Source organism: Enterobacter sp. WPR_3_1, from assembly GCF_003635055.1.
Lineage (GTDB): Bacteria > Pseudomonadota > Gammaproteobacteria > Enterobacterales > Enterobacteriaceae > Enterobacter > Enterobacter ludwigii.
In genome coordinates, this window is record NZ_RBXU01000010.1 from 57,672 (window position 1) to 115,342 (window position 57,671).

A 57,671-nucleotide genomic window follows, 5' to 3' on the forward strand; every position below is an offset into this window, starting at 1 on the left:
TCGTGACGTGTCATGGCGTCATCGCTGTCCAGCATCGCACCCATGCCATTGGCCAGTTGATATCGCCCGTCCAGACCGCGACGACGCGCGATCCTGTCGGGAAACGCCTGCGCTAACAGAGGCGCGATAGCCGCGCTGTCTGGCGACCCGGCGCGGCCGTTGAGTCGCCGGCAAAGCTGCTGCGCCCGCTGCTGCCAGTTCCCCAGATTGCGGGAAAAGGCCTGCGCCAGATCGCTGCTGCCACCGCGTGGTGGCTCCTCAAGAATAGCCGCCAGTTTCGCCGCCGTAGCAATTTCATCTTCCCCCTGCGCGGCCACCAGCATCGCCGCCAGGCGAGGGTCATTGCCCAGCGCGGCCATTTTTTGCCCGCGGGATGACAATCGCTCACCATCAAGCGCCCCCAGGCGGTTCAGTAAGGTCCGGGCAGCAGCAAGGTTCGCGGCGGGTGGAGGATTAAGCCAGGTCAGCTGTGCCGGATCCGGGCATCCCCACTGCAAAAGATCCATCACCAGCCCCGCCAGATCGCTGTGTAAAATTTCCGGCGTGCTTTGCTGTGCAGCGCGTTCAGCCTGCTCCGCGCTGGTCAAATGCAGGCAGATACCGGGCTCAAGACGTCCCGCACGGCCTGCACGCTGGACCATCGACGCCTGGCTTATGCGCTGCGTCAGCAGTTTAGTCAGCCCGGTGCGCGCGTCAAAGCTCGCCACCCTCTCCTGCGCACTGTCCACCACCAGGCGAATGTCTTCTATGGTTAAACTGGTTTCGGCAATATTGGTTGCCAGCACCACCTTACGCTGCCCCGCGGGCGCGGGCAGGATTGCTTTACGTTGATCCGCCAGCGACAGCGCGCCGTAGAGCGGGCAAAGCAGCACGTCACTTCCCACCCGGGAAGCCAGTTGGTCCTGCACGCGCTGGATCTCGCCTACGCCGGGCAAAAACAGCAGTAGCGATCCCGATTCCTGGCGGAGCAATTCGGCGGTTGCGATGGCTACCGCGTCGTCAAAACGCTGATGGGCAGGCAACGGCTGATAGCGACGCTCAACGGGAAATGCTCTGCCTTCGGAGGCGATAACCGGCGCGTCGGGCAACGTCTGCTGCAGTCGCTCGTTATCCAGCGTAGCGGACATGATAAGCAACCGGAGGTCGTCGCGTAGCCCTTGCTGAACATCAAGTAACAGCGCCAGTGCCAGATCTGCCTGCAGGCTACGCTCGTGGAATTCATCCAGAATCACCAATCCGACGCCGTTTAACTCCGGATCGTTTTGCAGCATGCGGGTCAGGATCCCTTCGGTCACCACCTCAAGGCGCGTGGACGGGCCAACGCAGGTTTCGGCGCGCATACGGTAACCCACCGTCTCGCCCGGCTTTTCACCAAGCAGTTCCGCCAGGCGCTGCGCCACGTTCCGTGCGGCCAGCCTGCGCGGCTCCAGCAGGATAATTTTCCCGCGGACAGTGCCCTCTTTGAGGATCTGCAGCGGCAGCCAGGTAGATTTACCTGCGCCCGTCGGGGCGTTAAGTAAAACCTGTGGGGCATGGTGTAAGGCAGCAAGAAGCTCAGGAAGGACGACGGCGACCGGCAATGAGGACACTAACAACTCCAGAGGGTTAACATTAGTCGGCGTACATTGTAGCATCGGCGCATACCATTACCGAGTCCCCTGTATGTCTGAGTCGAAACGGCTGTTTTTTGCCATAGAATTGCCCTCCACGCTGCAGCGAAAAATCGTTCGCTGGCGAGCCAGCCATTTTCCCCAGGACGCAGGGCGTCCGATCGCGGCGGCAAACCTGCACCTGACGCTGGCCTTTCTGGGCGATGTCAGCGCCGAAAAACAGCGCGCGCTGGCAGCAATGGCTGGCCGCATTTCTCAGCCGGCGTTTACGCTGCACCTCGACGACGCGGGCCAGTGGCTGCGCTCACGCGTGGTCTGGCTGGGTACGCGCCAGCCGCCCCGCGGGCTTTTACAGCTTGCGAGTATGTTGCGCGCCCAGGCGGCTCGCAGCGGGTGTTACCAGAGTCCGCAGCCGTTTCATCCGCATATCACCCTGCTGCGCGATGCCGGTCAGGCCGTTGCCATTCCGCCCCCCGGCTTTCACTGGGACGTTGAGGTCAATACCTTCGCGCTTTACGAATCGGTCTTTACCCAAGGACGCACCCGTTATACGCCGCTACAGCGCTGGTCGCTGGGCGATACCCTAAGGAATTCTGATGAAGTTTAGTCCTGCCCTGCAGCACGCCACGCTGGTTCAACGCTACAAACGCTTTCTCGCTGACGTGATCACCCCCGAAGGTGAACAGCTCACGTTGCACTGCCCGAACACCGGTGCCATGACCGGCTGTGCGACGCCGGGTGACACGGTCTGGTATTCCACTTCAGAAAATACTAAACGCAAATATGCCCATACCTGGGAAATGACCGAGACGCAAAACGGGGCATTTATTTGCGTGAATACCCTGCGCGCCAATCAATTAGTTAAGGAAGCATTGACCCTTGGCACCCTGCCCGAACTGGTGGGATATGGTACGCATAAAAGTGAAGTTAAATATGGCGATGAAAGCAGCAGAATTGACTTCATGTTACAGGCGGAAGACCGGCCCGAGTGCTATATTGAAGTAAAATCAGTGACGTTAGCGGAACAGGAAAACGGCTACTTCCCGGATGCGGTCACGCTACGGGGGCAGAAGCATCTGCGGGAGCTGATGAGTGTTGCGGCGGCGGGCAAACGCGCCGTATTGCTGTTTGCGGTTTTACATTCAGCCATTGAACGATTTTCTCCAGCCCGCCATATTGATCTCAAATACGCGCAATTGTTGAATGAGGCACAAAAGCAGGGGGTGGAGGTTTTGGCTTATAAAGCGGAACTTTCTGCCGATAATATGACTCTGAGATCCTCTCTTCCCATTGTCTTATAAGGGATTAGACGATTGACTATTAAGTGTTCTGGCCGCGTGCGCAAATACGCTTTTCCTCACAGGCTTGTCAAGTGTTACGTTTAGATAATTGCCATACGGAAAAGCATCTGCTATTTATAGCGACCTGATTTTTCCCCCAACACGGGGATCGATAGTGCGTGTTAAGGAGAAGCAACATGCAAGAAGGGCAAAACCGTAAAACATCGTCCCTGAGTATTCTCGCCATCGCTGGGGTGGAGCCGTATCAAGAGAAGCCGGGCGAAGAGTATATGAACGAAGCCCAGCTGTCGCACTTCAAGCGTATTCTTGAAGCATGGCGTAATCAACTCAGGGATGAAGTCGATCGCACCGTTACTCATATGCAGGATGAAGCTGCTAACTTCCCGGACCCGGTAGACCGTGCCGCTCAGGAAGAAGAGTTCAGCCTCGAACTGCGTAACCGTGACCGCGAACGCAAACTGATCAAAAAGATCGAAAAAACGCTGAAAAAAGTCGAAGACGAAGATTTTGGCTACTGCGAATCCTGCGGTGTTGAAATCGGAATTCGTCGCCTGGAAGCGCGTCCAACCGCCGATCTGTGCATCGACTGTAAAACGCTGGCAGAAATCCGCGAAAAACAGATGGCCGGTTAATACCAGCGCTGTTTACACACTCTAAAGGCGGGAGTTTCTCCCGCCTTGTTACTGTTGATATGTCTGAATCACACTATATTGGGCGCTTCGCGCCATCCCCTTCTGGTGAATTACACTTCGGCTCATTAATTGCCGCCCTCGGCAGCTACCTGCAGGCTCGCGCCCGTCACGGTAAATGGCTGGTCCGCATTGAAGATATTGATCCTCCGCGTGAAGTTCCCGGTGCAGCAGATACCATTCTGCGTCAGCTGGAACATTACGGTCTTCACTGGGACGGCGACGTCCTCTGGCAGTCAAGGCGACATGATGCCTACCGGGAACGCCTGGCGTGGCTCCACGCACAAGGGCTCTCCTACTACTGCACCTGCACCCGCGCACGTATTCAGAGCGTGGGTGGCGTCTATGACGGCCACTGCCGCACGCGCAATAACGGTCCAGAACTGGCCGCCGTGCGCATAAAGCAGCATGCCCCGGTGACGCACTTTACTGATTTACTCTCCGGCGAGATCCATGCGGATGAACGTCTTGCACGCGAAGATTTTATTATCCACCGCCGTGACGGCCTGTTCGCCTATAACCTGGCGGTAGTGGTTGATGACCATTTCCAGGGCGTGACGGAAATTGTGCGCGGGGCTGACCTGGTGGAACCTACCGTGCGACAAATATCGCTCTATCACCAGTTTGGCTGGAACGCGCCGGATTACATTCATCTGCCGCTGGCGGTCAATGAACAGGGCTTTAAACTGTCAAAACAAAATCATGCGCCCGCCCTGCCAGACGGCGATCCACGCCCTGTTTTGATCGACGCGCTGCGATTTCTCAACCAGAATGTAACCAACGAATGGCAGGATTTGCAAATTGATGAACTGCTGAAAATGGCGATCGCCAACTGGACGCTGACGACCGTGCCAAAAATCCAGCATTCTCAAATGCGTTGCGCTGAGCTATGATTAGCCGCTTTTTTCATAACAAAACACACTACGAGGTGTACTATTTTTACCCGAGTCGCTAATTTTTGCCGTAAAGTGCTAAGCCGCGAAGAGAGCATGGCGAACGACGCTATTGCGCAAAACCGCATGTCGGTTATTCCACGTGAGCAGCACAATATTTCCCGCAAAGATATCAGTGAAAATGCCCTCAAGGTGCTCTATCGTCTGAATAAAGCAGGCTACGAGGCCTATCTCGTTGGCGGTGGGGTGCGTGATTTACTGCTGGGAAAAAAACCAAAAGATTTCGACGTGACGACCAGCGCCACGCCAGAGCAGGTGCGCAAATTATTCCGTAACTGTCGCCTTGTTGGCCGTCGTTTTCGTCTTGCTCACGTCATGTTTGGGCCGGAAATTATTGAAGTGGCGACCTTCCGCGGTCACCACGAGGCGGGCGAATCCGATCGCACCACCTCCCAGCGCGGCCAGAACGGCATGCTGCTGCGGGACAATATCTTCGGCTCTATCGAAGAAGATGCCCAGCGTCGCGATTTCACGATCAACAGCCTTTACTACAGCGTGGCAGATTTCACCGTCCGTGATTACGTCGGTGGCATGCAGGACCTGAAAGACGGTCTGATTCGCCTGATCGGCACGCCGGAAACGCGTTATCGTGAAGACCCGGTGCGTATGCTGCGCGCCGTACGTTTCGCCGCCAAACTCTCAATGCGCATCAGCCCGGAAACCGCAGAGCCGATACCGCGTCTGGCGACGCTGATTAACGACGTGCCGCCAGCCCGTCTGTTTGAAGAGGCGCTGAAGCTGCTGCAGGCCGGTTACGGCTACGAAACCTACAAGCTGCTACGCGAATACAGCCTTTTCCAGCCCCTGTTCCCGACCATTACGCGCTGCTTTACCGAAAACGGTGACAGCCCAATGGAACGCATGATTGCGCAGGTGCTGAAGAATACCGATACCCGCATTCACAACGATATGCGTGTGAACCCGGCGTTCCTGTTTGCCGCGATGTTCTGGTATCCGCTACTGGAAGCGGCGCAGAGAATTGCGCAGGAAAGCGGTCTGGCCTACTACGATGCGTTTGCGCTGGCCGCAAATGACGTGCTGGATGAAGCCTGCCGCACGCTCGCCATTCCAAAACGTATTACGACGCTGGTGCGTGATATCTGGCAGCTTCAGCTGCGCATGTCTCGTCGTCAGGGTAAGCGCGCCTGGAAGCTGATGGAACATCCTAAATTCCGCGCCGCGTTCGATTTACTGTCGCTACGTGCTGAAATTGAACGGAACCAGGAACTGCAGCGTCTGGCGCAGTGGTGGGGAGAATTCCAGGTTTCAGCACCGCCAGAGCAGAAAGATATGCTCGTCGACCTTGATGACGAACCGACGCCGCGTCGTCGCCACCGTCGTCCGCGCAAACGTGCGCCGCGCCGTGAAGGTACGGCATGACCCTGGCGTACATTGCCATCGGCAGCAATCTGGCCTCTCCGCTGGAGCAGGTTAATGCTGCCGTTCAGGCGCTGGGTGAAATCCCACAAAGCCGTATTGTGGCGGTCTCTTCTTTCTACCGGACACCGCCGCTGGGGCCACAGGATCAGCCTGATTACCTGAATGCCGCCGTGGTGCTGGACACTGCGCTGGATGCCGACACGCTGCTGGATAATACTCAGCGAATCGAACTGCAGCAGGGCCGCGTACGCAAAGCCGAACGCTGGGGGCCGCGCACCCTCGATCTCGACATTATGCTGTTTGGCCATGAGGTGATTAACACCCCCCGTCTCACCGTTCCGCACTACGACATGAAAAATCGCGGCTTTATGCTCTGGCCGCTCTTCGACGTTGCCCCTGACCTCACCTTCCCTGACGGCCTCTCGCTGAAGGCAGTGCTGGATAGCCTCGACGCAGAAAAACCAGCCCGCTGGTGATCCGCGTTTTTACCGGTTAACCCTCACGGAATTGTGGTTAATCGGTTGCCTAAAATCATTGTTCCCTCAAATGTTACTGTTAGAATGCGCAAAGATTCGCTTTTGGGCTATCAGGAAACAGTATGAAACCAACCACCATCTCCTTACTGCAGAAATGCAAACAGGAAAAGAGACGCTTCGCCACCATTACTGCGTATGACTACAGCTTCGCTAAGCTTTTTGCCGAAGAGGGTATCACTGTCATGCTGGTCGGAGATTCGTTAGGGATGACGGTACAAGGCCATGACTCCACCCTGCCGGTGACGGTCGAAGATATTGCCTACCATACCCGTGCCGTGCGCCGCGGAGCACCTGCCTGTCTGCTGCTTTCCGATCTGCCTTTTATGGCCTACGCGACGCCAGAGCAAGCGTTCGAGAATGCGGCAACCGTCATGCGTGCCGGGGCCAATATGGTCAAAATCGAAGGCGGAGCCTGGCTTGCAGAGACCGCGAAAATGCTCACCGAACGTGCCGTGCCGGTCTGCGGTCATCTGGGTCTGACGCCGCAATCCGTCAATATTTTTGGCGGCTATAAGGTGCAGGGCCGCGGTGATGCAGCACAAACACTGTTTGAGGATGCCCTGGCGCTGGAAGCCGCTGGCGCACAGCTGCTGGTGCTGGAGTGTGTGCCGGTTGAACTGGCAAAACGCATCACCGAAGCGCTGTCGATTCCGGTGATTGGTATTGGCGCAGGCAACGTTACCGACGGTCAGATTTTAGTGATGCACGACGCCTTTGGTATTACCGGCGGTCATATCCCTAAATTCGCCAAAAATTTCCTGGCAGAAGCAGGCGACATGCGTGCTGCTGTGCGGCAGTATATTGCCGACGTTGAATCCGGTGTTTACCCGGGTGAAGAACACAGTTTCCATTAAGGAGTCTTGTTGTGCTAATCATTGAAACCCTGCCGCTGCTTCGCCAGCATATCCGTCGTGCACGTCAGGAAGGTAAACGTATCGCACTGGTTCCCACGATGGGTAACCTGCATGACGGCCATATGAAGCTTGTTGATGAAGCCAGAGCGCATGCAGATATCGTGGTGGTCAGTATCTTCGTGAACCCCATGCAGTTTGACCGTGCCGACGACCTGGCGCGCTATCCGCGTACTCTGCAGGAAGATTGCGAAAAACTCAAAAAACGCCACGCCGACATTGTCTTCTCTCCGGCACCTGCAGACGTCTACCCGCAGGGGACCGAGGACGCGACCTACGTGGACGTGCCGGGCATTTCAACCATGCTGGAAGGCGCCAGCCGTCCGGGCCATTTCCGCGGCGTTTCAACCATCGTCAGCAAGCTGTTTAACCTGGTGCAGCCCGACGTTGCCTGCTTCGGTGAGAAGGACTTCCAGCAGCTGGCGTTGATCCGTAAGATGGTCGCCGACATGGGTTATGATATCGAGATCGTGGGCGTGCCGATTGTGCGCGCCAAAGACGGTCTGGCGCTCAGTTCCCGTAACGGGTACCTTACCGCGGATGAGCGTAAAATCGCGCCGGGATTGAGCAAGGTCATGAATACCATGGCGGAACAGCTTGTGGCTAAAGAGCTGAGCGCAGAAGAGATCGTTGCCCTCGCCGAACAGGCGCTGAACGACAAAGGCTTCCGCGCTGACGATATCCAAATCCGTGATGCCGATACGCTGCTTGAGCTGACCGATACCAGCAAGCGCGCGGTGCTTCTGATGGCTGCATGGCTCGGTCAGGCACGCCTTATCGACAATAAAGTGGTTGAGCTGGCATAACTCTCTACCTCCCCTCGTTCGCGGGGGGTTAACGCATGATGATTAAAGGTAAACGTAATGATTCGCAAAATGCTGCAAGGTAAGCTTCACCGTGTGAAAGTCACTCAGGCCGACCTGCACTATGAAGGCTCCTGCGCCATTGATCAGGATTTTCTTGATGCAGCGGGCATCCTTGAAAACGAAGCCATTGATATCTGGAACGTGAATAACGGTAAGCGCTTCTCTACCTATGCGATCGCGGCGGAACGCGGCTCCAGAATTATCTCCGTGAATGGCGCTGCCGCACACTGTGCTGACGTCGGTGATATCGTTATCATCGCCAGCTTCGTGATGATGTCTGACGAAGAAGCCCGTCGCTGGCAGCCAAAAGTGGCGTACTTCGAAGGCGACAACGAAATGAAACGCACTGCGAAAGCCATTCCGGTCCAGGTTGCCTGATATCCTGAAGGCTGTGAACCGTTCACAGCCTTCTCTCACCTCACCCCTGCGGCTGATTACTGATAAGCCGCGACATCGTCTCCAGCGAATCCGTCCTTAAAATATACAGTCGCTTAAGCAGGAACGGATTGTCCCCGGGCTTCACTTTACCTTTTACCGTTGTCACCGCCAGGTGGAACCCTGCGTCATTCGCTGCTTTTACCGCTTTGTCGTCATAGGCGCCAAACGGATAAGAGAGATAGAGCACGTGCGGGTTAAATTGCGCCAGCGCCCGGCGTGAACGCGCGAAATCGAACAAAATCACGTGATGGCTACGGCTCAGTAAGATCGGGTGTTTATTGCCGTCCACCCGATGCAAGAAGTGGGTATGGGACTGGATATCAAACACATCCTGGATCTGCTCAAGCTCAGAGACACTCATAAACTGCAGGTATTTCGGCGCCCACTTCTGCGGATGACGTTTTATACGCGACGAGATGATAAACGCCGTCGCCTTGAATCCATACGCTTTGAGGACGGGATACGCATAGCGGCTCACCGACTTCAGCCCGTCATCAAAGGTGATCACCACAGACTTCGCCGGCAGGTTCATTTTGTTACGCACATACCCTTCAAGCTGAGCCATCGTCAGCGTGGTATAGCCCTGATCGCGAAGCCAGGTCATCTGGTTGCTGAACGCACGCACGCTGGTGGTCGTGGAGGTATGTCGGAAACGGGTGTTCTCCTCATCACGCAGGATATGGTGATAGGTCAGGACCGGGATGCCGTTATCTTCCTGCGCATCCAGGCTGCTGATCCACGCCAGACGATTGCCGATGCGGATCTGATACCAGGTCTGGTTCAGACGGTCTTTAAGTTTATTCAGAATGGGGTAGCGAAGGTTAGCGCTCATCGTGCCGAAAGGAGCGCTTCCGCTGCTGGGGGCGTTAAAGACAGGCGTGTCTTTCCAGGTTATCAGGTTCTGGTTACTCAGCGGTTTATTCAAATCACCAAGGCTGTCTTCCACGCGCTGTTTGCCCTGCACGTCTTCCAGGTGCTCTTTATCAATAAAGCCCGTGCCGAAGCCAAAACGAAACTCGTAGTAATCAGCGGATGTGGGGACGACGGCCAGGATTTGCCCGGCACGGATATTGCCGACATTGACCACATTGTTACCTACTTGCGCCCAGATAGCCGCATCTTCGGTGGTTTGCATATATCGGGCGGGAAGCCCTTGCTGAGCGATCAGGCTGGCAGATGCGCCGCCGGAAACCAGCAGCAACAGAAGGAATACAACGCGCATGAACATGGAATATTAATCGACACGAAAAATCAGCCACCATTGTAACAAAAGCAGCATCAATACCAATGTTTAATTCTTATACAAATCATGGAGCAAGACAAAGGGAGGATTTTTTTGCTGCTGATGCCACAGGCTGCTGACGCCGGCCACTTTTTTGTCGACGATCGCATGACGGAATTCAGCGCTGCTTAAGGTTTCCCGGAAGGGATACATGGATTCCAGCAGCAAAAAGTTAATGCCTGATATCACTTCACAGTTGTCGTGCTTGTGGCTCAACAATGCCGCAGAGCGATAAGGTGCCGCGCCGGATTTATCGGTCAGGAAGATGACGCCGTCACCGGTGTCGGTTTCATGCAGGGCATCGCACATCATGCGGCTGAGCATGTTGGTGCTCAATCCACGCCAGTAGTTAACCGCACGGCATTGCGCCAGCGGACCAAATCTGGCCTCCAGTTTATCCAGCATATCCTGCGCCTGTTCATCATGGCAGGCGATCACCCATCCCAGCATCACTCTCTCCTTAGCAGGCAAGTAGTTTAGTGGAGTGAAGGTTAGCGTACGGTGATAACAATCAAAGAAAAGCGCCCGGCAAACAGAATGTCACCGGGCGGGAGATTAGCTGCGCAGACCGCGTCCACGCTGAATCAGAGACCAGCACAGCAGGTAGAAGGCGATAATAAACACCACCAGCACCGCAACCGTGGTAATCAGTGGCACATCCGTAATGCCGAGGAAACCAAAGCGGAAGCCGCTGATCATATAAACAATCGGGTTCAGGTGTGACAGCGCCTGCCAGAACGGCGGCAGCAGCGTCAGGGAGTAGAACACCCCGCCAAGATAGGTCAGTGGCGTCAGCACAAAGGTCGGGATCAGGCTGATATCATCGAACGTTTTAGCAAACACCGCGTTCAGCAGACCGGCCAGCGAGAACAAGATTGCCGTCAACAGTAACGTGAGCGCCACGAACAGCCATGAATGCACCTGGAACGGCACAAAGAACAGGGAGATCGCCGTCACCAGAATCCCCACACAGAGACCGCGCGCCACGCCGCCGCCCACATAACCCGCAATGATCACATGCGTTGGTACCGGCGCGACCAGCAGCTCTTCAATGTTACGCTGGAACTTGGCGCTAAAGAATGATGATGCCACGTTAGCATAGGCGTTGGTGATCACCGCCATCATGATCAGGCCCGGCACAATAAACTGCATATAGGTAAAGCCGTGCATTTCACCAATGCGGGAACCGATGAGGTTACCGAAGATGATGAAGTAGAGCGTCATGGTGATCACCGGCGGTACCAGGGTTTGCACCCAGATACGCATAAAGCGGTTAATCTCTTTCGCCCAGATGCTTTTCAGCGCGACCCAGTAAAGATGCGTCATGCCTTGTCTCCTTGTTTATCCTGCACCAGAGAGACAAACAGCTCTTCCAGTCGGTTCGCTTTGTTACGCATACTTAATACCTGAACACCCTGCGCGCTCAGCTGTGAGAACACGCTGTTGATGCCCTGCTCGCGCAGCACTTCCACTTCCAGCGTTGAGGTATCCACCAGACGATAGTTATAGCCTTCCAGCGTCGGCAGCGGGCTTTTCGCCGCCAGGTCGAGAATGAAGGTTTCGGATTTTAGCTTGGCGAGCAGGCTCTTCATTGAGGTGTTTTCCACCAGCTCACCGTTCTGAATGATGCCGATATTGCGACACAGCATCTCCGCCTCTTCGAGGTAGTGCGTGGTCAAAATAATGGTCGTGCCTTTGTCGTTGAGGTCCTTCAGGAAGCCCCACATTGAACGACGCAGTTCGATATCCACGCCCGCGGTGGGCTCATCAAGGATCAGCAGCTTTGGCTCATGCATCAGCGCACGGGCAATCATCAGACGGCGCTTCATCCCGCCAGACAACATGCGCGCACGTTCATTGCGTTTTTCCCACAGATCGAGCTGTTTGAGGTACTTTTCGCTGCGCTCCACCGCTTCTTTGCGCTCAACACCGTAGTAACCCGCCTGATTAACCACGATTTGCTGCACTGTCTCGAACGGGTTGAAGTTGAACTCCTGCGGTACCAGTCCGAGCTGGCGCTTGGCATTCACCACATCTTTTTGCAGGTCGTAACCAAACACGCTCACCCGGCCGGACGTTTTGTTGACCAGCGAACTGATAATGCCAATGGTGGTGGATTTCCCCGCCCCATTCGGCCCCAGAAGCGCGTAGAAATCCCCCGCTTCCACTTTGAGATCTATCCCACGCAGCGCCTGAACGCCGCCTGGATAGGTTTTTTTGAGCTGCTCAAGCTCCAGTGCAATCGCCATGAATTAAACTTACCTTAGGTTCTGACACACGTTGTGTGGTTTCATTAAAAGTCGAGTTACCCTATATTAGCGCAACGCAATCACTCGGTTACAGGTCGCTAACCTCCATGAACGACATAGATACACTCATCAGCAACAATGCACTATGGTCAAAAATGCTGGTGGAGGAAGACCCCGGATTTTTTGGAAAGCTCGCGCAGGCGCAAAACCCACGCTTTCTCTGGATTGGATGTTCCGACAGCCGCGTTCCGGCAGAGCGCCTGACAGGTCTCGAGCCTGGCGAACTGTTTGTGCACCGTAATGTTGCCAACCTGGTGATCCATACCGACCTCAACTGCCTTTCGGTTGTTCAGTACGCCGTTGACGTTCTGGAGGTCGAGCACATCATTATTTGTGGCCACTATGGCTGCGGCGGTGTGCAGGCCGCGATTGAAAATACCGAACTCGGGTTAATCGATAACTGGTTGCTGCATATCCGCGATATCTGGTTCAAACATAGCTCACTGTTGGGTGAAATGCCGCAGGAGCGTCGTCTCGATACCCTTTGCGAGCTGAACGTGATGGAGCAGGTTTATAACCTTGGCCATTCCACCATCATGCAATCGGCGTGGAAACGCGGGCAAAAAGTCTCGATCCACGGCTGGGCCTACGGTATTCACGATGGTCTGCTTCGTAACCTGGAAGTGACCGCCACCAACCGTGAAACGCTGGAGCAGCGCTATCGTTCCGGGATAGCTAACCTGAAGCTTAAGCACGTCAACCATAAATAGCTGCCTGTAAGCGGTTCAGATAAAAACAAAACGGCAACCCGGGTTGCCGTTTTTACTGTGTGTCCCCTCGTCAGAGGGCAACAGACCGCACATCACAAACCTTACTCGTCGAGCAGGATCACTTTACCCACATACGGCAGATGGCGGTAACGCTGCGCGTAGTCAATGCCATAGCCCACGACGAACTCGTCAGGGATAGAGAAGCCGACAAACTCTACCGGCACCTGCACTTCACGGCGGCTGGGTTTATCCAGCAGGGTGCAGATCGCCAGGGATTTTGGCTCACGCAGGCTCAGGATCTCGCGCACTTTAGAGAGCGTGTTGCCGGAGTCGATGATGTCCTCAACGATCAACACATCTTTGCCACGAATATCTTCATCCAGATCTTTCAGGATTTTCACATCACGGGTTGTGGACATGCCGCTGCCGTAGCTGGAGGCGGTCATAAAATCGACCTCATGGGACACCTGCACTTCACGGCACAGGTCTGCCATGAACATGAAAGAGCCACGTAAAAGACCGACCAGCACCATTTCGCTGCCGCTGTCCTTGTAATGTTCGGTGATTTGACGACCCAGTTCGGCGATACGCGCTTTGATCTCGGCTTCCGGGATCATCACTTCAACAGTATGTTTCATATTACTAACCATATGATTTTAATGAAAATCTCTCAATGCGGATGAATGTTACTCCGGCATCGATACGCAAGCCAGCCATTATATCAGTAAATGGATACACCTGGCGCATGAGTTATAAAAAGCAAATATTGTGATTCCGATCACACTTGTTAATACCTATAATTAGTTGCTAGCAAATAATTAACAAAACTGACGAGTACACTTTCTATGGCTGAAATAAAAACTCAACAGCCACGTCTACTGGTGACATTAACAGCGCTATTCGCCGCCTTCTGCGGCCTGTATCTGTTAATCGGTGGCGTCTGGCTGGCCGCAATTGGCGGCTCCTGGTACTACCCTATTGCGGGTCTGGTTATGCTTGGCGTAACCGTCCTGTTGTGGCGTAGAAAACAATCCGCGCTATGGCTTTATGCTGCATTACTCCTCGCAACCATGATCTGGGGCGTCTGGGAAGTCGGTTTCGACTTCTGGGCACTGACGCCGCGCAGTGACATCCTGGTCTTCTTTGGTATCTGGCTGATCCTGCCGTTCGTATGGCGTCGCCTGATTGTTCCTTCAAGCGGTGCCGTTGCGGCGCTGGTGGTTGCCCTGCTGATCAGCGGCGGCATTCTCACCTGGGCCGGTTTTAACGATCCGCAGGAGATTAACGGTACGCTGAATGCCGAATCCACCCCAGCTGCGGCTATCTCGCAGGTCGCGGATGGCGACTGGCCAGCTTATGGCCGTAATCAGGAAGGTCAGCGCTACTCCCCGCTCAAGCAGATCAACGCGGACAACGTTAAGAACCTGAAGGAAGCCTGGGTATTCCGTACCGGCGACCTGAAGATGCCAAACGATCCAGGTGAACTGACCAACGAAGTGACGCCGATTAAAGTCGGTAACATGCTTTATCTGTGCACCGCGCACCAGCGTCTGTTCGCGCTTGACGCGGCCACCGGTAAAGAGAAATGGCACTTCGATCCACAGCTGAACTCCAACCCGTCGTTCCAGCACATCACCTGCCGTGGCGTCTCTTACCACGAAGCGCGTGCTGATAATGCGAGCCCTGAAGTCATTGCCGACTGTCCTCGCCGCATCATGCTGCCGGTAAACGATGGCCGCCTGTTCGCGATCAATGCCGAAACCGGTAAGCTGTGTGAGACCTTTGCCAACAAAGGTATCCTGAATCTGCAGACCAACATGCCGGACACCACGCCGGGTCTGTATGAGCCAACCTCACCGCCGATCATCACCGATAAAACTATCGTGATTGCCGGCTCGGTAACCGATAACTTCTCCACCCGCGAAACCTCTGGCGTTATCCGTGGTTTTGACGTGAACACCGGTAAACTGCTGTGGGCCTTCGACCCGGGCGCGAAAGATCCAAACGCGATCCCATCGGACGAACACACCTTTACCTTTAACTCACCTAACTCCTGGGCACCGGCGGCGTATGACGCGAAGCTGGACCTGGTCTACCTGCCGATGGGCGTCACCACGCCAGATATCTGGGGGGGTAACCGTACGCCTGAGCAAGAGCGTTATGCCAGCTCTATCGTGGCGCTGAACGCGACCACCGGTAAACTGGCCTGGAGCTACCAGACTGTTCACCACGACCTGTGGGATATGGACATGCCGTCCCAGCCGACGCTGGCAGACATTACCGTTAACGGCAAAACCGTTCCGGTGATTTATGCACCCGCGAAAACGGGCAACATCTTTGTGCTGGATCGCAGCAACGGTAAGCTGGTTGTCCCGGCACCAGAGAAACCCGTTCCGCAGGGCGCTGCCAAAGGCGACTATGTCACCAAAACACAGCCGTTCTCTGACCTGAGCTTCCGTCCGAAGAAAGATCTCAGCGGTGCAGACATGTGGGGTGCCACAATGTTTGACCAGCTGGTGTGCCGCGTGATGTTCCATCAGCTGCGCTATGAAGGTATCTTCACGCCACCTTCTGAGCAGGGCACGCTGGTCTTCCCGGGTAACCTGGGCATGTTCGAATGGGGTGGGATCTCCGTTGACCCTAACCGTCAGGTGGCGATTGCCAACCCGATGGCCCTGCCGTTTGTTTCTAAGCTTATTCCACGCGGTCCAGGCAACCCAATGGAGCAGCCTAAAGATGCTAAAGGCAGCGGTACTGAAGCGGGTATTCAGCCGCAGTATGGCGTGCCATACGGCGTCACGCTGAACCCGTTCCTGTCGCCGTTTGGTCTGCCGTGTAAACAGCCTGCCTGGGGTTATATCTCCGGCCTGGATCTGAAAACTAACCAGATCGTCTGGAAAAAACGTATTGGTACGCCTCAGGACAGCATGCCGTTCCCGATGCCAGTTCCTGTCCCGTTCAATATGGGTATGCCAATGCTGGGTGGTCCAATTTCTACCGCCGGTAACGTGCTGTTCATCGCGGCAACCGCCGATAACTACCTGCGCGCGTACAACATGACCAACGGTGAAAAACTGTGGCAAGGCCGTCTGCCAGCAGGTGGACAGGCAACGCCGATGACCTATGAAGTGAATGGCAAGCAGTACGTTGTCATCTCTGCGGGTGGTCATGGTTCGTTTGGTACGAAGATGGGCGACTACATTGTGGCTTATGCTTTACCCGACGACGCTAAATAACTAACACCGCCAACGGTAAAAAAAACGGCAACTTCGGTTGCCGTTTTTATTGCTTATCCCCTCTGGACCGGGGTCTGGGCATCAGGCCACACGATATTAAACCGTGAACCCCAGCATCATGCCCGTATCTTCATGCTCCAGCAGATGGCAGTGCGCCATATAGGCAAACGCCTTCGGTGCCTCGTGGTCAAATTTCACCAGCACCTCACTGACGCCACCTTCAACCCTGACGGTGTCTTTCCATCCCGCGCGATGCGCCTGTGGCGCGTTACCGTTTTCAGAAAGGATGCGGAACTGGGTGCCGTGAATATGGAACGGATGCAGCATCATGTCGCCTTCGCCTGAAATCACCCAGCGTTCAAACTGCCCTTTTGTGGCAGCAAACATTGGCGTGTTCATGTCGAACGCTTTGCCGTTGATCATGTTGGCATTATGGAAATCGAAATCATGGCCACCGTGCCCCATGCCGCCCATTTTACCGTGGTCCATATTCATATGGCCCATCATCTCTCCGTGGTGCATACCCGCCATCGCCTGATTGCCATATTTCGCCATCAGTGCCTGCATGCCCATCATGTCGAGCATCGGGTTCATGGACAGTTGCAGCTTGCGTTGGGTCAGACCCTCGAGAGAAGGTAGCGCCGGGAGCGTGGTCAGGGTATCCGGCAACATGCCCGAGGCCGTGACCTGCAGCGGCTGGATCTGCAGTACCGGGTGCGGCTTGTCAAAGGGTGCAACCGCCATTCCCATCTGACTGACCGGTAGCGTGACCAGGTCAAACGGTTTGCCATCGCTGATATCCACCAGCACCTCAAAACGTTCCCCCATCAGCATCGGTAGCGTATCCACCTTCACCGGTTCAGGCAGCAGCCCCCCGTCGCTTGCGACCACGTACAGAGGGCGTTTATCGCTGGTGGCGAAATTCAGTGAGCGGGCGTTGCAGCCGTTGAGCAGGCGTAAGCGCAGCCAGCCTTTCGGTGCTGCATGCTGCGGGTAAATGGCACCGTTGGTCAGCAGGGTGTCGCCGAACCAGCCTACCGCCGCGCTCATGACATCCAGTTGGTAATCAATTTGCCCGTCAGCGGTGAATTTTTTGTCCTGCACAATGACCGGCACATCGTCGATGCCCCACTGTTTGGGCAGGCGCAGCAAACGGCTTTCGTCATCTTCGATCAGCACCAGCCCCGCCAGCCCCATCGCCACCTGATGTCCCGTTTTGCCATGCTGATGGGGGTGGAACCAGCAGGTCGCGGCGCGCTGGTCCGGGGTAAAGGTCACGCTTCGCTTACCGCCCGGTTTTATGATGCCCTGCGGCCCCCCATCCACCTCGCCCGGCACTTCCAGTCCGTGCCAGTGCAACGTGGTCTCCTCTGCCAGCGTGTTATGGATATCCACCGTTACCGCTTTCCCTTTACGTAACTGAAGTGCCGGGCCGAGAAGATTGCCGTTATAACCCCACGTTGTCGCACTGTGTGCGCCAAAGGTCGTTTTACCGGACTGGACAACAAGCTGGATGCGGCTTCGGGCATCTGCGGTGAGTAAATCAGGGATCGGTAAGGCAGGTCTGTCGGCCGCAAAAGCCGCGCGGCTCCACAGCGGTAAAGCGCTGGCTACGCCAAGCGCAACGGAATATTTTAAAAAATCACGGCGTTGCATGTTCATTTCCTTATTTCCAGCAGGCGATCTTTTGAGCATAAACCCTCCCCTTACCGGAAGGTCAAGTAAAGCGGCAATAATAAAGATCGTCGGCCTGGCATCAAGTATGCTAACGTTAATTTTCCGTGATGCAGTGGTAGAAGCAATGAAGACGTTTTTCAGAACAATTTTGTTCGGTAGCCTGATGGCGATGTGTGCGAACAGTTACGCGCTGAGTGAAAATGAAGCGGAAGATATGGCCGATCTGACGGCAGTTTTTGTCTTTCTGAAAAACGATTGTGGTTACCAGAATTTGCCCAACGGGCAGATTCGTCGCGCACTGGTCTTTTTTGCCCAGCAAAACCAATGGGATCTCAGCAACTACGATAGCTTCGACATGAAGGCGCTCGGCGAAGACAGCTACCGCGATTTAAGCGGTATTGGTATCCCTACCGCCAAAAAATGCAAAGCGCTGGCTCGCGATTCACTCAGCCTGCTCGCCTACGTGAAATAACCTTCCCGACGCCCCCTTGTTGTGCCTATAGCCGTGCAACCACGGTTATAGTTAGCTATCATGTTTCGCTCATTTTTTGTGAGCGTAACGGATGTTAACAAAGGAGGAGTCCGCGTATGGCCGACCACACGTTGTGGCATGAAACACTGCATGACCAGTTTGGTCAGTACTTTGCCGTTGATAACGTGCTCTATCATGAGAAAACCGATCATCAGGATCTGATCATCTTCGAGAATGCCGCCTTTGGCCGCGTGATGGCGCTGGATGGTGTCGTGCAAACGACCGAGCGCGACGAGTTTATCTACCACGAGATGATGACCCACGTTCCGCTGCTGGCACACGGGCATGCGAAGCATGTTCTGATTATCGGTGGTGGTGATGGCGCAATGCTGCGTGAAGTCTCCCGCCATCAATCCATCGAAACCATTACGATGGTGGAAATTGATGCCGGCGTGGTCTCTTTCTGTCGTCAGTACCTGCCGAACCATAACGCCGGTAGCTATGACGATCCGCGCTTCAGTCTGGTCATTGATGATGGGGTTAACTTCGTTAATCAGACGACCCAGACCTTCGACGTTATTATCTCCGACTGTACCGACCCGATCGGTCCCGGCGCGTCGCTGTTTACCTCCGATTTCTACGAAGGCTGCAAGCGCTGCCTGAAGCCGGGCGGGATTTTCGTGGCACAAAACGGCGTCTGCTTCCTGCAGCAGGATGAAGCCCTCGACAGCCATCGCAAGCTGAGCACCTATTTTGGCGATGTCAGCTTCTATCAGGCCGCTATTCCGACGTACTACGGCGGGATCATGACCTTTGCCTGGGCGACAGATAACGACGTACTGCGCCATCTTTCCACCGAAATTATTCAGGCCCGCTTCCACCAGGCCGGTCTTACGTGCCGTTACTACAATCCGGCAGTTCATACCGCAGCGTTTGCCTTACCGCAGTACCTGCAAGACGCATTATCCACTAAGGGGGTGAGCTAATTGAAAAAGCTTAAACTGCATGGCTTTAACAACCTGACCAAAAGCCTGAGTTTTTGTATTTACGATATCTGCTATGCCAAAACAGCGGAAGAACGCGATGGTTACATCGCCTATATCGATGAACTCTACAATGCCAACCGTCTGACCGAGATCCTGTCAGAAACCTGTTCGATTATCGGCGCGAATATCCTGAATATCGCCCGTCAGGATTATGAACCTCAGGGTGCCAGCGTCACGATTCTGGTCAGCGAAGAGCCGGTCGACCCTCAACTTATCGATAAAACAGAACATCCGGGCCCGCTGCCGGAAGTGGTCGTCGCCCATCTCGATAAAAGCCACATTTGCGTGCACACCTACCCGGAAAGCCATCCTGAAGGCGGTCTGTGTACCTTCCGTGCCGATATCGAAGTGTCGACCTGCGGCGTGATCTCCCCGCTGAACGCGCTGAACTATTTAATCCACCAGCTGGAATCCGATATCGTGACGATTGATTATCGCGTGCGAGGCTTTACCCGTGACATTAACGGCATGAAGCACTTTATCGATCACGAGATCAATTCCATTCAGAACTTTATGTCCGACGACATGAAGTCGCTGTATGACATGATGGATGTGAACGTGTATCAGGAAAATATCTTCCATACCAAGATGTTACTTAAGGAGTTCGACCTTAAGCACTACATGTTCCATACCCGACCAGAAGATTTAAGCGAAGAAGAGCGCAAGGCCATTACTGACCTGCTCTGGAAAGAGATGCGCGAAATCTACTACGGCCGCAATATTCCGACCGTGTAAACCGCGCTGGGAGCAAGGACGCTCCGGTGTGCTATTTCTGTTTCATGAACGCCCGGTACGCCGTTACGACTTGTAAAAAGTCTTCTACGCCGCACAGCGACAGACTCTCTTCATCGTAGTAGCTCATCCCCTCTTCCATCTCATCACCGGAGAATTCAAGCTGGTTGGCACGCACCATCACCTCTTCGCCATCCATCCACAGCGTGTATTCGTGCCCGGCACGTTGCCAGGAGCGTTCACTGCCTTTCACAGTATTTGCCGCCTGTTCAACTTCGTCCAGAAGGGCGAGATTCTCTTTCACCTCTTCGTTGAACCAGTGTCCAACAGCTTCGTGGCCCATCGACATACGCACTTTCACCACTCCGGTGATGTCGCGCAGAAATTCGTAATCCATAGTATTTTCCTCTGCAAAGCCATTACGCTAATTATCGCAGCAGAGAGGAAGAAAAAAAGCGTGGGAGGCAGGAGGAATGAAAATAAAAAGGTGAGAGCAAGACCTTGCGGTCTGATGCCCTCACCCTGACCCTCTCCAGGGGAGAGGGTGCAAACACAAAACCGCCTCCGTGAAGACGGTTTAGCTGTTTATACTGCCGTCTGGAAGATAACCCCGTCAGCCTTCTCGGTGTACTGAGAGAGCTGGTCGAAGTTCAGATAGCGATAGGTATCTACCGCCGTCTTATCCACCTGAGCCACAAAGGTCTGGTACTCTTCCGGCGTTGGCAGTTTACCAATCAGTGCCGCAACCGCCGCCAGCTCCGCAGAGGCCAGGTAGACGTTAGCACCGGTACCTAAACGGTTCGGGAAGTTACGGGTAGAGGTGGAAACCACCGTCGCACCGTCAGCCACGCGCGCCTGGTTACCCATACACAGGGAACAGCCAGGAATTTCGATACGCGCACCGCTCTTACCGAACACGCTGTAGTAGCCCTCTTCGGTCAGCTGAGCCGCATCCATACGGGTTGGCGGAGCCACCCACAAACGCGTTGGCAGCTGGCCTTTATGGGTATCCAGCAGCTTACCGGCGGCACGGAAGTGGCCGATGTTGGTCATACAGGATCCGATGAACACTTCGTCGATCTTGTCGCCCTGAACGTCGGAAAGCAGACGCGCATCGTCCGGATCGTTTGGTGCACACAGGATTGGCTCTTTGATATCCGCCAGATCGATGTCGATCACTGCCGCGTATTCTGCGTCAGCATCGGCTTCCAGCAGCTGTGGATCCGCCAGCCATTTTTCCATGCCCTGGATACGGCGCTCCAGCGTACGACGGTCGCCGTAGCCTTCTGCAATCATCCACTTCAGCAGCACGATGTTAGAGGTCAGATACTCAATAATCGGTTCTTTGTTCAGCTTGATGGTACAGCCAGCAGCAGAACGCTCCGCGGACGCATCGGTCAGTTCGAATGCCTGCTCGACTTTCAGATCCGGCAGACCTTCAATTTCCAGAATACGGCCAGAGAAGATGTTTTTCTTCCCTTTCTTCTCAACGGTCAGCAGACCCTGTTTGATGGCATACAGAGGGATAGCATGCACGAGGTCACGCAGGGTGATACCCGGCTGCATTTTGCCCTTGAAGCGCACCAGAACCGATTCTGGCATATCCAGCGGCATCACGCCGGTCGCAGCAGCAAACGCCACCAGCCCCGAGCCCGCCGGGAAGGAGATACCGATTGGGAAACGGGTATGGGAATCACCACCGGTACCGACGGTATCAGGCAGCAGCATACGGTTCAGCCAGGAGTGAATAACACCGTCACCCGGACGCAGCGACACACCGCCGCGGTTCATGATGAAGTCAGGCAGCGTGTGGTGCGTCGTCACGTCAACCGGCTTCGGATACGCGGCAGTGTGACAGAAGCTCTGCATCACCAGGTCAGAAGAGAAGCCCAGGCACGCCAGGTCTTTCAGTTCATCACGGGTCATTGGGCCAGTGGTGTCCTGAGACCCCACGGAGGTCATCTTCGGTTCGCAGTACGCGCCAGGACGGACACCGGCGACGCCGCAGGCGCGACCCACCATTTTCTGCGCCAGGGAGTAACCACGATTGCTTTCCGCCACATCTTTCGCATGACGGAACACGTCGCTGTGCGGCAGACCCAGCGCTTCACGCGCTTTGGTCGTCAGGCCACGACCGATGATCAGCGGAATGCGGCCACCGGCACGCACTTCGTCAATCAGCACGTCGGTTTTCAGCTCAAAACTCGCCAGCAGTTCGTTGGTTTCGTGGTTGCGCACTTCACCTTTGAACGGGTAAACGTCAATCACGTCGCCCATATTCAGGTTAGAGACATCCACTTCGATCGGCAGTGCGCCCGCATCTTCCATGGTGTTAAAGAAGATTGGCGCAATTTTGCCGCCCAGCACCAGGCCGCCGCCACGTTTGTTAGGCACATGAGGGATGTCATCGCCCATGAACCACAGTACAGAGTTGGTCGCGGACTTACGGGACGAACCGGTACCCACTACGTCACCGACGTATGCCAGCGGGAAACCTTTTTCCTGCAGAGCTTCGATCTGTTTGATCGGGCCAACGCTGCCCGGCTGATCCGGCTCAATACCTTCACGGGCGTTTTTCAGCATCGCCAGTGCGTGCAGAGGAATATCAGGACGAGACCACGCATCCGGTGCCGGAGAGAGGTCATCGGTGTTAGTTTCACCGGTCACTTTGAAGACGGTAACGGTGATTTTTTCAGCCAGTGCAGGACGGTTCAGGAACCATTCGGCATCGGCCCAGGATTGCATAACCTGTTTCGCGTAGGCGTTGCCGGCTTTGGCTTTTTCTTCCACATCGTAGAAGTTATCGAACATCAGCAGCGTTGAGGAGAGCGCTTTGGCGGCAATCGGTGCCAGCGTGTCGTTATCCAGTGCGTCAATCAGCGGATGAATGTTGTAGCCACCCTGCATGGTACCGAGCAGTTCAATAGCTTTTTCAGGAGTAACCAGTGGGGAGGTTGCTTCGCCTTTGGCGACGGCGGCAAGGAATCCGGCTTTTACGTAGGCAGCTTCATCTACGCCAGGCGGTACACGGTTGATCAACAGATCTAACAGGAATTCTTCTTCGCCCTTAGGCGGGTTCTTCAGCAGCTCGACGAGCGCGGCCATTTGGGTTGCATCTAAAGGTTTGGGTACAATTCCCTCGGCGGCACGTTCTGCTACGTGCTTACGGTATTCTTCTAGCACGACGGTTCTCCTCGCTCTCATTGTCATATGCGGCGGGCGTTCTCTTCACGCTCCTGTGAGACAGCAGTTTGTAGGGTAAATGCCCGATACCGCGTCGGGCAGCATAGCAGGATTTCTGCACAGTGTTAATCCGTTTACAAAAAAGCAACATTAAAAAATTTGCTGAATCGTTAAGCATGGTGTAGCGGGCAGGTGCAACGAATTCTGACTGCAAAAACCGTGACTGCGACCTTCTGAATATTCCGGCGGCATTTCAGCCATCCGATATAATTGTGTAATAAATACTCACACTCTTTATCCGGACGTACCGGATGATTCCCCACAAAAGTCAAAACAGTAAAAGACGGGTGATTGATACTCACGCCAACCGTAACGCCTCACGGCACAGCGCTTGTCTCGTTGGAGTCATTTTATGAAGTTGCCCTTTAAGCCACAACTGCTTGTCCTTCTGTGCAGTGCCGGGCTGTTTGCCGCCTCAGGCGTCATGTTCGTTAAAAGCCGCGCAACGGAGCCTGTGGCTCCTGCCCCCGTCGCACAACAACCGGCTGCGCCGCCTGCCGCTCAGCCAGCACCGGTCGTCGCGCCAGCCTACACGACCGCGCAAATTGATCAGTGGGTTGCCCCCATCGCGCTCTACCCGGATGCCCTGCTATCGCAAATTTTGATGGCTTCGACTTACCCGGCCAACGTCATCCAGGCGGCACAGTGGTCAAAAGACAACCCTAAACTGCAGGGCGATGCCGCCATTCAGGCCGTGGCGAATCAACCCTGGGATCCGAGCGTGAAATCACTGGTGGCGTTTCCTCAGTTGATGTCCCTGATGGGCGAAAATCCACCCTGGGTGCAGAGCCTGGGCGACGCGTTTCTCGCGCAGCCGAAAGATGTGATGGATTCCGTGCAACGTCTGCGTTTGCTGGCGCAGCAAACCGGTGCATTGCAATCAACACCGCAGCAAACGGTCACCACCGAGACAAAACCGGCCCCGGCGAAAACGGCCACCGGCCAGACAACAAGCACCGCCACGACGTCAGCCCCGACGGTCATTAAAATTGAGTCCGCCGACCCGCAGGTGGTTTACGTTCCCACCTACAACCCGAATACCGTGTATGGCACCTGGCCGAACACCGCTTATCCGCCCGTCTATTTACCGCCCTCCCCGGGAGAGCAGTTTACGGACAGCCTGGTCAAAGGCTTAGGGTTCAGCCTGGGCGTGGCGACCACCTACGCTATTTTCAGCAACATCGACTGGGATGATGACGATGACTGGGATCACCACCATGATGACGACTGGGATCACCACGGCGGTTATAACCGCAACGGTGATAACAACATCAATATCAACGTTGAGAACTTTAATAAAATCAGCGGCCAGCGCCTGACGGACGCCAACCGCACCTGGCAGCATAACCCGGCCTATCGTGAAGGAGTGCCCTATCCCACTAACACGCTCAACAATCGCTTCCACTCAACGAACACGGCAACGGGGCTAAGCGCGACGCAGCAAAAACCGGTCAACCGGGACAGCCAACGACAGGCTGCACTGAGCCAGATGGAGAAATCAACGGGAAAAACCTTCCCGCAGACCGCGCGTCCGGGCACCAAAGATGCACAGCGTCAGGCGTCAACCGCCCAGCTGAAGCAAATTTCTCAGCGCAACAACTACCGGGGCTACGACACCAAACCGCAAACGGCACAGCGGACAGCCGCTAAGACGCGAGACAGCCGCCCGACCACCTCGCAAAGGCAAGAGAAACGGGTTTCGCAGCCTGCGCGGAGTAGCCAGCCGCGCGCCAATGCGCTCAGCGGTAACGACAGTCGTTCCGCCAACTGGCAAGCCCAGCAGCAGCGAGGCGCCCAGAGCCGGCAACAGGCTGCCCGCCATCAGCAACCACGCCAGACGTCTACCGGGCGTGCTGAACACCGTGAATTCCGTCACCGTTAAGGAAGCCGACATGAAAAGCAAATTACTCAGTGGGATCGCGTTATTCATGCTGTCGGCCGCCGCAATGGCGCAGCAATCTTTCAGCACGCCAGACCAGGCAACCGATGCGCTGGCCAGCGCCATCAGTGAGCAAAATGAAAGCGCGATGAACACCCTGCTCGGTGAGAACTGGCGTGATTTCCTGCCGCCGGAAGGGGTGGATCCTGATGCCGTGGATCGCTTCCTGCGCGACTGGAAAGTGCGGCACTATACGGTCGTTGACGGGAATAAGGCACATCTTGTGGTCGGTGACAGCGACTGGCAGCTACCGATTCCGGTGATCAAAACCGCCTCTGGCTGGCAATTTGATATCAAAGAAGGGGCGGAAGAGATCCTGACCCGCGAGATTGGCCGCAACGAACTCGCCGCCATCGAGGCGCTGCACGCGTATGTGGATGCACAGCAAAGCTATTTTGCGCTGAACCAGAAATATGCGCAGAAGATTGTCAGCTCAGACGGCAAAAAAGACGGCTTATACTGGCCGGCTTCGCCCGGTGAAGCCCCCAGCCCACTCGGTCCGGCCTTCAGCCCGAAAGAACCCGGCACTGGCTATCACGGCTACCGCTTTCGCATCCTGCCGGATAAAAACGGTTTTGCCATGGTGGCCTGGCCAGTCAGCTACGGCCAGACGGGCGTGATGAGCTTTGTAATAAACCAGACCGACAAGGTGTACCAGTCGGACCTCGGCAGCGAGTCAGAGAAGAAAGCGCAGGCGTTACCTGCTTATCACCTGGATCACACCTGGCAACCGGTCGCCCCATAACGCAGGCAAAAAAAACGCCTCCGGAGGAGGCGTTTCGCAATCATGAAGAAACTTATTTCTTCTTCGCTTTCGCGTTAGGCAGGTCGGTGATGCTACCTTCGAACACTTCTGCCGCCAGGCCAACAGACTCGTGCAGAGTCGGGTGAGCGTGGATGGTCAGCGCGATGTCTTCAGCGTCACAACCCATTTCGATAGCCAGACCGATTTCACCCAGCAGCTCGCCGCCGTTGGTACCGACAATCGCACCACCGATCACACGGTGAGTCTCTTTGTCGAAGATCAGTTTGGTCATACCGTCTGCGCAGTCGGAAGCGATAGCACGGCCAGAAGCAGCCCACGGGAAGGTGGCGGTTTCGTAGCTGATGCCTTTCTCTTTCGCTTCTTTCTCAGTCAGACCCACCCATGCCACTTCTGGCTCGGTGTAAGCGATAGATGGGATCACTTTCGGATCGAAGTAGTGTTTCATGCCGGCGATAACTTCAGCGGCAACGTGACCTTCGTGAACACCTTTGTGCGCCAGCATTGGCTGACCGACGATATCGCCGATAGCAAAGATGTGCGGCACGTTGGTGCGCAGCTGTTTGTCAACGCGGATGAAGCCACGGTCGTCCACTTCCACGCCTGCTTTGCCCGCGTCGAGGTTTTTACCGTTCGGCACACGGCCGATAGCCACCAGCACGGCGTCGTAACGCTGTGGTTCGGCAGGGGCTTTTTTGCCTTCCATGGAAACGTAAATACCGTCTTCTTTTGCTTCAACGGCAGTCACTTTAGTTTCCAGCATCAGGTTGAATTTCTTGCTGATACGTTTGGTGAAGACTTTAACGATGTCTTTATCGGCAGCCGGGATAACCTGGTCGAACATTTCAACCACGTCGATCTCTGAACCCAGCGCATGGTACACGGTACCCATTTCCAGACCGATGATACCGCCACCCATAACCAGCATACGCTTAGGTACGGATTTCAGCTCCAGCGCATCGGTGGAATCCCACACGCGTGGATCTTCATGTGGAATGAATGGCAGCTGAATTGGACGGGAGCCCGCAGCGATGATCGCGTTGTCGAAGTTAATAACGGTTTTGCCGTTTTCGCCTTCCACTTCCAGGGTGTTCGCGCCGGTGAATTTACCCAGACCGTTGACCACTTTCACTTTACGGCCTTTGGCCATACCTGCCAGACCACCGGTCAGCTGAGTGATAACTTTCTCTTTCCAGGTACGAATTTTGTCGATATCGGTTTTCGGCTCGCCGAAGACGATACCGTGTTCAGCCAGTGCTTTGGCTTCTTCGATAACTTTCGCAACGTGCAGCAGAGCTTTAGAAGGGATACAGCCTACGTTCAGGCAAACACCACCGAGGGTGTTGTAGCGTTCTACGATTACGGTTTCCAGACCTAAATCAGCGCAACGGAAGGCAGCAGAGTAACCCGCCGGGCCTGCCCCAAGTACCACGACCTGAGTTTTGATTTCAGTACTCATCATGACCTCTTATTGATTTCCGGCGGTCCAGGTACTTGTCGCCCTTCATCCACCGGGACGTTCTATCCGCCCGCAGTTTACAAAATTGTTAACAATTTTGAAACAACAAACGGCTCACGAATTGTCGCTTTTCGCCAATAACCTCACAGACCACATGAGATTAACAGAAAAAAGCCGGCCGACTGGCCGGCTTTTCGATTACATCACCAGGCGGCGAATGTCGCTCAGGGTGTTGTTGATGATGGTGATGAAACGCGCACCATCAGCACCGTCGATCACGCGGTGGTCGAAGGACAGAGAGATTGGCATCATCAGACGCGGCACGAACTCTTTGCCATTCCATACCGGTTCCATCGCGGACTTGGACACACCGAGGATAGCCACTTCCGGCGCGTTAACAATCGGTGCGAAGTGGGTAGTACCCAGGCCGCCGATGCTGGAGATAGTGAAGCAGCCGCCCTGCATTTCGCCGGCAGTCAGCTTACCATCACGCGCTTTTTTGGAGATGGTGGTCAGTTCACGGGACAGCTCAGTGATGCTCTTCTTGTTCACGTCTTTGAAGACCGGAACAACCAGACCATTTGGCGTATCAACCGCAACACCGATGTTGATGTATTTCTTCAGCGTCAGCTTCTGGCCATCTTCGGACAGGGAGCTGTTGAAGCGTGGCATCTGCTCAAGCGCCGCAGCAACGGCTTTCATGATGAAGACGACTGGGGTGAATTTCACGTCCAGTTTACGCTTCTCAGCTTCGGCATTCTGCTGTTTACGGAACGCTTCCAGATCGGTGATATCCGTTTTGTCGAAGTGCGTAACATGCGGGATCATCACCCAGTTACGGCTCAGGTTGGCACCAGAGATTTTCTGGATACGACCCAGTTCCACTTCTTCGATTTCACCGAACTTGCTGAAGTCCACTTTCGGCCATGGCAGCATGCCCGGGATACCGCCGCCAGCAGCAGCAGGGGCAGCTTCAGCGCGTTTCACCGCGTCTTTCACATAGGCCTGAACGTCTTCGCGCAGGATACGACCTTTACGGCCAGTCCCTTTCACTTTCGCCAGGTTTACACCGAATTCGCGCGCCAGGCGACGAATCAGTGGCGTAGCGTGAACGTAAGCGTCGTTCTCAGCGAACTCAGATTTACCTTCTGCTTTTGCAGCAGGGGCAGCAGCAGGTTTAGCCGCCTGAGCCGGTGCAGCGGCAGGTGCTGGTGCAGCAGCGGCTGCCGGAGCAGCAGCTGGCGCAGCGCCTTCCACTTCGAAGACCATGATCAGAGAGCCCGTAGACACTTTGTCGCCGGTGCTGATTTTGATCTCTTTAACGGTACCCGCGAATGGCGCGGGTACTTCCATAGACGCTTTGTCGCCTTCAACGGTGATCAGTGACTGTTCAGCAGCAACTTTGTCGCCCACTTTTACCATCACTTCGGTGACTTCAACTTCGTCACCACCGATGTCAGGTACGTTGACATCTTTCGCACCGCCAGCAGCAGGTGCAGCGGCCGGTGCTGGCGCAGCAGCCTGAGCAGGCGCAGCACCTGCCACTTCGAAGATCATGATCAGAGAGCCGGTAGAAACTTTGTCACCGGTGTTGATCTTGATCTCTTTAACCGTACCTGCGAATGGCGCCGGCACTTCCATAGAGGCTTTGTCGCCTTCTACGGTGATCAGGGACTGCTCAGCCGTAACGCTATCGCCCACTTTCACCAAGATTTCAGTGACTTCAACTTCGTCACCGCCGATGTCAGGCACGTTGACTTCTTTTGCCGCAGCAGCTGCTGGTGCAGCAGCCGCAGGAGCAGCTTCTTTCTTCTCTTCCTGCGCAGGTGCAGCAGCTGCTGCACCGTCGGCGGAATCGAAAATCATGATCAGTTTGCCAGTCTCGGTTTTATCGCCAACAGAGACTTTGATCTCTTTAACGATGCCAGCCTGAGGAGACGGAACTTCCATAGAGGCTTTATCGCCTTCTACAGTGATCAGCGACTGTTCAGCTTCAACTTTGTCGCCCACTTTGACCAGGATCTCGGTGATTTCAACTTCATCAGCCCCGATGTCCGGTACTTTGATTTCGATAGCCATTCTTCTTTTACCTCTTACGCCAGACGCGGGTTAACTTTATCTGCATCGATGTTGAATTTGGTGATTGCGTCCGCAACCACTTTCTTATCGATTTCGCCACGTTTAGCCAGTTCGCCCAGTGCTGCTACAACCACGTAAGATGCATCCACTTCGAAGTGGTGACGCAGGTTTTCGCGGCTGTCAGAACGACCGAAGCCGTCAGTACCCAGTACGCGGTAATCATCAGCCGGTACGTAAGTACGAACCTGCTCAGCGAACAGTTTCATATAGTCAGTAGACGCAACCGCAGGCGCGTCGTTCATCACCTGAGCGATGTATGGAACGCGTGGCGTTTCCATTGGGTGCAGCATGTTCCAGCGCTCACAATCCTGGCCATCACGCGCCAGTTCAGTGAAGGACGTTACGCTGTACACGTCAGAGCCAACGCCGTAGTCGTTCGCCAGGATCTGTGCCGCTTCACGTACGTGTCGCAGGATAGAACCGGAGCCCAGCAGCTGAACTTTACCTTTGCTACCTGCAACGGTTTCGAGTTTGTAGATACCTTTACGGATACCTTCCTCGGCACCTGCTGGCATGGCCGGCATGTGGTAGTTTTCGTTCAGCGTGGTGATGTAGTAGTAAATGTTCTCTTGCGCTTCACCGTACATGCGCTGCAGACCGTCATGCATGATGACTGCCACTTCGTACGCGTAAGACGGGTCGTAAGAGATACAGTTAGGGATAGTCAGAGACTGAATATGGCTGTGACCATCTTCGTGCTGCAGACCTTCACCGTTCAGGGTCGTACGACCAGAAGTACCACCGATCAGGAAGCCGCGAGCCTGCTGGTCGCCTGCCTGCCAGCACAGGTCACCGATACGCTGGAACCCGAACATGGAGTAGTAAATGTAGAACGGGATCATCGGCAGGTTGTTGGTGCTGTAAGAGGTCGCAGCGGCCAGCCAGGATGCGCCTGCGCCCAGCTCGTTGATACCTTCCTGCAGGATCTGACCTTTCTCGTCTTCTTTGTAGTAAGCAACCTGTTCACGGTCCTGCGGGGTGTACTGCTGGCCGTTCGGGCTGTAAATACCGATCTGACGGAACAGACCTTCCATACCGAAAGTACGCGCTTCGTCGGCAATGATTGGAACCAGACGATCTTTGATCGACTTGTTCTTCAGCATCACGTTCAGGGCACGAACGAAAGCGATAGTGGTAGAGATCTCTTTGTTCTGCTCTTCCAGCAGCTGAGAGAAATCTTCCAGCGCTGGCAGTTCCAGCTTCTCGGTGAAGTTAGGCTGACGAGCTGGCAGGTAGCCTTTCAGCGCCTGACGACGTTCGTGCAGGTACTTATGCTCTTCAGAACCTTCAGGGAAGGTGATGTAAGACAGGTTTTCTACCTGCTCATCGGTCACTGGAACGTTGAAACGGTCGCGGATATAACGCACGCCGTCCATGTTCATTTTCTTAACCTGGTGAGCGATGTTTTTACCTTCTGCGGTATCACCCATGCCGTAACCTTTGATGGTATGGGCCAGGATTACAGTCGCTTTACCTTTGGTTTCACGCGCTTTTTTCAGTGCAGCGTAAATTTTCTTCGGATCGTGGCCGCCACGGTTCAGAGCCCAGATCTGTTCGTCAGTCCAGTCTGCAACCAGTGCTGCGGTTTCAGGATATTTACCGAAGAAGTGCTCACGAACGTAGGCACCGTCTTTGGATTTGAAGGTCTGGTAGTCACCGTCAACGGTTTCGTTCATCAGCTGGATCAGTTTACCGCTGGTGTCTTTACGCAGCAGTTCGTCCCAACGGGAACCCCACATCACTTTGATCACGTTCCAGCCAGCACCGGCGAAGATGCCTTCCAGTTCGTTGATGATCTTGCCGTTACCGGTTACCGGACCATCCAGACGCTGCAGGTTACAGTTGATGATGAAGCACAGGTTGTCCAGTTTCTCACGGGTCGCAATGGTGATTGCGCCTTTCGATTCTGGCTCATCCATCTCGCCATCGCCCAGGAAGGCGTAGACGGTCTGTTCAGAGGTGTCTTTCAGACCACGGTGTTCCAGATATTTCAGGAATTTAGCCTGATAGATAGCACCGATTGGGCCCAGACCCATGGATACTGTCGGGAACTGCCAGAATTCTGGCATCAGTTTAGGGTGTGGGTAAGAAGACAGACCTTTACCGTGAACTTCCTGACGGAAGTTGTTCATCTGCTCTTCAGTCAGACGACCTTCCAGGAATGCACGTGCATAGATGCCCGGAGAGATGTGGCCCTGGAAGTACACCAGATCGCCGCCGTCTTTCTCGTTAGCTGCACGGAAGAAGTGGTTGAAACACACTTCGTAAACGGTCGCAGAAGACTGGAAGGACGCCATGTGGCCACCCAGCTCCAGGTCTTTCTTGGACGCGCGCAGAACGGTCATGATGGCGTTCCAGCGGATTGCAGAACGGATACGGCGTTCCAGATCCAGATTGCCCGGGTATTCCGGTTCGTCTTCAACGGCAATCGTGTTTACGTAGTTGCTAGCCCCTGCACCTGAAGCAACCTTCACACCGCCTTTGCGGGCTTCAGAAAGCAGCTGATCAATCAGATACTGAGCACGCTCAACACCTTCTTCACGGATGACCGATTCGATCGCCTGTAGCCAGTCGCGAGTTTCGATCGGATCCACGTCATTTTGGAGACGTTCTGACATGGGGGTATTCCTTATCTATCTAATACGTTGATTTGTCTGGAACCTGTCCCATTGTGCTCTTGGGCAAGAACACAATAAGACAGGTTCTGCGTTTAGTTGCCGCGCTCTAAAAAACCCTGGCGCTTAATCCTTTCGTTGCTGTATGCGGCGTAATGAACGTTCGCGACGCGATTGTTCACGGCTGCGGTCCAGCAAGATTTCCTCAATGAAAGCCAGATGTCGGTGCGACGCTTCGCGCGCCTGCTCCGGTTCCCCGGCCATTATCGCCTCGAATACTCGGGTGCGATGGTTGCTTACCAATGGGAGCATGTCCCGACGGGCATACAACAATTCAAAATTCTGACGAACGTTCTGGGCCAGCATCGGCTCCATGCAGCGTAGCAGATGGAGGAGCACAACATTGTGTGCAGCTTCGGTGACGGCGATTTGATACTGGACAACGGCATTGGACTCGGCGTCTAAATCGCCGGATTGCTGTGCCCGTTCAATGGCCTGATGAAGTTCGCGGATACGCACGCGATCTTCATCAGTGCTACGAAGTGCGGCGTAATAGGCCGCGATACCTTCTAGCGCGTGACGGGTCTCAAGCAGATCAAACTGGGATTCTGGGTGGTCAGAGAGAAGTTCTACCAGCGGATCGCTGAAGCTCTGCCACAGGCTGTTTTGCACAAAGGTTCCGCCGCCCTGGCGACGAAGCAGCAAGCCCTTTGCTTCGAGACGTTGAATCGCCTCACGCAGAGAGGGACGTGAAACGTCGAACTGTTTTGCCAGCTCGCGTTCTGGCGGAAGTTTCTCACCCGGGCGCAGTGTCCCTTCGAGGATTAAAAACTCCAGCTGCTGCTCAATCACATCAGATAGTTTTGGTTGGCGAATTTTGCTGTAGGCCATATTCCCTGTCTTACGCCTTTTTGCCCGGAGTCAATTGGTCTTACCAATTTCAAGTTCGTATCGCTAAAGTAACAAAGTATTCACCTTCTGTCCATATTGGTTTTGATTGAAATCAGTAAACCCTGCACATTTTAACAACCTTACAGAAATAACGTTTCAGAAATGTAACTTCGCACAAATGAGTTAGTTACTCCCTTAGTGGGAGTTTTAACCTTAATGAAACGAGGGTTTTTGCAATCTGAAGCGATTCAACAACGCAAAATATGAAATTTTGCCCACTTACGGAGCATTTCTATTCTATAGGTTGGGGTATGAAGGGTTAGCGGGGTGATTTACAAATGCTTTCTTTTTATTCAACTCGTCATCGCCCCGTCATAAAGCAGGTGCATTCGCTGGCGCTTACCACTATTCTGGCGCTTACGGAAGACATCTCCGCTTTTTTCGGTCTCATTGACTGTAAAGAAATAAATACAGAAAACGGATATTCATAATTACACACGCGTCGCGTGAACATAACAACCACACACGAGGTTTCAAATGGAAGCTCAACAGCACGGCGATCAGCTAAAGCGCGGTCTGAAGAACCGCCATATACAGCTAATCGCACTGGGCGGTGCTATTGGCACTGGACTGTTTCTGGGAAGTGCATCCGTTATCCAGTCTGCCGGTCCCGGCATTATTTTGGGTTACGCCATTGCCGGTTTTATCGCTTTTCTGATTATGCGCCAGTTAGGTGAAATGGTCGTTGAAGAGCCGGTTGCGGGCTCTTTCAGCCACTTTGCCTATAAGTACTGGGGCAGTTTCGCCGGTTTCGCGTCAGGCTGGAACTACTGGGTGTTGTACGTTCTGGTTGCCATGGCTGAACTGACCGCCGTCGGGAAATACATTCAGTTCTGGTACCCGGAGATCCCCACCTGGGCTTCTGCTGCAGCCTTCTTCGTCATTATTAACGCCATCAACCTCACCAACGTTAAAGTCTTCGGTGAGATGGAATTCTGGTTTGCCATCATCAAAGTGGTTGCCGTCGTGGCGATGATCATCTTTGGCGGCTGGCTGCTGTTTAGCGGCAACGGTGGCCCGCAGGCCACGGTACGCAACCTCTGGGAACAGGGCGGCTTCCTGCCTCACGGCATGACGGGCCTCGTGATGATGATGGCAATCATTATGTTCTCCTTCGGCGGTCTGGAGCTGGTCGGCATCACCGCAGCTGAAGCCGACAACCCGGAACAGAGCATCCCGAAAGCGACCAACCAGGTTATCTACCGTATTCTGATTTTCTATGTGGGCTCACTGGCCGTTCTGCTCTCTCTGCTGCCGTGGACGCGCGTTACTGCCGACACCAGCCCGTTTGTCCTGATTTTCCACGAGCTGGGCGATACCGTCGTGGCGAATGCGCTCAACATCGTGGTGCTGACGGCGGCGCTGTCGGTCTATAACAGCTGCGTATACTGCAACAGCCGTATGCTGTTCGGCCTGGCCCAGCAGGGTAACGCGCCGAAGATGCTGCTCAACGTCGATAAGCGTGGCGTTCCGGTGAACACCATCATCGTTTCGGCGATCGTAACGGCGCTGTGTGTCCTGATTAACTATCTGGCCCCGGAATCGGCGTTTGGCCTGCTGATGGCGCTGGTGGTCTCTGCCCTGGTTATCAACTGGGCGATGATCAGCCTGGCACACATCAAGTTCCGCCGTGCCAAGCATCAGCAGGGCGTGAAGACTCGCTTCCCTGCCCTGCTCTATCCGCTGGGCAACTGGATCTGCCTGTTGTTTATGGCGGGAGTGCTGGTCATCATGCTGCTGACCCCGGGTATGGCAATCTCGGTATACCTGATCCCAGTCTGGGTTGCCGTTCTTGGCATCGGCTATCTGTTCAGCCAGAAAAGCCGCAACGCCCTGAAAGCTCAGTAAGTCTCCCCCGCGGTATCTGCGTTTTGCAGGTACCGCGTGTTGTTACCTCCCTCACAGTTTCACGCCAACAGCGCATTTATCCATATCACCGCCCTGATACTGCAACGCATATATTCGTTTGCCAGCAAATAATTCTCTCCATACCGTAACCCGGAGAGCAGTCTATGGATAACGCTAAACTGTCAGTAAAAGAAAAGATCGGCTATGGGATGGGCGATGCAGGTTGCAACATCATCTTTGGCGCCATCATGTTGTTTGTTAATTATTTTTATACCGATATTTTTGGCCTGGCACCTGCACTGGTCGGCGTACTGCTGCTGTCTGTCCGCGTAATTGATGCCGTAACGGATCCGATTATGGGGGCCATCGCCGACCGTACCCGCAGTAAATATGGCCGGTTTCGTCCATGGCTGCTGTGGATTGCCTTTCCCTATGCGCTGTTCAGCATCCTGATGTTCACCACACCAGAGTGGAGCTACAACAGCAAAGTTATCTATGCCTTCGTCACTTATTTCCTGCTCTCTTTAACCTATACGGCAATCAACATTCCTTACTGCTCGTTAGGCGGCGTGATTACCAACGATCCGCAGGAACGTGTTGCCTGCCAGTCCTATCGCTTTGTGCTGGTAGGTATCGCCACGCTGCTGCTGTCGCTGACGCTGTTACCGATGGCCGACTGGTTTGGTGGCGACAACAAAGCCAAAGGCTACCAGATGGCAATGACCGTGCTGGCGCTGATTGGTACCGGTATGTTCCTGTTCTGCTTCTATACCGTTCGCGAGCGTGTACGCCCGGCGGTACAGACTCATGACGAACTGAAAAACGACCTGAAGGACGTGTGGAAGAACGACCAGTGGGTGCGCATTCTGCTGCTGACCCTGTGCAACGTGTGTCCGGGCTTTATCCGCATGGCGGCCACGATGTACTACGTGACCTGGGTTATGGGCCAGAGTACCCATTTCGCCACGCTGTTTATCAGCCTGGGCGTGGTTGGCATGATGCTCGGCAGTATGCTGGCGAAAGTCCTCACCGACCGCTGGTGTAAGCTGAAAGTGTTCTTCTGGACCAACATCGTGCTGGCGATTTTCTCCTGCGCCTTCTATTTCTTCGATCCGAAAGCCACTGTCACCATTGTGGTGCTCTACTTCCTGCTGAACATCCTGCACCAGATCCCGTCTCCGCTGCACTGGTCGCTGATGGCCGACGTCGATGACTACGGTGAGTGGAAAACCGGTAAGCGCATCACCGGGATCAGCTTCTCCGGTAACATCTTCTTCCTCAAACTGGGGCTGGCGATTGCCGGTGCGATGGTTGGTTTCCTGCTCTCCTGGTACGGTTATGACGCGGGGGCGAAAGCGCAAAGTCCGGATGCCATCAACGGCATTGTATTGCTGTTTACCGTGATTCCGGGCGTCGGGTATCTCATTACCGCAGGCGTGGTACGTCTGCTGAAGGTTGACCGCGAAACGATGAAGCAGATCCAGGAAGACCTCGAGAAGCGTCGCAACAATTATCGCGAGCTGAATAATTATCAGGAACTCAAAGCCGCTGAGACGAAATAAGGAAAGCCGAATGCACACCTGGCCAAACCCGTTTATTGAACAACGTGCCGACCCCTATATTCTGCACCACGAGGGGCTGTACTACTTTATCGCCTCCGTGCCGCAGTACGACAGGCTCGAGATCTGTCGCGCCGACTCGCTGGAAGGACTACGCGATGCCGAAGAGGTCGTGGTCTGGCGTAAACCGGAGACCGGGCCGATGAGCCAGCTGATCTGGGCACCGGAACTGCACCACATTGACGGTAAGTGGTATATCTATTTTGCCGCCACCCATACCCAGGCGCTGGACAGCCTCGGGATGTTCCAGCACCGTATGTTTGCGCTGGAGTGTGCGGACCACGATCCCCTCACCGGGACGTGGATCGAGAAAGGCCAGATTACCACCCCGTTCGACACCTTCGCACTGGACGCCACCACGTTCGTCCATCAGGGAAAACGCTGGTATTTGTGGGCACAAAAAGCCCCGGATATCGCCGGAAACTCCAACCTCTATCTGTGCGAAATGGCGAATCCGTGGACGCTCAAAGGCGAGCCGGTGATGCTCAGTAAACCGGAGTATGACTGGGAATGCCGCGGATTTTGGGTCAACGAAGGTCCGGCAGTGCTGTTTCACGAAGATAAGCTGTTTATCAGCTACTCCGCCAGCGCCACGGATGAGAACTATTGCATGGGGTTACTGTGGATAGACATGAATGCCGATCCGCAAAATCCGGCGAACTGGCATAAAGCGTCGCGTCCGGTTTTCCGAACCAGCGTCGAGAATCGTCAGTTTGGGCCCGGGCATAACAGCTTCACACAAACGCCGGAGGGAGAGGACGTGCTGGTCTACCACGCGCGAAACTACACCGAGATTGAAGGCGACCCGCTCTATGACCCGAATCGTCACACGCGTCTGAAACACGTGCGCTGGGACGAAAACGGGATGCCTGACTTTGGCATCCCACCTGCTGATACGATCTGACCGGTACGGCGCGCTGGCTTAGACCAGCGTGCCGTAAATGGTCAGCAACGCCACGACCACGACCACCACAAATGACGTTTTCTTCGCCATGGAGACGGCCGCTTTCGGCGTTTCAATCTTGTCGGTATGCGGCTCACGCGCCAGCGAGAACTGCGCCAGACGTGTTAACACCTGATACTGAGACGTGTGACGGTCGGCAAGCGAAGCAAACCATGCCGGCAGCGCTTTTTCACCGTGGCCAATTAACGCATAAACGACGCCCACCAGACGTACCGGGAGCCAGTCCAGCACATGCAGAATGGCATCGATACCCGACAATAAACGTTCATGCGGGGTAAGGTAACGGGCAAGCCAGGTCTGCCAGGCGCGCAGAAACGCATAGCCCATCAGCAGTACCGGCCCCCACGGACCGCCCACCACAAACCAGAACAGCGGTGCCAGGTAGTAACGGAAGTTGATCCACAGCAGCGCATTTTGCAGTTCGCGCAAAAATTCACGCTCATCGCAATCCGGCGGCACGCCGTGGATCATCGTCAGCTCACTCGCCATGGCGCCCCGCGCATGGGCATCGTCACGGGATGCGGCTTTCAGATAGGCGTGGTAGTGCATACGCACCTTGCCCGCGCCAATACAGAGCACGCCGAGCAGGATCCACACCACCAGCAGCGGTACGTTGAAAAAGAGGCCGTAAAGCGAACGCAGCAGTAAAAACGTTATAACCATCACGCCAGCGGTCATCAGCAGCGTGCGCAGCATGGAAAAATGTTTAATCCGGCGGAAAAGCACCTCCAGCCGGTGATCCAGATGCCAGTGCTCGCCGAGTTTGAACAGGCGTTCAGCGATGATAACCAGCAGCATGGTAAACAACGTCATGTTATCTCCTTATTCTGACGACGCGGTAAGCAAGGCGCGAAACCGGGGCCAGTCAAAAGCCGGGCCGGGATCGGTTTTTCTCGCCGGAGCAATATCGCTGTGTCCAGTAATATTCCCGGCTATTGCGGGATAGAGCCCGATCAGCGTTTGGGTTACAGCCACCAACTGTTGATACTGTGAATCGGTGTAGGGGGTGGTGTCAGTGCCTTCCAGCTCAATCCCGATGGAAAAATCATTGCAGCGTTCGCGTCCCTGGTACATCGACACGCCGGCATGCCAGGCGCGCTTATCAAAAGGGACGTACTGAACCACTTCGCCGTCGCGACGGATCAGACAGTGAGCCGACACGCGCAGATGCGCAATCTCAGCAAAGAAAGGATGGGCATCAGGATCCAGGGTCCCCGTGAATAACGCGTCGATCCACGGGCCGCCAAACTCACCCGGCGGGAGACTGATATTATGAACAACCAGCAGTGTGGGCTTTTCATCCTCCGGGCGGCAGTCGTGGTGCGGCGAGGGCACATGCCGCGCATCCACCAGCCATCCGTTTTCTAACAACATGCTGGAACTCCTTATGTATGGTGCTGTTACTCGGTTCAGAGTAGCATGTTTCAATATTATGATTCGTTACCAATTTGGAGTTTTATCATGCCGCCTCGCCGTTACAACCCCGACAACCGACGTGAAGCGCTTCTGGAACGTATTAATATGGATATTCCGGCAAGCGTTGCCCATGCCCTGAAAGAAGATCTGGGCGGTGACGTCAGCGCCGACAGGGATATTACCGCACAATTATTGCCAAAAGAGACTCGCTCACATGCGGTCATTATTACGCGCGAAGAGGGTATTTTTTGCGGTAAGCGTTGGGTTGAAGAGGTCTTTACCCAACTGGCAGGCGATGAGGTGCAGATCACCTGGCATGTCGACGACGGTGATGCGATTACGGCAAATCAGCCGCTGTTCGAACTTGATGGACCTTCCCGTGTACTGCTGACCGGCGAACGAACCGCGCTGAACTTCGTGCAGACGTTGTCCGGTGTGGCAAGCGAAGTGCGTCGCTACGTTGACCTGCTGGCGGGTACCCGCACGCAGTTGCTGGATACCCGCAAAACGCTACCGGGTCTGCGCACTGCGTTGAAATACGCGGTGCTCTGTGGCGGCGGTGCAAACCATCGTCTGGGGTTGTCTGACGCGTTCCTGATTAAAGAGAACCATATCATTGCCTCAGGATCCGTGCGTCAGGCGGTCGAAAAAGCCTTCTGGCTGCATCCGGATGTGCCCGTCGAAGTGGAAGTCGAAAACCTGGAGGAGCTGGAGCAGGCTATCAAGGCCGGCGCCGATATCATCATGCTTGATAACTTCGAAACCGGGCAGATGCGCGAGGCAGTAAAACTGACCAACGGCAAAGCCCAGCTTGAAGTATCCGGCAACGTGACGTTTGATACGATCCGTGAATTCGCCGAGACCGGCGTTGATTTTATCTCCGTTGGGGCGCTGACCAAGCACGTTCGCGCCCTCGACCTCTCGATGCGCTTCAAATAATGACCCTCCCCTCTCGTTGCGGAGAGGGGAAATTCACTCCCGCTCGCAAAACCATTGCCCTACCCTGCAACACGTCACGAATTCCCTGAAAGCCCCTTCACGTTCCTTTTTTTGCCCCTCGTTTCTGCGCTGTCTCACTGCCAGAGTAGCCCTACTTAACGTAAGGAGCAGACATGGACAGACAACAAGGATTCACACTCATTGAGCTGATGGTGGTGATCGGCATTATTGCCATTCTGAGCGCCATCGGCGTTCCCGCGTACCAGAACTACCTGCGAAAAGCAGCGTTGACCGATATGCTGCAAACCTTCATTCCCTACCGCACCGCCATTGAGCTTTGCGCCCTGGATCACGGCGGCGTGGAGAGCTGTGACGGAGGCAGTAATGGCATCCCGTCCCCCACCACTACCCGCTACGTTTCAGGCATGAACGTGGCGAAAGGTGTCGTGACCTTAACCGGCCAGGAGAGCCTTAACGGGCTGGAGGTGGTCATGACGCCACAATGGAGTGATGGCAACGGCATGACGGGGTGGACGCGTGACTGCAACATCGGTACCGACAGCGCGCTCAAGCAGGCCTGTGAAGACGTTTTCCGCTTCGACACCCACTGAGGAGCGGATGATGAATACCGATCAGCTTGTCGCACTTTGTCTGCGTCATCATGCCCTTCTGCTGAGCAGCGATAGCGACATGATTAGCATTGCCGTCGTGGGAAACCCCGGCCCTGAACTGATGGAAGCCCTGCGTTTCGCTACCCAGAAACGGATTGATATCGAGTGCTGGAGCGCCGAGCGCATGGAAAAGCACCGGCAGTTAACCACACAAACGCATCTGCCCGTCGTTACGCCGACACACTCAGCGGTGGATATTCTTAACCACACGCTTCAGCAGGCGATAAACCAACGCGCTTCTGATATTCATATTGAACCGATGGAACAGACTTGCCAGATTCGCCTGCGCATCGACGGCGTGCTTTGCCCGCAGCCCCCACTTTCAGCCGCGCTGGCCACCATGCTCAGCGCCCGGTTAAAAGTGCTGGGTAACCTCGATATTGCGGAGCGCCGCTTACCGCAGGACGGTCAGTTTACGATTGAGCTGGCAAACGAGCCGGTCTCATTTCGCATCGCCACACTTCCCTGCAGTGGGGGTGAAAAAATTGTACTGCGCCTGCTGCATCAGGTTCAGCAATCTCTTGAGCCGGAAACGTTGGGGATGAATGCTAAACAGCTGGCCGGCTTTAGCGAAGTGCTCCACCAGCCGCAGGGGCTGATTCTGGTTACCGGCCCCACCGGCAGCGGTAAAACCGTGACGCTGTACAGCGCGCTGCAGGCTCGAAACACGCCGGATGTGAACATCTGCAGCGTGGAAGACCCGATAGAGATCCCGCTTGCAGGATTAAACCAGACGCAGATAAACCCGCGTGCGGGCCTCATCTTCCAGACGGTGCTGAGAGCGCTGCTACGTCAGGATCCTGACATCATTATGGTCGGCGAAATTCGTGATGGCGAAACGGCAGAGATTGCCATTAATGCCGCACAAACCGGGCATCTGGTGTTGTCGACGCTACACACCAACTCGACGGCGGAAACCCTGATCCGCCTGCAGCAGATGGGGGTGGCGCGATGGATGATCTCTTCCGCCCTCTCGCTGGTCATCGCCCAGCGACTGGTGCGCCGTTTATGCCCCCATTGCCGCCAGGAAACCGACAAGCGGGCAGAACTGCCTCGCTCCGTTTGGCCCCGGCCGCTACCGCGCTGGCAACCCACCGGCTGTGAGCGCTGTTATCACGGTTTTTATGGTCGCGTCGCCATTTTTGAAGTGCTCGTCATTGACCAGACACTCCGGCAGGCCATTGCCAGCGGAGCGGGGTCAGAGGTGATTGAGGCCAGCGCCCGTCAGGCAGGAATGACATCCCTTTTCGAACATGGCTGTATGGCTGTTGAACAGGGACTGACCACGCTCGAAGAGTTGCTGCGTATCCTGGGAATGCCCGATGGCTGCTAATCACCTCTGGCGCTGGCGTGCGCTATCCGTTGAAGGAGAGCCCCGAAGCGGGGCTCTGTGGGCAACTGACCGGAATGCGGCTTTCGACAGGCTGATGCGCAAAGCGCTACATCCTCTGACAATCACCCGCTGCACGCAGAGGTATCGCTGGCGACCATATCACCGCTACGAGGTATTTCACCAGCTCGCCACGCTTTTGCAGGCGGGCCTGACACTGTCTGACAGCCTGCAGATGCTGGCGGACCAGCATCCGATAACGCCCTGGCAGGCACTCCTGCAAAGCCTTGCCGATGAGCTGAGTGAAGGATGCCCTTTTTCTGAGGCGCTGAAGCGCTGGCCCGCGGTATTTAGCCCACTGTATGTGTCGATGGTGAAGACCGGCGAGCTAACCGGGAAGCTGGAGACGTGCTGCCGTGAGCTTGCCCAGCAACAAAAATCACAGCAGCAACTCAGTGCGAAAGTGAAAAAGGCACTGCGTTACCCGATGGTAATCCTGGCTCTGGCGGTACTCGTGGTGCTGGCCATGGTCACTCTGGTCTTGCCCGAGTTCGCTGCCATCTACAAAACGTTTAATACCCCACTCCCGATGCTGACACAGATAGTCATGGGAATGGCAACGTTTATACAGTCCTATGCCCTCGCGCTGTTCGCGGGGCTACTCCTTCCCATGATCATCGCCTGGGGTTTGCGGCAGGATCCGCGCTGGCAACACGTACTGCTGCATATCCCCGTCATGGGCGCGCTGGCTAAAGGACAAAAGCTGGGGCAAATTTTTACCGTACTGTCGCTCACGCAGCAGGCGGGCATCGCTTTTTTAAAGGGTCTGGAGAGTGCAGAAGAGACGGTTGAGAGCAGGTACTGGCAGGGGATACTCCGCGCCATCCGGGAAGACATTGAAAAGGGTTATCCCCTTTGGGCATCCTTTCAAAAGGCGGCGGTTTTTACTCCGCTGTGTATTCAGCTATTGCGAACCGGCGAAACGTCAGGTGCGCTCGATATCATGCTGGTAAACCTGGCGCGTTACCACACGGAGCAAACCTTTCAGTCAGCAGATAACCTGGCTGCAGTGCTGGAGCCTGTGCTGCTGATCGTGACGGGTGTGATTATCGGCACGCTGGTGGTGGCAATGTATCTGCCTATCTTCCATCTCGGGGATGCGATGAGTGCGGGATAACGCTGGCACACGGATGTGCGCCAGCTTACGCGATTACAGGCTATTGAAAACGCGGTTTTCCTGTTCCTGAACGCGGATAAAGGTCGTGCGTTTCGTCAACTCTTTCAGGCGGGATGCCCCCACATAGGTGCAGGCCGAACGCAGGCCACCAAGAATATCACGCGCGGTATTCTCAACCGGGCCGCGCAGCGGCAGCTTCACGGTTTTGCCTTCTGCCGCACGGTATTTTGCAACGCCACCCACGTGACGGGTCATCGCCGATTCAGAGCTCATACCGTAGAACAGCATAAATTTCTCACCGTTCTCTTCCACCACGGTACCGCCGCTCTCTTCGTGACCTGCCAGCATACCGCCAAGCATCACGAAGTCTGCGCCGCCGCCGAAAGCTTTCGCGACATCACCCGGGGTAGTACAACCGCCGTCACTGATGATCTGGCCGCCCAGGCCGTGCGCAGCATCGGCACATTCAATAACCGCAGAAAGCTGCGGATAACCGACACCGGTTTTGACACGCGTGGTGCACACGGAACCCGGGCCAATGCCCACTTTGACGATATCTGCGCCAGAGAGGATCAGCTCCTCACACATCTCGCCGGTCACTACGTTACCCGCAATGATGGTTTTGTTCGGCCAGGCTTCACGCGCCTTGCTCACGAACTGCACGAAGTGTTCGGAATAACCATTCGCTACATCAATACAGACGAAGTTCAGCGCGGGGTTACTCTTGAGGATTTGTTTGGTCTTTTCGAAATCGGCATCTGAGGTTCCGGTAGAGACCATCACATGCTTCACGACCTCAGCAGAAGCGGATGCCACAAAGGCGTTCCACTCTTCAGGGCTGTAGTGTTTGTGAACTGCCGTGAGGATGTCGAACTGTGCCAGCGCGGTTGCCATCTCGAAGGTTCCCACGGTATCCATATTGGCAGCGATGATCGGCACGCCAGACCAGGTCTGACCGGAATGTTTAAAGGTGAATTGACGTTCGAGTTCAACGTCTGAGCGACTTTTCAGTGTAGAGCGTTTAGGGCGGATAAGAACGTCTTTGAAACCTAACTTCAGATCTTCTTCGATACGCATGTGCGGATTCCTGGGGTTAGAGGCAAATATGTTAAAAGCACAACTCCAGTGACGTTATCATACGCACTAATACCTGCTCCGCAAGACTGCGAAATTCTCTTTTTTTACGCTACAATCCTATAAATTTACCTGGTAAAAAGCCGGTAAAGAGAGCTAAACATTGGCTGGCACACGTTTGAATTTCAACCAACTGATTTTAATAATGAATAATTCCCAGGATTTGATTTAATGGGGTATACCGTCGCATTAACCGGCGGCATCGGTAGTGGCAAAAGTACCGTTGCGGACGCTTTCGCTCGCCTGGGTATCGCGATTATCGATGCCGATATCATTGCCCGTCAGGTGGTAGAACCGAATACACCCGCGTTAAAGGCTATTGAAGAACATTTTGGTCCGGCCATCATCAATGCAGACGGCACGCTAAATCGCCGGCAGCTTCGCGAATGCATTTTTTCCGATTCTGCGGAAAAGGTCTGGCTTAATGCCCTGCTCCACCCCATTATCCACCAGGAAACCCAGCGTCAGATTGCCGCCGCCCGCTCACCGTATGTGCTGTGGGTAGTTCCGTTGCTGGTAGAAAATCAGCTGCAGAAGAAAGCCGATCGGGTTCTGGTCATTGATGTCCTTCCCGAAACGCAAATCCAGCGAACCATGACGCGCGATCGCGTCTCGCGCGAACATGCCGAACAAATTCTTGCCGCTCAGGCCACGCGCGATCAGCGCCTGGCCGTTGCGGATGATGTTATTGATAATAACGGCGCACCAGATGCCATTGCATCGGATGTTGCCCGTCTGCACGCGCAGTATTTGACCTTCGCCGCGCAGGCCGTTGCACAGGAAAAACCATAATGTCGACTCACATCCTTTTTGAGCATCCGCTTAACGAAAAAATGCGTACCTGGCTGCGTATCGAATTTCTTATTCAACAACTCTCGCAACACCTGCCTGTCAACGATCACGCCACTGCGTTGCACTTCTTCCGCAATGTGGGCGACCTGCTGGATGTGATTGAGCGTGGAGATGTTCGCACCGAATTACTGAAAGAACTTGAGCGTCAGCAGCGTAAACTGCAGGCATGGGCGGAAGTCCCGGGTGTTGATCAAAGCCGTATCGATTCCCTGCGTCAGCAGTTAAAAAGCAGTAGCAGCACGTTAATGGCTGCCCCTCGCGTTGGCCAGTTTTTGCGTGAAGATCGCTTGATTGCCCTGGTACGCCAGCGCCTGAGTATACCCGGTGGATGCTGCAGCTTTGACCTGCCGACGCTTCATATGTGGCTGCACATGCCGCAAACGCAGCGTGATGCGCAGGTGAATATCTGGCTGGAAAGCCTGGAGCCGATGCACCGGACGTTATCGCTGATCCTCGATCTTATCCGTAACTCTGCGCCGTTCCGCAAGCAGACCAGCCTGAACGGTTTTTACCAGGATAACGGGGACGATGCCGATCTGCTGCGACTGAACCTTTCGCTCGACGTGCAGCTTTACCCGCAAATCTCCGGGCATAAGAGCCGTTTTGCGATTCGCTTTATGCCGCTGGACAGTGAAAATGGCACCGTGCCGGAACGCCTCGATTTTGAACTGGCCTGTTGTTAAGGAGTGCCAATGTCTGACGTAACCATCGTAAACTGCCCAACCTGTGGCAAAAGTGTTGTCTGGGGCGAAGTGAGCCCATACCGCCCATTCTGCTGTAAACGCTGTCAGTTAATTGACCTGGGCGAATGGGCGGCGGAAGAGAAACGCATTCCGAGTGAAGGCACTCTTTCGGACAGCGATGACTGGAGTGAAGAACAGCAGTAAATTAAACGCCCTGCACTAACCGGGTAATCACAGGCTCATTTGCCGGCGGGAATTTGTCGGCATCGCTTGCCTGCAGTTCAACCCAGTTACCCGGTTGCCCCTCTTTGCCCCAGGGATCCCCCTCCCAGTTTTCCACCAGCCAGAACCAAAGCGTAATGTGACGATCGGGAAACTGGTATTCGAGCTTGTCAAACAGCGTTGCGCCAAGCGGGGTGATCCCCACTTCTTCCTGAAGCTCACGGATCAGCGCCTGTTCCGGCGTTTCGCCTGACTCGATTTTCCCGCCCGGAAACTCCCATTTGTTCGCCATATGGGCGTCGGCGGCGCGCTGGGTGATAAAGAACTGGTTTTGCGGGTTGCGAATAATCCCGACGGCAATTTGCAGTATTTTCATATTGTCACTTCCATAAAAAAGGCGCAGATTTCTGCGCCTTTTTGTTTTGTTATGAATTTAGCTCAGACGACCGTGGCACGCCTTGTATTTTTTACCGGAACCACACGGGCACGGATCGTTGCGGCCAACTTTACGATCGCCAGTCTGGGCCGCGATCGCTGCCGCAGCTTCGCTCTCGTCAGTCTGGTGGCTCAGCTGTTGCATCTGTGCCAGACGCTCAGCTTCTTCACGGCGCTGTTGCTCCATTGCTTCCACTTCTTCCGGCATGCGTACCTGAACTTTGCTCAGGGTGCTGATCACTTCATACTTCAGTGACTCCAGCATGGACGCAAACATGGCGAAGGATTCACGCTTGTACTCCTGCTTCGGATCTTTCTGCGCGTAACCACGCAGGTGGATACCCTGACGCAGGTAGTCCATCGCCGCCAGGTGCTCTTTCCACAGGGAGTCCAGCGTTTGCAACATCACGCCTTTTTCAAAGTGACGCATCATCTCAGCGCCAACGACTTCTTCCTTACGCTTGTATACGTCCAGCGCGGTTTCGAAAATACGTTCACGCAGGGTCTCTTCGTGCAGCTCAGGCTCTTTGTCCAGCCACTCTTTGATTGGCAGTTCGAGGTCGAAGTCGTTTTTCAGGCGTTCCTGCAGACCTTCGATATCCCACATTTCTTCCAGAGACTGCGGTGGAATATGCGCGTCGATAGTCGCTTTGAATACGTCTTCGCGAATGCTGTTGATGGTGTCGCTCACGTCGGACACGTCCAGCAGCTCGTTACGCTGGGTATAGATGGCACGACGCTGGTCGTTGGCCACATCATCATATTCCAGCAGCTGCTTACGAATATCGAAGTTGCGGCTTTCCACTTTACGCTGAGCGTTAGCAATCGCTTTAGTGACCCACGGGTGTTCAATGGCTTCGCCAGGTTTCATACCCAGTTTACGCATCATGCCGGAAACACGGTCGGAGGCGAAAATACGCATCAGCGCATCTTCCATAGACAGGTAGAAGCGGGAAGAACCGGCATCACCCTGACGACCCGCACGGCCGCGCAGCTGGTTATCGATACGACGAGATTCGTGACGTTCGGTACCAATGATATGCAAACCACCGGATGCCAGCACCGCGTCATGGCGTACCTGCCAGTCCGCTTTAATCTGAGCAATCTGCTCCGGCGTTGGGTTTTCCAGCTCGGCAATCTCTGCCTGCCAGCTACCACCCAGCATAATGTCGGTACCACGACCCGCCATGTTGGTGGCGATTGTTACCGCTGCCGGGTAACCCGCCTGCGCAACGATATCCGCCTCTTTGGCGTGGAATTTGGCGTTCAGAACGTTGTGTTTGATGCCCGCTTTGGTCAACTCATTGGAAACCACTTCGGATTTCTCGATGGAGATTGTCCCCACCAGCACCGGCTGGCCATTAGCGGTACGATCGCGAATATCTTCAATGATTGCCTGAATTTTTTCCGCTTCGGTCATGTACACCAGGTCCGGCATATCCTTACGGATCATTGGACGGTTGGTTGGAACGACCACGGTATCCAGTTTGTAGATGGAGCTGAATTCAAATGCTTCGGTATCTGCAGTACCGGTCATCCCCGCCAGCTTCTCGTACAAACGGAAGTAGTTCTGGAAGGTAATAGAGGCCAGCGTCTGGTTTTCATTTTGAATATCAACGCCTTCTTTGGCCTCAACGGCCTGGTGCAGACCGTCAGACCAGCGACGACCCTGCATGGTACGGCCGGTGTGCTCATCAACGATGATAACTTCACCGTCTTTCACGATGTAGTCGACATCGCGGGTGAACAGCGCGTGGGCACGCAACGCGGCAGTGACGTGGTGCATCAGCATAATGTTCGTCGGAGAGTACAGAGACTCGCCCTCTTCCATGATGCCTTCAGCCACCAGCAGCTCTTCAATTTTCACCAGACCGCGTTCGGTCAGGTTCACCTGGCGCGCTTTTTCATCGACAGAGAAGTGGCCTTCACCCTGGAAGGTGTCGGAATCTTCTTTCTCCTGACGCAGCAGGTGCGGAATGATTTTATCGACTTTACGGTACATCTCGGAGCTGTCTTCGGCCGGGCCGGAGATGATCAGCGGGGTACGCGCTTCATCGATCAGGATGGAGTCCACCTCATCCACCAGCGCATAGTGCAATTTACGCTGCACGCGCTCTTCAGGGCTAAACGCCATGTTGTCACGCAGGTAGTCGAAGCCGTATTCGTTGTTGGTACCGTAGGTGATATCCGCGTTATAGGCTTCACGTTTGGCGGGTGCCGGCAGACCGGACATGTTGATGCCAACGGTCATGCCCAGGAATTCAAACAGGGGACGGTTGTTTTCGGCATCACGCTGTGCCAGATAGTCGTTGACGGTAACGACGTGAACGCCTTTACCGGTCAGTGCGTTCAGGTAGGCGGGCAACGTTGCGGTCAGGGTTTTACCTTCACCGGTACGCATTTCCGCGATGCAGCGCTCGTTAAGCACCATACCACCCAGCAGCTGAACGTCGAAGTGACGCATGCCAAACACACGTTTACTGGCCTCACGCACAACGGCGAAGGCTTCCGGGATCAGGCTTTCCAGCGTTTCGCCTTTTTCAAGACGCGCGCGGAATTCTACGGTTTTCGCTTTCAGCTCGTCATCAGAGAGCTTCTCCATCGCCGGCTCCATGCCATTGATGACGGTAACAGCTTTGCGCATACGGCGCAGGGTACGATCGTTACGACTACCAAAAACTTTTGTTAACAATTTGATTAGCATAATAAATTCTCAAACGCCCCAGGTTGGGCAGATAAATTAAGGTATTGAAAAAAGGTTAATTTAGCTGAGGCGTTGAGGCCCGGCGCGGATGCCGTGAACCTGGCTAATCCATGTCGAAACGGAGAAGGTCGCAGGAGGAACGTGCGTGATTTGTGTGGTCTGACGCACCATGACGGGTGGCTGACTGTCCTGCGTAAGCAGCGCGTTAAGCGTGTCCAGCAGAGCAAGATGCTGCGCCTGTACCGGCAGCGTCTCTTCAGCAACAGGCAGTGCCTGCGGAGCCATCGCAAATGACAGATGGCGAATAACGGTACGGATCGCATGCTGGTGCCAGTAATCCACCGAGAAATTCGGGCGGCGATTGGCTTCAAGCCACGCCAGGTTAGTAAAATTAACCCGCGTGTTGAGATCGTGTTTGGTTGTGGAGGTCTTCGTCGGCGTCGCCGCTTCCGCACTGTTGCTGAGCGCAGGCAAGCCGAAACTCGCCGCGACCATCCCTAATAAGAGATGCGGCCAGAAGTAACGTCTGCCAAATTGTCGCCAGCGCGTCAGTATTCCGCTCAATTGCTCCACCACATTAAGCCAGCCTTCAACAGGCTGAATTCAATTATTCTTTTAAGCGCCCAGATATTACCACTAAAGCCAATACACAGCAGCAGGAATGACGTATTGCTGCGGGGAAAAACGGTCAAGAATGCAGCTAACGCACAGATTTTCTGCACCGGGCAAACGAGAAGTGACGCTGGGGCAAATAAATGAAGAGGGGTAAAAATAAAAACGACTGGTCTCCCTGGTCGGAGAGAGTACCAGGTTAACCAGTCGATTTTTTACGAAACGGCTTTAACCGTTACGCCAGTACCGTGTTTGGTGCTTTGAAGGCCAGCGGCAGCTCAGCTTCGTCTTCAAAGGTCACATATTCCCAGGCTTCCTGTTTTGCCAGGACTGCCTGCAACAGTTTGTTGTTCAGTGCATGACCGGATTTAAACGCGGTAAATGCACCAATGATGTTGTGACCACACATAAACAGGTCGCCGATAGCATCCAGCATTTTGTGACGAACGAATTCATCTTCAAAACGCAGACCGTCTTCGTTCAGTACGCGATAATCGTCAACAACGATGGCACAATCGAAGCTGCCGCCCAGGCACAGGCCGCGGGACTGCAGATATTCGATATCACGCATGAAGCCAAACGTACGGGCACGGCTGATCTGGCGCATAAACGCATCAGCAGAGAAGTTCATCGCATAGCGTTGGGTGCTGGCATCAATCGCCGGATGGTTAAAATCGATGGTAAAGTCCAACGAGAAACCATTGTACGGTTTGAATTCAGCCCATTTGTCGCCATCTTCGACGCGAACGGTCTCTTTGATACGAACAAATTTTTTCGCGCAGTTCAGTTCTTCGATGCCGGCATCCAGCAACAGATAGACGAACGGAGCAGCACTACCATCCATGATCGGGATTTCTGGCGCATCGACTTCAACCATAATGTTGTCGATACCCAGACCCGCCAGGGCGGCGTTCAGGTGCTCTACGGTAGAAATCCGCACGTCATGCTCGTTCACCAGACAAGTACAGAGCATAGTATCACGCACAGATTTGGCATCGGCCGGAAAGTCTACCGGTGGATTCAAGTCGGTGCGACGATAGATGACCCCGGTATTGGCCGGCGCAGGGCGTAACGTCAGTGTGACTTTCTTGCCGGTATGTAAACCGACACCAGTCGCCTGAACGATACGTTTAAGTGTCCTTTGTTTGATCATCGTATAATCTCGCCAAATTAACTATCCAACCGAAAGTGTATATCACTGACGGTGGGCCAGTTTAGCACAAAGAGCGAAAATCCCCAAATTCCAGCCAATTCTTAGTCAGCTTGCTTGCGCAGGAACGCCGGGATATCCAGATAATCTGGCTCTTTCGCCGTTTGCGGAGTGGGGTCGTTAACCACTTTCGCGGCCGGTTTCTGCTCCTGAGTCAGAGGAGACATACCGTGCTGCTGGTAACGATCCATAACCGGCTGCTGAGTCTGTTTGTTGGTCACCAGGGTGATCTCAGGACGCTTGTCCATACCGATACCGGTAGCAACAACAGTAACACGCAGCTCGTCGTTCATTTCCGGGTCAAGGGAAGTACCGATTACCACGGTAGCGTTGTCAGAGGCGAACGCACGGATAGTGTTACCCACGGTTTCAAACTCATCCAGACGCAGGTCGAAGCCAGCGGTAATGTTGACCAGCACGCCGCGCGCACCAGACAGGTCGATATCTTCCAGCAGTGGAGAAGAGATAGCCATTTCAGCCGCTTCTTCTGCACGGTCTTCACCGCTTGCCACGCCAGAGCCCATCATCGCGTAGCCCATTTCGGACATCACGGTACGAACGTCTGCAAAGTCAACGTTCATCAGACCAGGACGGGTAATCAGTTCAGCGATACCCTGCACCGCGCCTTTCAGCACGTCGTTGGCTGCGCCAAAAGCGTCCAGCAGAGAGATGCCGCGACCCAGAACTTTCAACAGTTTGTCGTTCGGGATGGTAATCAACGAGTCCACGTGCTTGGACAGTTCAGTGATACCCTGCTCCGCGAAAGCCATACGCTTCTTGCCTTCAAAGTTGAAAGGCTTGGTCACAACAGCAACGGTCAGGATACCTAAATCTTTCGCTACTTCAGCCACAACAGGTGCTGCGCCGGTACCCGTACCGCCACCCATACCCGCTGCGATAAAGACCATGTCCGCACCTTCCAGTGCAGCACGCAGGGCCTCACGATCTTCTTCAGCCGCATTACGACCGACTTCCGGGTTAGCCCCAGCGCCCAGCCCTTTGGTGATGCCACCGCCGATCTGGATAGTCTGGCCTACAGCCGTCTTACGCAGTGCCTGTGCATCGGTGTTAACTGCAAAGAACTCAACACCTTCAATGCGTTCACGCACCATATGCTCTACGGCGTTACCGCCGCCGCCACCGACGCCGATGACTTTAATCACCGCGTCGTTGGTCAGTTCCATAGGTTCAAACATAATTTCTCTCTCCGTTGTGCCTGTCGCCCGAGACCGCTAATTCTCTCCGGTCTCTTAAAAAAATTAAAACTCTTTTCGCAACCAGTTGTTCAGTCGTTTGACCCACGACCCAACTGAGACGCGTTTTTCCACTTCTGCTTCACCACTGAGATGAGATTCTTTCCCGTAGTGGAGCAGGCCCACGGCCGTTGAATAGTACGGCTCCTGAGCATAATCCGTTAAACCGGTGATATTCAGCGGAGCACCGATACGCACTTGCGTATGGAACACGCGCTGAGCGCAGGCCGCAAGACCTTCAATTTGCGCTGCCCCGCCGGTTAATACAATCCCCGCTGCAAGATGATGTTTCACGCCCTGCTGGCGAAGCTGTTCCTGTAACTGCAAAATCTCTTCGTTGACCAAGTTAAGCAGCTCGGTATAACGCGGCTCAATGACCTCTGCCAACGTCTGGCGCTGCAGGCTGCGCGGTGGACGTCCGCCCACGCTCGGCACTTCAACGCTCTCATCTTTGCCAACGATAGACCCCAGCGCACAGCCGTGGCGTACTTTAATCGCTTCTGCATCACTCGGTGGCGTACCAAAAGCGTAAGCAATATCGCTGGTCACAACGTTCCCGGCATACGGGATCACTTTGGTGTGGCGCAGTGCACCGCCGGTATACACGGCCATGTCCATTGTACCACCACCAATATCGACCACACAGACACCCAGTTCACGTTCATCTTCGGTCAGCACGGAATAGCTCGCTGCAAGACCGGCGAAAATGAGTTGGTCAACTTTCAGGCCACAACGTTCAACGGCTTTTACAATGTTCTTCGCCATATCGTTGTGACATGTGATCAAGTGCACTTTTGCCTGCATACGTACGCCGGAAAGACCGACCGGGTTTTTGATCCCTTCCTGGTAGTCAATCGCATACTCCTGCGGGATCACGTGCAGCACGCGATGCTCATCGCGAACGCGCACGGATTTCGCCGTATGCACAACGTTTTCAACGTCTTCCTGCGTCACTTCTTCTTCGGAAATCGGCACCATGCCGATTTCGTTCTGGCAGCTAATGTGCTTACCCGAAAGCGCCAGATAAACAGAGGAAATCTGGCAATCTGCCATCAATTCAGCCTGATCGATGGCGCGCTGTACGCACTTCACCACCGACTCAAGATCGTTAACCCCACCTTTATCCATACCACGGGACGGGCAACTGCCCACGCCAATGATATTGACCATACCGTCGGGCAGAACTTCCCCTACTAAAGCGGCAACCTTCGCGGTGCCAATCTCCAGTCCAACTACCAGTTTTCTGTCCGTCGCCTTGATCATTGTTGTTCTGCCTGTACCTGTGCCTGATTCTGTTGCTGATTAGGTTCCTCGACCGGAGCCGGCTCCCAACCGACTGCTGCGCCTGAGTCATAGCGCAAATCAACGTAGCTTATCCGTTTGCCGTCAGTCTGTGCCTGCTGCTGTAAAACCGGGTAAAGTTCTACAAATCGCGCCAGACGTTTCATTGTGTCCCCGCGACCCAGGTTGAGCTTAATGCCATTCGTTAACGTCAGTTGCCAGGAGCGGCGCGCCGTCATTGCAGCATCTTTTAGCGTAAACCTGTCCTTCGCCAGCACCTGCCCCATTTCACGAAAACCTTGTAACACTTCGTTTTCGCTACCTTCCGGGCCATACAACATCGGTAAATTTTGCTTGTTGACACGATCGGCCGGGACGCTGAAGGAATTTCCGTCTACGTCAACCATGTGCTGATCATTCCAACGCGCAATGGGCACATATTCAACCAGATGAATCTTCAATTCATCAGGCCATTGCTTTCTGACACTCGCCTGTTTTATCCATGGCAGACGTTCAATCTGACTCTGGATAATATTGACGTCCTGCGTCATAAAGGTGCCAGGCGATCCCAGCGCCAGAATTGTCTGGCGAATGTCATCGTTACGGGTGTAATGACGCTCACCGGTGACCACCAGCTTCGAAAGCGGCAACCGTTGCGCATCTTCCATCCAGCCCAGAACCATCCAGCCGCTGATAAACACGGTGCACAGCACCCCGAGCAGGAAAATAATACCTGCAAGACGCGTTCCATTACTCCGGCGTGAAGAAGAGTATTCTTCTTCGTCATCGCGGTTGCGCGTGTTCAATGCAGCCTGAGACATATCAGCCCGCCTGGTCCAGAATACGTACGACTAATTGCGAGAAGCTCATCCCCGCCTGACGCGCTGCCATCGGCACAAGGCTGTGGCTGGTCATTCCCGGAGAAGTATTTGCTTCCAGCAGATAAAATTGTCCATCACTGTCAAGCATCACGTCGATGCGGCCCCATCCACGGCAACCCAGAACATGCCAGGCTTTAACCACCAGGGACTGTAAATCGGTTTCACGCTCAGCTTCAAGACCACTTGGGCAGAAATATTGCGTCTCATCAGAGAGATACTTCGCCTCATAATCATAGAAGGTTCCGGCCGGTTGGATACGAATTGACGGTAAAATTTCTTCGCCAAGCATCGCGACGGTAAATTCCGGCCCGCTGAGCCATTTTTCAATCAGAACTTCTTCATCATGTTGAAATGCCAAGGCTAAAGCGGAAGATAAATCCTCAGCTTTCTCAACTTTGGACATGCCAACGCTCGACCCTTCGCGGCTGGGCTTTACAATAACCGGTAAGCCCAGCTCAGCAATGCGTGCATTAACGCTATCAGAGAGGCCCATTTCAAATTCGCGACGCGTCAGGGCAACCCAGGGGGCAACGGGTAAACCCGCGCCCTGCCACAGCAGTTTGCTGCGCAGTTTATCCATAGAAATGGCGGAGGCCATCACACCGCTGCCGGTGTACGGCATGCCGGTGAGTTCCAGCAGCCCCTGAAGGGTGCCGTCTTCGCCACCACGGCCATGTAACGCGATAAAGACTTTATCGAAGCCCATCGCCTTTAACTGGGTTACGTCAGTCTCTTTCGGATCGACCAGGTGCGCATCCACACCCCCTTCACGCAGGCCCGCCAGTACCGCGGCACCTGAATTCAGGGAAACCTCGCGCTCGGCGGATGTGCCGCCAGACAGGACAGCAATCTTATCAGCCATGATGCTCATCCTCCTGAGTTTGCGGCTTCAGTTTGATTTCAGCTAATGTACGGGCGATTTTGCCGATATTTCCCGCGCCCTGAATCAGAATTAGATCGTTGCCGGTCAGCACCGGGGCCAGAATTTCAGCCACCTGAGCAGGATCGGAAACTAAAATAGGGTCTACTTTACCGCGTCCGCGGATGGTACGACATAAAGAACGGCTGTCTGCACCAGGAATAGGAGTTTCGCCCGCTGCATAAACATCCAGCATCAGGAGCGTATCCACCTGTGACAGGACGCTGGCGAAATCGTCATACAGGTCACGGGTACGCGTGAAACGGTGCGGCTGGAAGATCATGACCAGATTTTTTTCTGGCCAGCCTGCACGCGCGGCTTTGATCGTCGCGTCCACTTCCGTCGGGTGGTGACCGTAGTCATCAACCAGCATGGCAGTACCGGGTTTACCGTTCACCGCCTCCAGCGGGTATTCACCGAGGAAGTCGAAGCGACGCCCGGTTCCCTGGAAGCTTTCCAGTGCACGAAGAATGGCTTCGTCATCAATGCCTTCTTCTGTCGCCACGGCCACTGCCGCTGCGGCATTCAGGGCGTTGTGACGCCCTGGTGCATTCAGGGTGACATGCAGCAGTTCTTTGTCCTGACGCGCCAGGGTGAAATGCCCCTGAGCACCCAGCTGTTTGTAATCTTCCACGCGGACATCAGCATCTTCGCTGAAGCCGTAAGTCGTGATTTGACGTCCGACGCGCGGCAACAGCTCGCGAATCACCGGATCGTCTACACACATTACCGCGCGTCCATAGAACGGCAGGTTGTGCAGGAAATTAATAAAGGTCTGCTTTAAGTTCTCGAAGTCGCCCTGGTAAGTATCCATATGGTCGGCTTCGATATTGGTGACGATGGCGACCATCGGCTGCAGATGCAGGAACGACGCATCGCTCTCATCCGCTTCGGCAATTAAATAACGGCTGTGTCCGAGACGCGCATGTACGCCTGCCGCTTTTACCAGACCACCATTGACGAACGTCGGGTCGAGGCCCGCTTCCGCATAAATGCTGGAGACCATCGCCGTGGTGGTGGTTTTGCCGTGGGTTCCGGCAATCGCAATGCCATGTCGAAAACGCATCAACTCCGCCAGCATTTCCGCACGGCGGATCACCGGAATACGCGCTTCGTGCGCGGCCACGATTTCCGGGTTATCAGAGGAGATGGCGCTCGACACGACCACCACGCTCGCATCGCGCACGTTTTCCGGGCGATGATTGAAATAGATAGTCGCCCCAAGCGACGCCAGCTGCTGCGTAACAGGGTTTGGCGCCAGGTCAGACCCGCTGATCTGATAGCCTTCGTTAGCTAACACTTCGGCAATACCGCCCATGCCAGCACCACCGATGCCAACAAAGTGAATGTGCCGGACGCGACGCATCTCGGGCACGATAGAACGCAGTTTTGCCAGTTGTTGTGTATTCATTCTCTAAACGCCATCGACTACTTAAAAAATTCGTGCAGCGCAACACGCGCTGCGAGGGTTAAGCCTGGGCTGCCAGGCTCACTTCTTTTGCCACCCGTTCCGTGGCATCAGGAATAGCGGTCGCGCGTGCGCGTTGCGCCATCTCCAGTAATGCCTCTCTGTTCCAGCCCGCCAGGGTGGTGGCGACCGCATCGGCGGTAAATTGTGGCTGTTCAAATATTTTCGCGGCGCCGGCTTTCTCAAGCGGCAGCGCATTCCAGTACTGCTGTCTGTCTTTGTGCTGGAACGGCACAAACAGAGCCGGCAACCCGGCGGCAGCAATTTCGCTCACCGTCAATGCGCCAGAGCGGCAGACCACGACATCGGCCCAGGCATACGCTGCGGCCATGTCGTCGATAAATTCCGTCACTTTATGCTGCGACTGGCCTTCATCGGCGTAAGCCTGCTCAACCATCTGCTGAGCACCTTTTCCGCTTTGGTGCCAGATTGTCACCGCATCCCCCAGCTTTGCTGCAACCTGCGGCATCGTCTGGTTTAAAATGCGTGCGCCCTGAGAACCGCCAACGACCAGCACACGGACCGGCCCTTCACGACCAGGCAGGCGCGCATCCGGTAATGGCAGCGCCAGCACGTCTACGCGCACCGGGTTACCCACCACGTCCGCCTTCGGGAAGGCTCCCGGGAAAGCCTGCATCACTTTGGTGGCAATTTTAGCCAGCCATTTATTGGTCAGACCGGCAATGCCGTTCTGCTCATGCAGCACCACGGGGATGCCCAACGACCAGGCCGCCAGCCCACCCGGACCAGAAACATAGCCGCCCATCCCCAGCACCACATCAGGCTTAAAACGCTT

Annotated in this window: 52 protein-coding genes (2 of these 52 cut by a window edge); 26 read left to right on the forward strand and 26 right to left on the reverse strand. The window is 54.8% G+C overall.

Annotated elements, in window-relative coordinates; all coding sequences use genetic code 11:
- Positions 1–1,589, reverse strand: partial view of an ATP-dependent helicase HrpB gene (gene hrpB / locus BJ887_RS11900; RefSeq protein ID WP_121339903.1) — the 5' portion only. 841 nt of this gene lie to the left of the window's left edge; 1,589 of the gene's 2,430 nt are visible here — the first part of the coding sequence; the start codon lies at positions 1,587–1,589; its stop codon lies beyond the left edge, outside the window.
- A 73-nt stretch (positions 1,590–1,662) separates the two neighbouring features.
- Between hrpB and thpR the strand changes: the two genes are divergently transcribed.
- The 9 genes from thpR to panD all read left to right on the forward strand — a co-directional run bounded on the left by thpR (position 1,663) and on the right by panD (position 8,624).
- On the forward strand, positions 1,663–2,217 hold the full coding sequence (thpR, locus tag BJ887_RS11905; RefSeq protein WP_014168680.1) for an RNA 2',3'-cyclic phosphodiesterase: 555 nt from the start codon (positions 1,663–1,665) through the stop codon (positions 2,215–2,217).
- The gene (sfsA, locus tag BJ887_RS11910) at positions 2,207–2,911 is read left to right on the forward strand and encodes a DNA/RNA nuclease SfsA (RefSeq protein ID WP_014168679.1); all 705 of its coding nucleotides are present in this window, start codon (positions 2,207–2,209) and stop codon (positions 2,909–2,911) included. The genes thpR and sfsA overlap by 11 nt, the downstream gene beginning before the upstream one ends.
- A 176-nt stretch (positions 2,912–3,087) precedes the next feature.
- The gene (dksA, locus tag BJ887_RS11915) at positions 3,088–3,543 is read left to right on the forward strand and encodes an RNA polymerase-binding protein DksA (RefSeq protein WP_001155232.1); all 456 of its coding nucleotides are present in this window, start codon (positions 3,088–3,090) and stop codon (positions 3,541–3,543) included.
- Between the two features lie 59 nt (positions 3,544–3,602).
- Positions 3,603–4,493: a tRNA glutamyl-Q(34) synthetase GluQRS gene (gene gluQRS / locus BJ887_RS11920; RefSeq protein WP_121339904.1), complete on the forward strand. Its 891-nt coding sequence runs from the start codon at positions 3,603–3,605 to the stop codon at positions 4,491–4,493.
- A 42-nt stretch (positions 4,494–4,535) separates the two neighbouring features.
- Positions 4,536–5,933: a polynucleotide adenylyltransferase PcnB gene (gene pcnB, locus BJ887_RS11925; protein WP_071605427.1), complete on the forward strand. Its 1,398-nt coding sequence runs from the start codon at positions 4,536–4,538 to the stop codon at positions 5,931–5,933.
- Complete coding sequence (folK, locus tag BJ887_RS11930; protein ID WP_032679634.1) at positions 5,930–6,409, forward strand: 2-amino-4-hydroxy-6-hydroxymethyldihydropteridine diphosphokinase; 480 nt, start codon at positions 5,930–5,932, stop codon at positions 6,407–6,409. Before pcnB ends, folK begins: the two co-directional genes overlap by 4 nt.
- Before the next feature lie 122 nt (positions 6,410–6,531).
- Positions 6,532–7,323, forward strand: coding sequence for a 3-methyl-2-oxobutanoate hydroxymethyltransferase (panB, locus tag BJ887_RS11935; RefSeq protein WP_121339905.1), 792 nt, complete (start codon positions 6,532–6,534; stop codon positions 7,321–7,323).
- A gap of 11 nt (positions 7,324–7,334) precedes the next feature.
- Positions 7,335–8,186, forward strand: a complete 852-nt coding sequence (gene panC, locus BJ887_RS11940; RefSeq protein WP_121339906.1) for a pantoate--beta-alanine ligase — start codon at positions 7,335–7,337, stop codon at positions 8,184–8,186.
- A 57-nt stretch (positions 8,187–8,243) separates the two neighbouring features.
- Complete coding sequence (panD, locus tag BJ887_RS11945) at positions 8,244–8,624, forward strand: aspartate 1-decarboxylase (protein WP_014168672.1); 381 nt, start codon at positions 8,244–8,246, stop codon at positions 8,622–8,624.
- 40 nt (positions 8,625–8,664) lie between these two features.
- On the opposite strand, the gene BJ887_RS11950 is transcribed toward panD, so the two are convergent.
- From BJ887_RS11950 to BJ887_RS11965, 4 genes are all read right to left on the reverse strand, one after another.
- A complete protein-coding gene (locus tag BJ887_RS11950) occupies positions 8,665–9,912 on the reverse strand; it encodes a polysaccharide deacetylase family protein (protein ID WP_014168671.1) in 1,248 nt (415 codons plus the stop codon).
- 63 nt (positions 9,913–9,975) lie between these two features.
- Positions 9,976–10,416 carry a PTS sugar transporter subunit IIA gene (locus BJ887_RS11955; protein ID WP_025205377.1) on the reverse strand — a complete coding sequence of 147 codons (441 nt, stop codon included), beginning with the start codon at positions 10,414–10,416 and terminating at the stop codon, positions 9,976–9,978.
- A gap of 105 nt (positions 10,417–10,521) precedes the next feature.
- Positions 10,522–11,292: an ABC transporter permease gene (locus tag BJ887_RS11960; RefSeq protein ID WP_014168669.1), complete on the reverse strand. Its 771-nt coding sequence runs from the start codon at positions 11,290–11,292 to the stop codon at positions 10,522–10,524.
- A complete protein-coding gene (locus BJ887_RS11965) occupies positions 11,289–12,215 on the reverse strand; it encodes an ABC transporter ATP-binding protein (protein WP_014168668.1) in 927 nt (308 codons plus the stop codon). Before BJ887_RS11965 ends, BJ887_RS11960 begins: the two co-directional genes overlap by 4 nt.
- A 107-nt stretch (positions 12,216–12,322) precedes the next feature.
- Between BJ887_RS11965 and can the strand changes: the two genes are divergently transcribed.
- The gene (gene can, locus BJ887_RS11970; RefSeq protein ID WP_020882596.1) at positions 12,323–12,985 is read left to right on the forward strand and encodes a carbonate dehydratase; all 663 of its coding nucleotides are present in this window, start codon (positions 12,323–12,325) and stop codon (positions 12,983–12,985) included.
- 101 nt (positions 12,986–13,086) lie between these two features.
- Here can and hpt read toward each other — a convergent pair whose 3' ends face one another.
- A complete protein-coding gene (hpt, locus tag BJ887_RS11975) occupies positions 13,087–13,623 on the reverse strand; it encodes a hypoxanthine phosphoribosyltransferase (protein WP_025205381.1) in 537 nt (178 codons plus the stop codon).
- A gap of 207 nt (positions 13,624–13,830) precedes the next feature.
- Here hpt and BJ887_RS11980 point away from each other — a divergent pair, with 207 nt between their 5' ends.
- The gene (locus BJ887_RS11980; RefSeq protein ID WP_020882595.1) at positions 13,831–16,221 is read left to right on the forward strand and encodes a glucose/quinate/shikimate family membrane-bound PQQ-dependent dehydrogenase; all 2,391 of its coding nucleotides are present in this window, start codon (positions 13,831–13,833) and stop codon (positions 16,219–16,221) included.
- Between the two features lie 96 nt (positions 16,222–16,317).
- Here the strand turns inward: BJ887_RS11980 and cueO are convergent, their stop codons facing one another.
- Positions 16,318–17,877 (reverse strand): multicopper oxidase CueO, encoded by a 1,560-nt coding sequence (gene cueO / locus BJ887_RS11985; RefSeq protein ID WP_032679633.1) that lies wholly within the window; start codon positions 17,875–17,877, stop codon positions 16,318–16,320.
- Between the two features lie 145 nt (positions 17,878–18,022).
- Between cueO and BJ887_RS11990 the strand changes: the two genes are divergently transcribed.
- The 3 genes from BJ887_RS11990 to speD all read left to right on the forward strand — a co-directional run bounded on the left by BJ887_RS11990 (position 18,023) and on the right by speD (position 20,151).
- Positions 18,023–18,370 (forward strand): YacC family pilotin-like protein, encoded by a 348-nt coding sequence (locus BJ887_RS11990; RefSeq protein WP_014882582.1) that lies wholly within the window; start codon positions 18,023–18,025, stop codon positions 18,368–18,370.
- A gap of 116 nt (positions 18,371–18,486) precedes the next feature.
- The gene (gene speE, locus BJ887_RS11995; protein WP_014168661.1) at positions 18,487–19,356 is read left to right on the forward strand and encodes a polyamine aminopropyltransferase; all 870 of its coding nucleotides are present in this window, start codon (positions 18,487–18,489) and stop codon (positions 19,354–19,356) included.
- The gene (speD, locus tag BJ887_RS12000) at positions 19,357–20,151 is read left to right on the forward strand and encodes an adenosylmethionine decarboxylase (RefSeq protein WP_014168660.1); all 795 of its coding nucleotides are present in this window, start codon (positions 19,357–19,359) and stop codon (positions 20,149–20,151) included.
- Between the two features lie 31 nt (positions 20,152–20,182).
- On the opposite strand, the gene yacL is transcribed toward speD, so the two are convergent.
- Together yacL and acnB are read right to left on the reverse strand one after the other, a co-directional pair.
- The gene (gene yacL / locus BJ887_RS12005) at positions 20,183–20,545 is read right to left on the reverse strand and encodes a protein YacL (RefSeq protein ID WP_014168659.1); all 363 of its coding nucleotides are present in this window, start codon (positions 20,543–20,545) and stop codon (positions 20,183–20,185) included.
- A gap of 188 nt (positions 20,546–20,733) precedes the next feature.
- The gene (gene acnB, locus BJ887_RS12010) at positions 20,734–23,331 is read right to left on the reverse strand and encodes a bifunctional aconitate hydratase 2/2-methylisocitrate dehydratase (protein WP_020882592.1); all 2,598 of its coding nucleotides are present in this window, start codon (positions 23,329–23,331) and stop codon (positions 20,734–20,736) included.
- A gap of 412 nt (positions 23,332–23,743) precedes the next feature.
- On the opposite strand from acnB, the gene BJ887_RS12020 reads away from it, so the two are divergent.
- Both BJ887_RS12020 and BJ887_RS12025 read left to right on the forward strand, forming a co-directional pair.
- Complete coding sequence (locus BJ887_RS12020; RefSeq protein WP_121339907.1) at positions 23,744–25,273, forward strand: DUF3300 domain-containing protein; 1,530 nt, start codon at positions 23,744–23,746, stop codon at positions 25,271–25,273.
- A gap of 10 nt (positions 25,274–25,283) precedes the next feature.
- The gene (locus BJ887_RS12025; protein WP_121339908.1) at positions 25,284–26,075 is read left to right on the forward strand and encodes a DUF2950 family protein; all 792 of its coding nucleotides are present in this window, start codon (positions 25,284–25,286) and stop codon (positions 26,073–26,075) included.
- Positions 26,076–26,127: 52 nt separating this feature from the next.
- Here BJ887_RS12025 and lpdA read toward each other — a convergent pair whose 3' ends face one another.
- The 4 genes from lpdA to pdhR all read right to left on the reverse strand — a co-directional run bounded on the left by lpdA (position 26,128) and on the right by pdhR (position 33,197).
- A complete protein-coding gene (gene lpdA, locus BJ887_RS12030) occupies positions 26,128–27,552 on the reverse strand; it encodes a dihydrolipoyl dehydrogenase (protein ID WP_020882589.1) in 1,425 nt (474 codons plus the stop codon).
- A gap of 198 nt (positions 27,553–27,750) precedes the next feature.
- Positions 27,751–29,631: a pyruvate dehydrogenase complex dihydrolipoyllysine-residue acetyltransferase gene (aceF, locus tag BJ887_RS12035; protein WP_121339909.1), complete on the reverse strand. Its 1,881-nt coding sequence runs from the start codon at positions 29,629–29,631 to the stop codon at positions 27,751–27,753.
- 14 nt (positions 29,632–29,645) lie between these two features.
- On the reverse strand, positions 29,646–32,309 hold the full coding sequence (gene aceE / locus BJ887_RS12040; RefSeq protein WP_014168653.1) for a pyruvate dehydrogenase (acetyl-transferring), homodimeric type: 2,664 nt from the start codon (positions 32,307–32,309) through the stop codon (positions 29,646–29,648).
- A 123-nt stretch (positions 32,310–32,432) separates the two neighbouring features.
- The gene (gene pdhR / locus BJ887_RS12045) at positions 32,433–33,197 is read right to left on the reverse strand and encodes a pyruvate dehydrogenase complex transcriptional repressor PdhR (protein WP_013095596.1); all 765 of its coding nucleotides are present in this window, start codon (positions 33,195–33,197) and stop codon (positions 32,433–32,435) included.
- Between the two features lie 537 nt (positions 33,198–33,734).
- Between pdhR and aroP the strand changes: the two genes are divergently transcribed.
- From aroP to BJ887_RS12060, 3 genes are all read left to right on the forward strand, one after another.
- Entirely contained in the window at positions 33,735–35,105 is a 1,371-nt protein-coding gene (gene aroP / locus BJ887_RS12050) for an aromatic amino acid transporter AroP (RefSeq protein WP_121339910.1), read from the forward strand.
- A 164-nt stretch (positions 35,106–35,269) separates the two neighbouring features.
- Positions 35,270–36,667, forward strand: coding sequence for a glycoside-pentoside-hexuronide (GPH):cation symporter (locus BJ887_RS12055; protein ID WP_014168649.1), 1,398 nt, complete (start codon positions 35,270–35,272; stop codon positions 36,665–36,667).
- Positions 36,668–36,677: 10 nt separating this feature from the next.
- Positions 36,678–37,628, forward strand: coding sequence for a family 43 glycosylhydrolase (locus BJ887_RS12060; RefSeq protein WP_121339911.1), 951 nt, complete (start codon positions 36,678–36,680; stop codon positions 37,626–37,628).
- An 18-nt stretch (positions 37,629–37,646) separates the two neighbouring features.
- Here the strand turns inward: BJ887_RS12060 and ampE are convergent, their stop codons facing one another.
- Entirely contained in the window at positions 37,647–38,501 is an 855-nt protein-coding gene (gene ampE / locus BJ887_RS12065; protein ID WP_025205391.1) for a beta-lactamase regulator AmpE, read from the reverse strand.
- 9 nt (positions 38,502–38,510) lie between these two features.
- Positions 38,511–39,062, reverse strand: coding sequence for a 1,6-anhydro-N-acetylmuramyl-L-alanine amidase AmpD (gene ampD, locus BJ887_RS12070; RefSeq protein ID WP_032681656.1), 552 nt, complete (start codon positions 39,060–39,062; stop codon positions 38,511–38,513).
- An 87-nt stretch (positions 39,063–39,149) separates the two neighbouring features.
- On the opposite strand from ampD, the gene nadC reads away from it, so the two are divergent.
- The 4 genes from nadC to hofC all read left to right on the forward strand — a co-directional run bounded on the left by nadC (position 39,150) and on the right by hofC (position 43,221).
- Positions 39,150–40,043, forward strand: coding sequence for a carboxylating nicotinate-nucleotide diphosphorylase (gene nadC, locus BJ887_RS12075; protein WP_032679628.1), 894 nt, complete (start codon positions 39,150–39,152; stop codon positions 40,041–40,043).
- Between the two features lie 173 nt (positions 40,044–40,216).
- Complete coding sequence (ppdD, locus tag BJ887_RS12080; RefSeq protein ID WP_014168644.1) at positions 40,217–40,654, forward strand: prepilin peptidase-dependent pilin; 438 nt, start codon at positions 40,217–40,219, stop codon at positions 40,652–40,654.
- A 10-nt stretch (positions 40,655–40,664) separates the two neighbouring features.
- Positions 40,665–42,047 carry a type II secretion system protein GspE gene (gene gspE, locus BJ887_RS12085; protein WP_121339912.1) on the forward strand — a complete coding sequence of 461 codons (1,383 nt, stop codon included), beginning with the start codon at positions 40,665–40,667 and terminating at the stop codon, positions 42,045–42,047.
- Positions 42,037–43,221 carry a protein transport protein HofC gene (hofC, locus tag BJ887_RS12090; RefSeq protein ID WP_032681663.1) on the forward strand — a complete coding sequence of 395 codons (1,185 nt, stop codon included), beginning with the start codon at positions 42,037–42,039 and terminating at the stop codon, positions 43,219–43,221. Before gspE ends, hofC begins: the two co-directional genes overlap by 11 nt.
- 33 nt (positions 43,222–43,254) lie before the next feature.
- Here the strand turns inward: hofC and BJ887_RS12095 are convergent, their stop codons facing one another.
- Positions 43,255–44,298, reverse strand: a complete 1,044-nt coding sequence (locus BJ887_RS12095) for a GMP reductase (protein WP_014168641.1) — start codon at positions 44,296–44,298, stop codon at positions 43,255–43,257.
- Positions 44,299–44,526: 228 nt separating this feature from the next.
- Here BJ887_RS12095 and coaE point away from each other — a divergent pair, with 228 nt between their 5' ends.
- From coaE to yacG, 3 genes are read left to right on the forward strand one after another with little or no spacing between them, the layout of a single operon-like run.
- Positions 44,527–45,147: a dephospho-CoA kinase gene (coaE, locus tag BJ887_RS12100; protein ID WP_014168640.1), complete on the forward strand. Its 621-nt coding sequence runs from the start codon at positions 44,527–44,529 to the stop codon at positions 45,145–45,147.
- On the forward strand, positions 45,147–45,890 hold the full coding sequence (gene zapD / locus BJ887_RS12105) for a cell division protein ZapD (protein ID WP_014168639.1): 744 nt from the start codon (positions 45,147–45,149) through the stop codon (positions 45,888–45,890). The genes coaE and zapD overlap by 1 nt, the downstream gene beginning before the upstream one ends.
- Positions 45,891–45,899: 9 nt before the next feature.
- Positions 45,900–46,094 (forward strand): DNA gyrase inhibitor YacG, encoded by a 195-nt coding sequence (gene yacG, locus BJ887_RS12110; RefSeq protein ID WP_020882580.1) that lies wholly within the window; start codon positions 45,900–45,902, stop codon positions 46,092–46,094.
- A 1-nt stretch (position 46,095) separates the two neighbouring features.
- Here yacG and mutT read toward each other — a convergent pair whose 3' ends face one another.
- The 10 genes from mutT to murG form a co-directional block, all read right to left on the reverse strand.
- Positions 46,096–46,488, reverse strand: a complete 393-nt coding sequence (gene mutT / locus BJ887_RS12115) for an 8-oxo-dGTP diphosphatase MutT (RefSeq protein ID WP_014168637.1) — start codon at positions 46,486–46,488, stop codon at positions 46,096–46,098.
- 57 nt (positions 46,489–46,545) lie between these two features.
- Positions 46,546–49,251: a preprotein translocase subunit SecA gene (secA, locus tag BJ887_RS12120; protein WP_014168636.1), complete on the reverse strand. Its 2,706-nt coding sequence runs from the start codon at positions 49,249–49,251 to the stop codon at positions 46,546–46,548.
- 60 nt (positions 49,252–49,311) lie between these two features.
- Positions 49,312–49,815: a secA translation cis-regulator SecM gene (secM, locus tag BJ887_RS12125; RefSeq protein ID WP_229216841.1), complete on the reverse strand. Its 504-nt coding sequence runs from the start codon at positions 49,813–49,815 to the stop codon at positions 49,312–49,314.
- 283 nt (positions 49,816–50,098) lie between these two features.
- A complete protein-coding gene (gene lpxC, locus BJ887_RS12130; protein ID WP_014168633.1) occupies positions 50,099–51,016 on the reverse strand; it encodes a UDP-3-O-acyl-N-acetylglucosamine deacetylase in 918 nt (305 codons plus the stop codon).
- 101 nt (positions 51,017–51,117) lie between these two features.
- A complete protein-coding gene (gene ftsZ / locus BJ887_RS12135) occupies positions 51,118–52,269 on the reverse strand; it encodes a cell division protein FtsZ (RefSeq protein WP_008501978.1) in 1,152 nt (383 codons plus the stop codon).
- A gap of 63 nt (positions 52,270–52,332) precedes the next feature.
- Positions 52,333–53,589 (reverse strand): cell division protein FtsA, encoded by a 1,257-nt coding sequence (gene ftsA, locus BJ887_RS12140; protein WP_006173845.1) that lies wholly within the window; start codon positions 53,587–53,589, stop codon positions 52,333–52,335.
- Positions 53,586–54,428 carry a cell division protein FtsQ gene (ftsQ, locus tag BJ887_RS12145; RefSeq protein WP_014168632.1) on the reverse strand — a complete coding sequence of 281 codons (843 nt, stop codon included), beginning with the start codon at positions 54,426–54,428 and terminating at the stop codon, positions 53,586–53,588. The genes ftsA and ftsQ overlap by 4 nt, the downstream gene beginning before the upstream one ends.
- Position 54,429: 1 nt before the next feature.
- On the reverse strand, positions 54,430–55,350 hold the full coding sequence (locus BJ887_RS12150) for a D-alanine--D-alanine ligase (protein WP_020882578.1): 921 nt from the start codon (positions 55,348–55,350) through the stop codon (positions 54,430–54,432).
- Positions 55,343–56,818: a UDP-N-acetylmuramate--L-alanine ligase gene (murC, locus tag BJ887_RS12155; protein ID WP_014168630.1), complete on the reverse strand. Its 1,476-nt coding sequence runs from the start codon at positions 56,816–56,818 to the stop codon at positions 55,343–55,345. The genes BJ887_RS12150 and murC overlap by 8 nt, the downstream gene beginning before the upstream one ends.
- A gap of 58 nt (positions 56,819–56,876) precedes the next feature.
- Positions 56,877–57,671, reverse strand: the 3' portion of a protein-coding gene (gene murG / locus BJ887_RS12160; protein WP_121339914.1) for an undecaprenyldiphospho-muramoylpentapeptide beta-N-acetylglucosaminyltransferase. 270 nt of this gene lie beyond the right edge of the window; 795 of the gene's 1,065 nt are visible here — the last part of the coding sequence; its start codon lies beyond the right edge, outside the window; it ends in the stop codon at positions 56,877–56,879.

Bases quoted from the DNA above. Each gene is read 5' to 3' on its own strand.
- BJ887_RS12020 (WP_121339907.1), top strand. From the start codon at position 23,744: ATGAAGTTGCCCTTTAAGCCACAACTGCTTGTCCTTCTGTGCAGTGCC.
- murC (WP_014168630.1), bottom strand. From the start codon at position 56,818: ATGAATACACAACAACTGGCAAAACTGCGTTCTATCGTGCCCGAGATG.
- secA (WP_014168636.1), bottom strand. From the start codon at position 49,251: ATGCTAATCAAATTGTTAACAAAAGTTTTTGGTAGTCGTAACGATCGT.
- gspE (WP_121339912.1), top strand. From the start codon at position 40,665: ATGAATACCGATCAGCTTGTCGCACTTTGTCTGCGTCATCATGCCCTT.
- BJ887_RS11955 (WP_025205377.1), bottom strand. From the start codon at position 10,416: ATGCTGGGATGGGTGATCGCCTGCCATGATGAACAGGCGCAGGATATG.
- BJ887_RS11965 (WP_014168668.1), bottom strand. From the start codon at position 12,215: ATGGCGATTGCACTGGAGCTTGAGCAGCTCAAAAAAACCTATCCAGGC.
- BJ887_RS12150 (WP_020882578.1), bottom strand. From the start codon at position 55,350: ATGGCTGATAAGATTGCTGTCCTGTCTGGCGGCACATCCGCCGAGCGC.
- aceE (WP_014168653.1), bottom strand. From the start codon at position 32,309: ATGTCAGAACGTCTCCAAAATGACGTGGATCCGATCGAAACTCGCGAC.
- hpt (WP_025205381.1), bottom strand. From the start codon at position 13,623: ATGAAACATACTGTTGAAGTGATGATCCCGGAAGCCGAGATCAAAGCG.
- BJ887_RS11980 (WP_020882595.1), top strand. From the start codon at position 13,831: ATGGCTGAAATAAAAACTCAACAGCCACGTCTACTGGTGACATTAACA.
- BJ887_RS12060 (WP_121339911.1), top strand. From the start codon at position 36,678: ATGCACACCTGGCCAAACCCGTTTATTGAACAACGTGCCGACCCCTAT.
- hofC (WP_032681663.1), top strand. From the start codon at position 42,037: ATGGCTGCTAATCACCTCTGGCGCTGGCGTGCGCTATCCGTTGAAGGA.
- ampD (WP_032681656.1), bottom strand. From the start codon at position 39,062: ATGTTGTTAGAAAACGGATGGCTGGTGGATGCGCGGCATGTGCCCTCG.
- dksA (WP_001155232.1), top strand. From the start codon at position 3,088: ATGCAAGAAGGGCAAAACCGTAAAACATCGTCCCTGAGTATTCTCGCC.
- folK (WP_032679634.1), top strand. From the start codon at position 5,930: ATGACCCTGGCGTACATTGCCATCGGCAGCAATCTGGCCTCTCCGCTG.
- ftsQ (WP_014168632.1), bottom strand. From the start codon at position 54,428: ATGTCTCAGGCTGCATTGAACACGCGCAACCGCGATGACGAAGAAGAA.
- BJ887_RS11960 (WP_014168669.1), bottom strand. From the start codon at position 11,292: ATGACGCATCTTTACTGGGTCGCGCTGAAAAGCATCTGGGCGAAAGAG.
- ppdD (WP_014168644.1), top strand. From the start codon at position 40,217: ATGGACAGACAACAAGGATTCACACTCATTGAGCTGATGGTGGTGATC.
- sfsA (WP_014168679.1), top strand. From the start codon at position 2,207: ATGAAGTTTAGTCCTGCCCTGCAGCACGCCACGCTGGTTCAACGCTAC.
- can (WP_020882596.1), top strand. From the start codon at position 12,323: ATGAACGACATAGATACACTCATCAGCAACAATGCACTATGGTCAAAA.
- pdhR (WP_013095596.1), bottom strand. From the start codon at position 33,197: ATGGCCTACAGCAAAATTCGCCAACCAAAACTATCTGATGTGATTGAG.
- BJ887_RS12025 (WP_121339908.1), top strand. From the start codon at position 25,284: ATGAAAAGCAAATTACTCAGTGGGATCGCGTTATTCATGCTGTCGGCC.
- coaE (WP_014168640.1), top strand. From the start codon at position 44,527: ATGGGGTATACCGTCGCATTAACCGGCGGCATCGGTAGTGGCAAAAGT.
- yacL (WP_014168659.1), bottom strand. From the start codon at position 20,545: ATGGATTACGAATTTCTGCGCGACATCACCGGAGTGGTGAAAGTGCGT.
- panB (WP_121339905.1), top strand. From the start codon at position 6,532: ATGAAACCAACCACCATCTCCTTACTGCAGAAATGCAAACAGGAAAAG.
- BJ887_RS11990 (WP_014882582.1), top strand. From the start codon at position 18,023: ATGAAGACGTTTTTCAGAACAATTTTGTTCGGTAGCCTGATGGCGATG.
- aroP (WP_121339910.1), top strand. From the start codon at position 33,735: ATGGAAGCTCAACAGCACGGCGATCAGCTAAAGCGCGGTCTGAAGAAC.
- gluQRS (WP_121339904.1), top strand. From the start codon at position 3,603: ATGTCTGAATCACACTATATTGGGCGCTTCGCGCCATCCCCTTCTGGT.
- ampE (WP_025205391.1), bottom strand. From the start codon at position 38,501: ATGACGTTGTTTACCATGCTGCTGGTTATCATCGCTGAACGCCTGTTC.
- speE (WP_014168661.1), top strand. From the start codon at position 18,487: ATGGCCGACCACACGTTGTGGCATGAAACACTGCATGACCAGTTTGGT.
- BJ887_RS12055 (WP_014168649.1), top strand. From the start codon at position 35,270: ATGGATAACGCTAAACTGTCAGTAAAAGAAAAGATCGGCTATGGGATG.
- nadC (WP_032679628.1), top strand. From the start codon at position 39,150: ATGCCGCCTCGCCGTTACAACCCCGACAACCGACGTGAAGCGCTTCTG.
- aceF (WP_121339909.1), bottom strand. From the start codon at position 29,631: ATGGCTATCGAAATCAAAGTACCGGACATCGGGGCTGATGAAGTTGAA.
- ftsA (WP_006173845.1), bottom strand. From the start codon at position 53,589: ATGATCAAGGCGACGGACAGAAAACTGGTAGTTGGACTGGAGATTGGC.
- lpdA (WP_020882589.1), bottom strand. From the start codon at position 27,552: ATGAGTACTGAAATCAAAACTCAGGTCGTGGTACTTGGGGCAGGCCCG.
- mutT (WP_014168637.1), bottom strand. From the start codon at position 46,488: ATGAAAATACTGCAAATTGCCGTCGGGATTATTCGCAACCCGCAAAAC.
- zapD (WP_014168639.1), top strand. From the start codon at position 45,147: ATGTCGACTCACATCCTTTTTGAGCATCCGCTTAACGAAAAAATGCGT.
- panD (WP_014168672.1), top strand. From the start codon at position 8,244: ATGATTCGCAAAATGCTGCAAGGTAAGCTTCACCGTGTGAAAGTCACT.
- cueO (WP_032679633.1), bottom strand. From the start codon at position 17,877: ATGCAACGCCGTGATTTTTTAAAATATTCCGTTGCGCTTGGCGTAGCC.
- thpR (WP_014168680.1), top strand. From the start codon at position 1,663: ATGTCTGAGTCGAAACGGCTGTTTTTTGCCATAGAATTGCCCTCCACG.
- ftsZ (WP_008501978.1), bottom strand. From the start codon at position 52,269: ATGTTTGAACCTATGGAACTGACCAACGACGCGGTGATTAAAGTCATC.
- BJ887_RS12095 (WP_014168641.1), bottom strand. From the start codon at position 44,298: ATGCGTATCGAAGAAGATCTGAAGTTAGGTTTCAAAGACGTTCTTATC.
- yacG (WP_020882580.1), top strand. From the start codon at position 45,900: ATGTCTGACGTAACCATCGTAAACTGCCCAACCTGTGGCAAAAGTGTT.
- BJ887_RS11950 (WP_014168671.1), bottom strand. From the start codon at position 9,912: ATGTTCATGCGCGTTGTATTCCTTCTGTTGCTGCTGGTTTCCGGCGGC.
- lpxC (WP_014168633.1), bottom strand. From the start codon at position 51,016: ATGATCAAACAAAGGACACTTAAACGTATCGTTCAGGCGACTGGTGTC.